Annotated in this window: 53 protein-coding genes (1 of these 53 running past the window's edge); 47 read left to right on the forward strand and 6 right to left on the reverse strand. The window is 61.7% G+C overall.

Annotation, left to right across the window (positions count from 1 at the left end; translation table 11 throughout):
- Positions 1–553: 553 nt before the first annotated feature.
- Positions 554–1,423 carry a hypothetical protein gene (locus ACXR2W_RS12290; protein WP_458816012.1) on the reverse strand — a complete coding sequence of 290 codons (870 nt, stop codon included), beginning with the start codon at positions 1,421–1,423 and terminating at the stop codon, positions 554–556.
- A gap of 102 nt (positions 1,424–1,525) precedes the next feature.
- Here ACXR2W_RS12290 and ACXR2W_RS12295 point away from each other — a divergent pair, with 102 nt between their 5' ends.
- The 24 genes from ACXR2W_RS12295 (at position 1,526) to prfA (ending at position 27,810) form a co-directional block, all read left to right on the forward strand.
- The gene (locus ACXR2W_RS12295; RefSeq protein WP_489948857.1) at positions 1,526–3,436 is read left to right on the forward strand and encodes an S-layer homology domain-containing protein; all 1,911 of its coding nucleotides are present in this window, start codon (positions 1,526–1,528) and stop codon (positions 3,434–3,436) included.
- Positions 3,437–3,500: 64 nt separating this feature from the next.
- A complete protein-coding gene (locus ACXR2W_RS12300) occupies positions 3,501–4,757 on the forward strand; it encodes a hypothetical protein (RefSeq protein ID WP_489948858.1) in 1,257 nt (418 codons plus the stop codon).
- The gene (locus ACXR2W_RS12305; RefSeq protein ID WP_458816018.1) at positions 4,714–5,367 is read left to right on the forward strand and encodes a hypothetical protein; all 654 of its coding nucleotides are present in this window, start codon (positions 4,714–4,716) and stop codon (positions 5,365–5,367) included. Before ACXR2W_RS12300 ends, ACXR2W_RS12305 begins: the two co-directional genes overlap by 44 nt.
- Before the next feature lie 32 nt (positions 5,368–5,399).
- Positions 5,400–5,993, forward strand: a complete 594-nt coding sequence (locus tag ACXR2W_RS12310; protein ID WP_458816020.1) for an SHOCT domain-containing protein — start codon at positions 5,400–5,402, stop codon at positions 5,991–5,993.
- Positions 5,994–6,397: 404 nt separating this feature from the next.
- Positions 6,398–7,225: a hypothetical protein gene (locus tag ACXR2W_RS12315; RefSeq protein WP_458816022.1), complete on the forward strand. Its 828-nt coding sequence runs from the start codon at positions 6,398–6,400 to the stop codon at positions 7,223–7,225.
- 24 nt (positions 7,226–7,249) lie between these two features.
- Positions 7,250–7,423 (forward strand): hypothetical protein, encoded by a 174-nt coding sequence (locus tag ACXR2W_RS12320; protein ID WP_458816024.1) that lies wholly within the window; start codon positions 7,250–7,252, stop codon positions 7,421–7,423.
- A gap of 278 nt (positions 7,424–7,701) precedes the next feature.
- Entirely contained in the window at positions 7,702–8,103 is a 402-nt protein-coding gene (locus ACXR2W_RS12325) for a hypothetical protein (RefSeq protein ID WP_458816026.1), read from the forward strand.
- Between the two features lie 493 nt (positions 8,104–8,596).
- Complete coding sequence (locus ACXR2W_RS12330) at positions 8,597–9,223, forward strand: hypothetical protein (RefSeq protein WP_458816028.1); 627 nt, start codon at positions 8,597–8,599, stop codon at positions 9,221–9,223.
- A 63-nt stretch (positions 9,224–9,286) separates the two neighbouring features.
- Positions 9,287–9,898: a hypothetical protein gene (locus tag ACXR2W_RS12335; protein WP_458816030.1), complete on the forward strand. Its 612-nt coding sequence runs from the start codon at positions 9,287–9,289 to the stop codon at positions 9,896–9,898.
- Between the two features lie 44 nt (positions 9,899–9,942).
- Positions 9,943–10,485, forward strand: coding sequence for a hypothetical protein (locus tag ACXR2W_RS12340; protein WP_458816032.1), 543 nt, complete (start codon positions 9,943–9,945; stop codon positions 10,483–10,485).
- A complete protein-coding gene (locus ACXR2W_RS12345; RefSeq protein WP_458816034.1) occupies positions 10,482–11,063 on the forward strand; it encodes a hypothetical protein in 582 nt (193 codons plus the stop codon). Before ACXR2W_RS12340 ends, ACXR2W_RS12345 begins: the two co-directional genes overlap by 4 nt.
- Positions 11,060–12,355 (forward strand): RCC1 domain-containing protein, encoded by a 1,296-nt coding sequence (locus ACXR2W_RS12350; protein ID WP_458816036.1) that lies wholly within the window; start codon positions 11,060–11,062, stop codon positions 12,353–12,355. The genes ACXR2W_RS12345 and ACXR2W_RS12350 overlap by 4 nt, the downstream gene beginning before the upstream one ends.
- Positions 12,356–12,394: 39 nt before the next feature.
- Positions 12,395–13,033, forward strand: a complete 639-nt coding sequence (locus tag ACXR2W_RS12355; RefSeq protein ID WP_458816038.1) for a hypothetical protein — start codon at positions 12,395–12,397, stop codon at positions 13,031–13,033.
- A gap of 47 nt (positions 13,034–13,080) precedes the next feature.
- Positions 13,081–13,677 carry a signal peptidase I gene (locus tag ACXR2W_RS12360; protein ID WP_458816040.1) on the forward strand — a complete coding sequence of 199 codons (597 nt, stop codon included), beginning with the start codon at positions 13,081–13,083 and terminating at the stop codon, positions 13,675–13,677.
- Positions 13,678–13,752: 75 nt separating this feature from the next.
- Complete coding sequence (locus ACXR2W_RS12365; RefSeq protein WP_458816042.1) at positions 13,753–15,792, forward strand: FG-GAP repeat protein; 2,040 nt, start codon at positions 13,753–13,755, stop codon at positions 15,790–15,792.
- 72 nt (positions 15,793–15,864) lie between these two features.
- Positions 15,865–17,196, forward strand: coding sequence for a sensor histidine kinase (locus tag ACXR2W_RS12370; protein WP_458816044.1), 1,332 nt, complete (start codon positions 15,865–15,867; stop codon positions 17,194–17,196).
- Positions 17,197–17,209: 13 nt separating this feature from the next.
- Positions 17,210–17,932 (forward strand): response regulator, encoded by a 723-nt coding sequence (locus ACXR2W_RS12375; protein ID WP_458816046.1) that lies wholly within the window; start codon positions 17,210–17,212, stop codon positions 17,930–17,932.
- Positions 17,933–17,959: 27 nt separating this feature from the next.
- Complete coding sequence (gene argS, locus ACXR2W_RS12380) at positions 17,960–19,630, forward strand: arginine--tRNA ligase (RefSeq protein WP_458816048.1); 1,671 nt, start codon at positions 17,960–17,962, stop codon at positions 19,628–19,630.
- Between the two features lie 16 nt (positions 19,631–19,646).
- Positions 19,647–20,408 carry an LmeA family phospholipid-binding protein gene (locus ACXR2W_RS12385; RefSeq protein ID WP_458816050.1) on the forward strand — a complete coding sequence of 254 codons (762 nt, stop codon included), beginning with the start codon at positions 19,647–19,649 and terminating at the stop codon, positions 20,406–20,408.
- 209 nt (positions 20,409–20,617) lie between these two features.
- The gene (lysA, locus tag ACXR2W_RS12390; RefSeq protein ID WP_458816052.1) at positions 20,618–22,087 is read left to right on the forward strand and encodes a diaminopimelate decarboxylase; all 1,470 of its coding nucleotides are present in this window, start codon (positions 20,618–20,620) and stop codon (positions 22,085–22,087) included.
- A 100-nt stretch (positions 22,088–22,187) separates the two neighbouring features.
- On the forward strand, positions 22,188–23,498 hold the full coding sequence (locus ACXR2W_RS12395; RefSeq protein WP_489948859.1) for a homoserine dehydrogenase: 1,311 nt from the start codon (positions 22,188–22,190) through the stop codon (positions 23,496–23,498).
- A complete protein-coding gene (gene thrB, locus ACXR2W_RS12400; protein WP_458816056.1) occupies positions 23,495–24,469 on the forward strand; it encodes a homoserine kinase in 975 nt (324 codons plus the stop codon). The genes ACXR2W_RS12395 and thrB overlap by 4 nt, the downstream gene beginning before the upstream one ends.
- A 166-nt stretch (positions 24,470–24,635) precedes the next feature.
- Positions 24,636–26,687 (forward strand): hypothetical protein, encoded by a 2,052-nt coding sequence (locus tag ACXR2W_RS12405; RefSeq protein WP_458816058.1) that lies wholly within the window; start codon positions 24,636–24,638, stop codon positions 26,685–26,687.
- A gap of 49 nt (positions 26,688–26,736) precedes the next feature.
- Positions 26,737–27,810, forward strand: coding sequence for a peptide chain release factor 1 (gene prfA, locus ACXR2W_RS12410; RefSeq protein WP_458816060.1), 1,074 nt, complete (start codon positions 26,737–26,739; stop codon positions 27,808–27,810).
- A 313-nt stretch (positions 27,811–28,123) separates the two neighbouring features.
- Here prfA and ACXR2W_RS12415 read toward each other — a convergent pair whose 3' ends face one another.
- Positions 28,124–29,410: a DUF4190 domain-containing protein gene (locus tag ACXR2W_RS12415; protein WP_458816062.1), complete on the reverse strand. Its 1,287-nt coding sequence runs from the start codon at positions 29,408–29,410 to the stop codon at positions 28,124–28,126.
- Between the two features lie 103 nt (positions 29,411–29,513).
- On the opposite strand from ACXR2W_RS12415, the gene ACXR2W_RS12420 reads away from it, so the two are divergent.
- Positions 29,514–30,902 carry an MFS transporter gene (locus tag ACXR2W_RS12420; protein WP_458816064.1) on the forward strand — a complete coding sequence of 463 codons (1,389 nt, stop codon included), beginning with the start codon at positions 29,514–29,516 and terminating at the stop codon, positions 30,900–30,902.
- Positions 30,903–30,904: 2 nt separating this feature from the next.
- On the opposite strand, the gene cysE is transcribed toward ACXR2W_RS12420, so the two are convergent.
- Both cysE and cysK read right to left on the reverse strand, forming a co-directional pair.
- Entirely contained in the window at positions 30,905–31,474 is a 570-nt protein-coding gene (gene cysE / locus ACXR2W_RS12425; RefSeq protein WP_458816066.1) for a serine O-acetyltransferase, read from the reverse strand.
- A 9-nt stretch (positions 31,475–31,483) separates the two neighbouring features.
- Positions 31,484–32,419, reverse strand: coding sequence for a cysteine synthase A (gene cysK, locus ACXR2W_RS12430; protein WP_458816068.1), 936 nt, complete (start codon positions 32,417–32,419; stop codon positions 31,484–31,486).
- 126 nt (positions 32,420–32,545) lie between these two features.
- Between cysK and prmC the strand changes: the two genes are divergently transcribed.
- From prmC to ACXR2W_RS12500, 14 genes are all read left to right on the forward strand, one after another.
- On the forward strand, positions 32,546–33,472 hold the full coding sequence (gene prmC, locus ACXR2W_RS12435) for a peptide chain release factor N(5)-glutamine methyltransferase (RefSeq protein ID WP_458816070.1): 927 nt from the start codon (positions 32,546–32,548) through the stop codon (positions 33,470–33,472).
- A gap of 20 nt (positions 33,473–33,492) precedes the next feature.
- A complete protein-coding gene (locus ACXR2W_RS12440; RefSeq protein ID WP_458816072.1) occupies positions 33,493–34,158 on the forward strand; it encodes an L-threonylcarbamoyladenylate synthase in 666 nt (221 codons plus the stop codon).
- 1 nt (position 34,159) lies between these two features.
- Positions 34,160–35,284, forward strand: a complete 1,125-nt coding sequence (locus tag ACXR2W_RS12445; protein WP_458816074.1) for an MraY family glycosyltransferase — start codon at positions 34,160–34,162, stop codon at positions 35,282–35,284.
- A 32-nt stretch (positions 35,285–35,316) separates the two neighbouring features.
- The gene (locus tag ACXR2W_RS12450; protein WP_458816076.1) at positions 35,317–35,814 is read left to right on the forward strand and encodes a Cg1360 family ATP-synthase-associated protein; all 498 of its coding nucleotides are present in this window, start codon (positions 35,317–35,319) and stop codon (positions 35,812–35,814) included.
- 187 nt (positions 35,815–36,001) lie between these two features.
- Positions 36,002–36,826, forward strand: a complete 825-nt coding sequence (atpB, locus tag ACXR2W_RS12455) for a F0F1 ATP synthase subunit A (protein WP_458816078.1) — start codon at positions 36,002–36,004, stop codon at positions 36,824–36,826.
- Between the two features lie 56 nt (positions 36,827–36,882).
- A complete protein-coding gene (atpE, locus tag ACXR2W_RS12460; protein ID WP_325093250.1) occupies positions 36,883–37,107 on the forward strand; it encodes an ATP synthase F0 subunit C in 225 nt (74 codons plus the stop codon).
- Positions 37,108–37,144: 37 nt separating this feature from the next.
- Positions 37,145–37,693 carry a F0F1 ATP synthase subunit B gene (locus tag ACXR2W_RS12465; RefSeq protein WP_458816081.1) on the forward strand — a complete coding sequence of 183 codons (549 nt, stop codon included), beginning with the start codon at positions 37,145–37,147 and terminating at the stop codon, positions 37,691–37,693.
- Positions 37,693–38,469: a F0F1 ATP synthase subunit delta gene (locus ACXR2W_RS12470; protein WP_458816083.1), complete on the forward strand. Its 777-nt coding sequence runs from the start codon at positions 37,693–37,695 to the stop codon at positions 38,467–38,469. Before ACXR2W_RS12465 ends, ACXR2W_RS12470 begins: the two co-directional genes overlap by 1 nt.
- Positions 38,470–38,525: 56 nt before the next feature.
- The gene (gene atpA / locus ACXR2W_RS12475; RefSeq protein WP_458816085.1) at positions 38,526–40,151 is read left to right on the forward strand and encodes a F0F1 ATP synthase subunit alpha; all 1,626 of its coding nucleotides are present in this window, start codon (positions 38,526–38,528) and stop codon (positions 40,149–40,151) included.
- A 75-nt stretch (positions 40,152–40,226) separates the two neighbouring features.
- Positions 40,227–41,117, forward strand: a complete 891-nt coding sequence (locus tag ACXR2W_RS12480) for a F0F1 ATP synthase subunit gamma (protein WP_458816087.1) — start codon at positions 40,227–40,229, stop codon at positions 41,115–41,117.
- A 23-nt stretch (positions 41,118–41,140) separates the two neighbouring features.
- Positions 41,141–42,598, forward strand: a complete 1,458-nt coding sequence (gene atpD / locus ACXR2W_RS12485) for a F0F1 ATP synthase subunit beta (protein ID WP_458816089.1) — start codon at positions 41,141–41,143, stop codon at positions 42,596–42,598.
- A 3-nt stretch (positions 42,599–42,601) separates the two neighbouring features.
- Positions 42,602–42,862 (forward strand): F0F1 ATP synthase subunit epsilon, encoded by a 261-nt coding sequence (locus ACXR2W_RS12490; protein WP_458816091.1) that lies wholly within the window; start codon positions 42,602–42,604, stop codon positions 42,860–42,862.
- An 88-nt stretch (positions 42,863–42,950) separates the two neighbouring features.
- The gene (locus ACXR2W_RS12495; protein ID WP_458816093.1) at positions 42,951–43,715 is read left to right on the forward strand and encodes a YaaA family protein; all 765 of its coding nucleotides are present in this window, start codon (positions 42,951–42,953) and stop codon (positions 43,713–43,715) included.
- A gap of 66 nt (positions 43,716–43,781) precedes the next feature.
- Positions 43,782–44,597 (forward strand): PP2C family protein-serine/threonine phosphatase, encoded by an 816-nt coding sequence (locus ACXR2W_RS12500; RefSeq protein WP_458816095.1) that lies wholly within the window; start codon positions 43,782–43,784, stop codon positions 44,595–44,597.
- Positions 44,598–44,691: 94 nt separating this feature from the next.
- Here the strand turns inward: ACXR2W_RS12500 and ACXR2W_RS12505 are convergent, their stop codons facing one another.
- On the reverse strand, positions 44,692–46,032 hold the full coding sequence (locus ACXR2W_RS12505) for an aminotransferase class III-fold pyridoxal phosphate-dependent enzyme (protein ID WP_458816097.1): 1,341 nt from the start codon (positions 46,030–46,032) through the stop codon (positions 44,692–44,694).
- 112 nt (positions 46,033–46,144) lie between these two features.
- Here ACXR2W_RS12505 and ACXR2W_RS12510 point away from each other — a divergent pair, with 112 nt between their 5' ends.
- The 8 genes from ACXR2W_RS12510 to ACXR2W_RS12545 all read left to right on the forward strand — a co-directional run bounded on the left by ACXR2W_RS12510 (position 46,145) and on the right by ACXR2W_RS12545 (position 55,942).
- Complete coding sequence (locus ACXR2W_RS12510; RefSeq protein ID WP_458816099.1) at positions 46,145–46,621, forward strand: OsmC family protein; 477 nt, start codon at positions 46,145–46,147, stop codon at positions 46,619–46,621.
- A gap of 56 nt (positions 46,622–46,677) precedes the next feature.
- Positions 46,678–48,264, forward strand: a complete 1,587-nt coding sequence (metG, locus tag ACXR2W_RS12515) for a methionine--tRNA ligase (RefSeq protein WP_458816101.1) — start codon at positions 46,678–46,680, stop codon at positions 48,262–48,264.
- Positions 48,261–49,190 carry a TatD family hydrolase gene (locus ACXR2W_RS12520; protein ID WP_458816103.1) on the forward strand — a complete coding sequence of 310 codons (930 nt, stop codon included), beginning with the start codon at positions 48,261–48,263 and terminating at the stop codon, positions 49,188–49,190. The genes metG and ACXR2W_RS12520 overlap by 4 nt, the downstream gene beginning before the upstream one ends.
- Entirely contained in the window at positions 49,187–50,077 is an 891-nt protein-coding gene (rsmA, locus tag ACXR2W_RS12525; RefSeq protein WP_458816105.1) for a 16S rRNA (adenine(1518)-N(6)/adenine(1519)-N(6))-dimethyltransferase RsmA, read from the forward strand. Before ACXR2W_RS12520 ends, rsmA begins: the two co-directional genes overlap by 4 nt.
- Before the next feature lie 129 nt (positions 50,078–50,206).
- Positions 50,207–53,167, forward strand: a complete 2,961-nt coding sequence (locus ACXR2W_RS12530; protein ID WP_458816107.1) for an exo-alpha-sialidase — start codon at positions 50,207–50,209, stop codon at positions 53,165–53,167.
- 98 nt (positions 53,168–53,265) lie between these two features.
- Positions 53,266–54,198, forward strand: a complete 933-nt coding sequence (locus tag ACXR2W_RS12535) for a 4-(cytidine 5'-diphospho)-2-C-methyl-D-erythritol kinase (RefSeq protein WP_458816109.1) — start codon at positions 53,266–53,268, stop codon at positions 54,196–54,198.
- 55 nt (positions 54,199–54,253) lie between these two features.
- The gene (locus tag ACXR2W_RS12540; protein WP_458816111.1) at positions 54,254–55,663 is read left to right on the forward strand and encodes a DsbA family protein; all 1,410 of its coding nucleotides are present in this window, start codon (positions 54,254–54,256) and stop codon (positions 55,661–55,663) included.
- Positions 55,664–55,747: 84 nt separating this feature from the next.
- Positions 55,748–55,942 (forward strand): hypothetical protein, encoded by a 195-nt coding sequence (locus ACXR2W_RS12545; protein ID WP_458816113.1) that lies wholly within the window; start codon positions 55,748–55,750, stop codon positions 55,940–55,942.
- Here ACXR2W_RS12545 and ACXR2W_RS12550 read toward each other — a convergent pair.
- Positions 55,939–57,671 carry the 3' portion of an alkaline phosphatase family protein gene (locus ACXR2W_RS12550; RefSeq protein ID WP_458816115.1) on the reverse strand. The gene runs 25 nt beyond the window's last position, so 1,733 of the gene's 1,758 nt are visible here — the last part of the coding sequence; the start codon falls outside the window, past its right edge — the gene reads right to left on this strand; the stop codon is at positions 55,939–55,941. The genes ACXR2W_RS12545 and ACXR2W_RS12550 overlap by 4 nt on opposite strands.

Genomic DNA, 57,671 nt, shown 5'->3' on the forward strand with positions numbered 1-57,671 from the left:
GATTCCGCGGCGCTCAATCGCAATATTGCTTGGTGCTCACTCGCAATATCGCCGGTGCTGAAGCCTTCGAATACTCAACATACGACGTGGTCGCTGTGACGCGTGGCCTGGGTCGTCGCCAGTAACGTAGGTCCAGATGTCGCGTCCGGCCCTGTTATGACGCCGTATCGAACCTGCTGGTTAGATAATGTCGGCATCATGAGGATTGCTACTGCTTCTCGGGGGCAGGAAAGGGAGCTACTTGGTTAATGCGCGAGCTTCGCGGAGTTCGTCCAAGTGGGTTGTCGCGCGTCGCATGTTCCAAGTCGGGGCTGACTTGAGACCACCCAAGCAGACACCGAACCGTAACTCGTATTGCCAGCGCAATGGGTTTTGACGGAGCCGCCAATGTCGAACCGATCGCTCGGCGCCTCGACTTAGCACACGTTGTGATTTCCCGCGGACGCCTAAACACCTTCCGCCACTACGCCCTTGAGAAATACCTCACCATGGATTGGCAGAACGCGTAGCGGTCTGGGCGTCTGGCCTGAACGAGCTAAACCTTTTAGCAGGGTTACCGATTGCTGCGGAGGTGTCGGCGGCCTGCGAGAAGTCCGCCCCCGCCCGCTAGCAGAAGAAGAAAGCTTGAGCAGAGCATTGAGATATGGCTTGAGCCAGTCTTGGCCAGCTCAGTCGGGATGACTGGTGCAGGTGGCGTTCCTGTGGGTGGCACGGTAACTGGAGGTGTCGTGACAGGTGGCTTAATGGCCGGTGGTTTTGGGGCATTGTCACCTAGAACTAAAAATTCTTGAGAAGCAGATCCGAACACAGCATCGCCAGACAAGCACATGAGAAAAGCGTCATACGCCCCTGAATAGGCATTCATGGGGATCTGGACTTCACCGGTCACCAGACCGTCTATATCGACGGATGTAGAGATGGGTATGTTGTACGAAGTAGCCCCATCGTCCTCGATATACATCATGCTCGAATATGCGTCTGTAGGTCGCCCGCCAAACAGGCACTTTCCAGTGACCTGGACCACGGCCCCGGGGGCGGCTTCCACCACTGAAAGCTCGAACTCAAATACGTTTCCCGAGCCTTCAGGCTCGACAGCAACCTCATCGGCCGCTGCCTCACCCTGTGTTGCAGGATCAGGGTCATTGCGGTTCGCAGGGCTATCAGTAACCTCTGGTCCTTGGCCTAGCGCCTGGTCACCCTCGCTTTGAAGGAGACCAGGATTGAAGTGTGCATCCGGTTTTGCGGCGTCTGAATCTTTGAGTTTGGGCGCCTCAATCGTGTCAGTAATTGACTCAATCTGGGACTCTTCCATCGCCCAAGAAGCCGAGGCTAGGAAGAAAAAAGGAATTCCGGATAGGAATAGCCCAGCGCAAGAAATCGCCAGTATTCGGCTGATTCTTCTTGAACATAGTCCCTTTGCCATACACCCAATCTTAGGGCTAAGAGGGGCAGCTTGATCACTTATGGAACAAGTGATTATTAGATAACTTAGGCAAATGGGGTGGACTGACTTGAAAGAGAGAACATGAAAAAACTTCATAGCCCACTGGCAATTGGTGGCAGCTTTGTGCTCGCCTTAACGCTGCTTGTTGGCCCATCAGCACACGCCGAAAACACCAACAGCTCATCTGAAACCATCAGCGAGGAGCAGGAGGCGCCCAGATCCGAGGTGCCCACACCCGAGGTGCCTGATGAGGCACCCAGCCGCGAGGTGGTGCCGACGCGCGGCACGGGTGAGGTTGAGACACAGCCAGAAGTTGAGCCTCCGGCGGAACTAGGACCAGTGCCAGAGCTGGCCGAGGGTTCAGCCGAGTCGGCATGGTTTCTGGATGACTCAGAAGAGTCAAACGATCACCAGTCTCGTTCTAAATCTTCGAACTCTCGCTTAACTGAGTTCGATGCAGATCTGGCAGTAAATTCTGTGGTAGGTCTGAACACGCTTTTGAGTGTCGAGCCGGGCCAGCGAGCATCTATTCCCACTGAGCAGATTATCCAGGTATCCACGCTGGATAGCGAAGTAGTGTCAGTTCAACTTTCCGAGATCGGAGTCAGCACAGCCGCTGATGACGATCTTCCCACAGTGGAGGCATTGGGATCTGTCCTGTCTGAGGAGGGCACCCCAGAAGGCCAAGCTTCCTTCGCTTTCGTGGTGGATGAAGATGGGCAGTATGTAGCTGGCGCAGTGCTTGAACTGACGGAGACGGCACCAATCAGCATTACTTCTGTTGGGGGAGATAGGTACATCATTGAGCCCACCAGTCCGCCCGCTGAAGGGGAGATGATCGCATTGTCAGAGTCGCCCGGTAATGACTCCCTTGTGGCTCCAGCAGAATCCTACGATCCGGTAGATGAGCGCACTGACTGCGGCGGAACTGCCTGCGCGGCTGCTTCTGAGCAGACACTTGTGACGGTGCTTGTAGGGCACACCAACGGCACGGGGGACACTACGGCGATGAAGTCTCTCATGGCCACGTACATCGGCGTGACCAACAATGCTTTTGCAACTTCAAAGATGAAGACCCGACTTTCACTGCTCGACACGATCAAGCTCGATTGGAATCACTCCACGGTGGACATGGAGATTGACTTGAGAGCTGCTACCAATGGAACCGCCAAGACGATGCGGAAGCTGTCTGACCGCCGGGATGAAATTGGAGCTGACCTGGTGGCCGTCATTACTCCGAGTGCCGCGGATAACGCTTGCGGAATTGGGTGGCTAGCCAACAAGAATTCGGGTCCGGGGTCTGGGTTCTCAGTCACCGCCCGGTCATGCCTTAGCGGTATGACTTTGCAGCACGAAATTGGTCACAACCTTGGATCGGGGCACGATTATGAAAGCTCTGACGCGGACTCGAGAGCAGCAGTTCCTAGCTATGCCTTTGGTTACCGCATCCCTGGACTGGCGCGGGACATCATGGCCTACCCGTGCAGTGGAAATGACTGCCCGCGGCAGAATCAATACGCTACCCCCAGTAAGACATTCATCAACGCACCGACCGTTCCGTCCGGAACTACGAATCGAAACGCAGCACGAGTGATTGACGAGCAGGCGGTGCGGGCCTCGAAATACCGAGCTGCGCAGGTCGCGTTCGATGTCCCGAAGTCACATAAGTTCTACAAGGAGATCACTTGGCTGGTGAATCGTGGGATCACCACAGGGTACGCAGACGGTACATTCCGGCCCGCCTCACCACTGGTACGTGAGGCTATGGCAGCGTTTCTATACCGATTTGCGGGCAAGCCGGGCTACACTCCGCCGGCCTTGTCACCTTTTGTGGATGTTCCGAAGACGCACAAGTTCTACAAGGAAATTTCGTGGATGAGAGCTAAAGGCATCACCACTGGTAATTCTTCCGGCCAATATCAACCGCTGAGCAGTGTGACTCGTGAGGCAATGGCTGCGTTTCTATTCCGCTACAACAATGTAATTGGGTAAACCCATCCCAAAACGGCACCGCTCTTCTGAGTCCAGAGGGCGGTGCCTTCTTCGAAGGGTACGGATGAGGACGGGATCGGCAGCGAATGACTCGCTCCGTGACATGATCCAGTGGCTCACGTCTGCGGTGGACGTGTACAACGATCTCCCGGCCCCGTTGCAGGATGCCGCGTTGGGGGTTGGGATACTGACGGCTGGTGTTGGGCTGCTGGGTGGCGGTATGGCTATAGCTCTGCCGAAGTTCGTGGACTTCATGGGGCACCTGAACACGTTGAACATCACGTCGAAGATCGCAGCTCAGGCACTGTCTGGGTTGACGGGGTTTCTGACGGGGCCGTGGGGAGTCGCAATCATGGGCGCTGTAGCGATCACAGCGGTACTGCTAGGCGAGAAACAGAAGATGGTCTCGAACTCGAAGGAGCTCGCACAAACCCTTGACGGGGAGACGGGCGCGGTCACAGAGAACTCGACGGCGTGGGCAGCGAACAAGCTCGAGCAGGAAGGCATCCTCGAGATGGCAAAGCGGCTCGGCATTAGCTCGAAGGACATGACTGATGCCTGGCTGGGTAACGCTGACGCTCTCGAACGCGTGAATGAGCGGCTCGACCTGTTCAAGTCCAATTCTGAGTTCCGAGTGGAGAACGCAGATTGGAAGGGCTGGTCAAAGGATCTTGCCCTGGTAGATATGGCGCTCGATGGCAGCAATGAGATGCTGACCTCCGCAAAGGAGAAGCACGACCGTCTGCGGGAAGCCACTGAGGGGAGTGGTGACGCTGCGTCTGATGCTGCCGGAAAGACTGGCACGCAGGCTGACGCACTCGTGCTGCTGGGGGATGCCGCTAGCGAAACGTCTGAGCAGGTGGCTGACTTGTCGGATCAGATCAAGAACTTCGGGTCGGCTCAGTTCGATATGGAGTCTTCTGCGGTCAGGCTGCAAGACGAGTATCGGAAGCTCGCGGGCATTCTCAACGAGGGTGGCGCTTCGCTTGAGATCACTACTGAGGCAGGCAGCAACACGGTCAAGGCGCTGCTCGATGTAGCGTCGGCGGCGAACGAGTCTGCTGGTGCGACGATGCTGATGACGGGCGATCAGGAGGCGGCGAACGCGATCCTTGACGAGGGTCGGCAACGGATCATCGATATGCGGGCCGCGTTGGGTGAGGATCCTGAGGTGGCTGCGCGGTGGGCTGATGGGCTGGTGTCGTCGTCTGCTGAGGTGGAGGCGGCGATGCAGCAGGTTCAACGCCGCGGTGGAGGGGATCGCGCCGGAGAAGATCGTGCAGGTCGACGCGGATACGGCGTCTGCGCTCGAGAACATTGACGGTGTGAACGTCGTGAAGATCGATGACAAGACTTCGTACGTGTACGGCGATAACGCTGATGCTCAAGCGAAGATCGATGCGGTGGTGGCGAAGACTATCCCAGGTAAGACTTCAACGATCGATGCGAACGACGACAACTTCTGGTCGGCATGGTTTGAGATCCAGAACGCACAGATGGCCGCAAAGGTCATCAACATCGTGCAGAACGTCACCGAGACGTTCTCGAGCCTGGGCACACCGAAGTCTGCGAACGGCAACCTGTTTGAGTTCGCGAACGGTGGTGGCCTCGATACTGGCATCTATGCGGGCGGGCCTCCGATCAAACGGTTTGCTGAGCCCGAGACCAATTGGGAAGCGTTCATTAGTGGGAAGACCGATCAGCGTGACCGTAACCGGCAGATCTGGGTCGAGACAGGCAACCGGCTGGATGCGTTCGCTGGCCTCGAGGCCCGTGTCGCTGAGATCGTGGCAAACCAGGGGATGCCGTCAACGCTGGTCGTGAGAGATGTGAACAATCATTTGATTGGAACAATGAAAGTTGTCGCTGACAGGCAAATCGATCAGCTTGTGGAAGCCCGAATGCAAGAGCGACGTAGAGCCGGCTTGTAGCAATGTCGTAAGACAGGTATACGATGCGGAGCATGGGAATCATGCAGGAGCTTACCGGCCAAGGCAAAGTCATCGCAGGACATCTATCTAACGGATCGGTCACTGCGGCACGACATGGTCTTGTTGTCCAGTCGATTGTCACGCGCCAAAAAGTGAACTCGGAAACAGTTCTGAGCTGGGAAGAAATCGTACCCGAGCCTGGAATGGTCGGTAAGTTCGGCGCCTCTGCAATAGGAAATGTCCTGCCTGGTGCATTAGGGAAATCACTTCAAGCCGCTGTTGGAGCTTCCGCCCAGACTGGGCACACTGTGCACGTGGAGTGGGCGAATGGCAAGAGCTCGGTACTTGAACTGCCGAACAAGCTGTATATGGTCCTATCGACGCTGCTCAAGGAACGCGAGCTCCGGCAAGAGCCTGTCGCTCAACCGCATTCACCTGAAGATGAGTCTCCCGCTCTGGTCGAACGTGTTCTGGACAAAGCGGCAGACCTGTTCCAGAAGGGAAGGCCAGCCGATGATCCTGACTTGGTGACCCTGCTTTCAAGGCTGGCTGAGTTGCGTGAGAGCGGGGTTCTATCGGAAAAAGAGTTCGCGGCGAAGAAAGCCGAGTTGCTTAGTAAGCTCTAAATCGACTGGTCTAAGTGTCAAGTATTGTCCCTCTCTGGTTTCGGCCAAAGAGGGGCAATAGCTGTGTCATTAGTTGAGAGAGCAAGGTGGGCAATTATGAGTAGCCCCACATCGCAGCGAGAAGCTGCGAACAGTCGCATCTGGCTACGGCTCGTTGTCCGTGAACTCGCGTAGTTTGGGCAGGTTGCTTCAGCGTCGAGGAATGCACCATTTGCCAATGGGGAGCGCTGATAGAAAATGTGATCAGGTTATAGACTTTCGAAGTCTATGTAATAGGTCAATCAAAGGGCAAAGTGGGGAACAGGAAAAAGCAAGACGAGAAATTGCAGTTCTCGTTCAAGGATGGGGACTGGAGATTCTTTCTCCCCCCGGTGTGGTGGGCTTCAATACTCAGTATTGTGGGCTTGGCTGTTATTGGTGCCCCAGATTTGCGAGCGAAGCTCAAGTCCGTCGTGCCGGCAGATATTTGGGATCTTTGCCGTGATTGGGCTTTGCTGCTTGTCGTTTTCCTTGCTATAGCATCGCTGCTTCCCACTGCAATCGCACAAGGGCGAGGGCATCTCAGGCAGAGGCAGCGGGATCTGAAAAAGAACACAGCGCTGAAAGCAGCAGCAATGAGTTTCTCGGCGCGAACCGCGAATCTGATCACAAAAGTTGATGATGTCATTAACGGGGAACTCGACAAGAGATATCTGGCCCACACGTTGTCTGAATGCGCGGGCTATTTCCGGACGCGTGCAATGCAAGTTATTGGGCTAGAAGCAGACTCGCAGATGCACGCAAAGCTGTTTCGGGTTGTCAGGAGCGGCAACGGGTCAACAAAGCTCGAACAGATTGTGGGAACGCACACAACCGCAGGAGAGTTCAATGTGTCTCTTACCTCGCACAAGAACCCTGAAGCGGCCCGAATCATTTCTCGCATCGCTGATGAGTGCAAGTATTATTTTGTGTCCAAAGTGGGAGATGTCGCTGCTTTTGAAAGGCTCCTTAAGCTCAAGGGACCTAAATACAAGGAGTACATGCTTGTCCCCATGTATCGTGACGGCAAAGCCACAGGCCCTGAAGCGGTGGTTGGAGCTCTAATGCTTATGGCGGAGCACGCAGGCTCAATCAGGGAAGCCGATGCAGAAGTGCTACAGACATACGCATGGTATTGCTCTGCAGCGCTCGCTGCGGACAAGCTGCGTAAAAAGCCAATTGTTACGCCAGCACTCGAGAATGACGTAGTGTAGTTCTTACCAACGGAAGGAGAAGCCATGGGAATTGGTTTCATACCTAATGGAGAACCGTTCGGCTCTGATGCTGTAAGAGACGAAGCAGAGATCAAAGAGATTGATTTTGCGAAGATCTGGCAACATGAGCTTGAGCGTGATTCCAACGCGTCACGTGAAGCGTCAGCCGAGTATTTTCGGTTCCTTCACTCAAAGTAACTTTCCATTTCGAAACCCTCTATTGCATTCATGTTGGAATGCAATAGAGGGTTTTTTAATGCTTCAGCTCTGACACTCAATGAATCATCACTCCGGCACAGCTAGGACACTCCCACCAGCACTTCCAGGGGATCATGCACCAGAGCCAGCAGCGTGGGCAGGTTGGTGCATTGAGTGGGATCGGGTCAGCCCACTATTGGCTTGCGGCTAGGATCATGCTCATGCCCGCAAATAGGACACGCAAGTCTGAATTCTGGTCTTGGATAGGCGCAATTTCTGTGTTTGCCATTGGCTGTGGTGTGTTCGTTCTGGGGGCCGGCTCTTCGGACTACGGAGAGAAGCCAGTGAAGCATAATCTTGTTGGATCGTTCCCGGAAGGCTTGAGTGTTTCATGGGCAGTGTTAGAAACATCCCATCACCGGAGTTGGTTTGACTGGACCACGGAAACGCATCTTGCTGTGTTGTTTGAGCGAGATCACAAGGACATCCCGGCTATACCGTCTGCGTCGGTGACTATCTCTAGTAGCGACGGTATGCAGCTAACTTGCCGTTCGCGTCCCGAGGTGTCATTTCACACGCTCGCATACAAGAAGGACTATCGCTTCCAGTGCTCTGAGGTTGGTATCGATGACCTGTCGCGATGGGTTGAAGTAACAATCACCTTAGGCGTCGATGCGTAAGAGGGGCATAAATTCCTCAAGTCTGCTAATTAGGTGGCCGAAAGGATGACCTCTGTAACGGAACGTGTGATGCCGATCTCATGGGGCAAACGATGGGGCACCGGCTAGGTGTCTTCGTGTTTCTCGGTGCAGATGTTAGAAATCTAACACCCCGGCATCGTTGATCTCATGCGGCTAGATGCGTCTTGGTGCCTAGTGATGTTTCTGCTCAGTTAGGAGTTCGAATCCCTCCGGGGGCACGGCGACAAAAGCGGGTCTGAATTGCTTAAAGCAGTTCAGGCCCGTTTTTTATTGCGTCGTGCCCGCCGTGAGCATCAATGAGCACAACTGGGCATTCCGTCTCGTCAGCGACTCAAGTTCGGCACACTCGGAGTTAGTCAGGCCCTGTCTTTCACAAGGAGACAGCGGCAGCTTGGCTAACACGCTACGTCCAGGTGTCATGTAAACGCCAGGACACCTGGCCCAGACGGCCTTGTGAAAGGAACATGCAGTCATGTCAACAATGAAGAGCGCTACTTCGGGGCGCAAGCGAATCATTCTGGCCAGCGGTGGCCTGCTCGTTGTGGCGGGCCTTGCCACCGCTGCGGCGTTTACGGACTTCGCGAACCTCAACCTTGGAAGCGGTACGGACGATTCGGGTATTGGTGGTAACAACCGCTTCAACATCCAGGTCGTTAAGACCGACCCGCTCGGTAACCCTGTTCCCGGCGCATGGCAGGAAGCAAATACCCCCGAGGGCGTATCTATCAACATTCCGGGTGCTGACACGATCACCCCAGGCGACACCATCAGCGTCGATATTCCGTTCCGCAACGAGAGCCCCGTCCTCTCTGCCGATATTGACTTCAAGCTGCAGGATCGCCCTAACCATGTGTCGAGCCCTGAGATGCGAAACGCTCTCGATTACACCGTCACACTCGACGGCACGGAGCTCGTCACGAACGTTTCGCAGGACGAGGTCAACGACCTCGACCTCGGCACATACACGTCGGCAAAGGAAAGCGTGTTGAAGCTGACCATCACGCTGCCTGACCAGGGGTCCGAAGAAGCCAACAATGCTCTGATGGAGAAGGTCTCTTACGTCCAGGCGAACTTCCACGCTTCGTCGGTCAAGCCGTAAGTTCCATTTCGAGGTGGGGTAGCCGATCGGGTTGCCCCACCTTGCTCTTGATGGGAGTGAATCATGAAACGCAGCGGTTCTGCTCGGCTTGTGTTCGCTGCAGGTCTCTTTTTGGGGGCCGGCTCGTTGCTCACTGCCGCTGTGATCCTTGACGTAGAAGATAGCTCAGTGTTTCTGGATGGAAGCAACAACCGGCTGAACATTCTCACGGCTGGCTCACCCGGACACAACTGGCAACCCGGGGCTGCGAGCTGGGTGGAAGGTAACCCCGCTCCGTTCCAAATCTCCTTGACTGCCGACGGATCAGACTTCGTAGCGATCCCCGGTGAGACGATCGAGCTCACCGTCGCGGTGAAGAACGCGAGCCCAAAACTGGCTGGCAAGGTGGACCTCAAGATCAGCGATCCGCACGATCGAAGTCACGAACTTGATCCGGAGACGGGAAATTTTGTTGACCTCTTCCCGGCTCTGTCTTTCTCGGTGAGTGAAGACGGTCGCAACCTCATCAAGGACGTGCCAGCGACTGAACTGCAGGATATTCCACTCGAGGAACCTATTGCAGCGGGGGGATACCGGGTGTTCGACGTCACGATAGACATCCCTGAATCCCTCGATAACCGGTGGCAGCTTGCCAGCACGGACGTTCGTTTTGGTTTTGAGGGGGAAAGCCTGTGAGAATCGCGCCTCGACGAATGACAGAATTGCTCGCAGCCTGCTCTGTGATTGGCCTGGTGGGTTTCACCGTAGTCGCGGGTACGAGCGCAGCGTATATCGATCACGCCAACCTGAACCTCGGCGGCGAAGCGATCGGCAACCCGAACGAGTTTGAGGTGCAGGTGGCCGACGGATCCAATTGGGCCGATGCCGACGACGAAGCTTCGGCCGTGGTCTATCCGACGACGCCTGACGCAGTGATATCGGTAAACAACCCGATCGAATACGAAGCGACCGTACGGATCGAACCGGGTGGCCCGAGCGGCGATGTGAGCCCCAAATTGGTGCTGCGTGAAGACTGCAAAAGTGCATGCGCTGCGTTATTCGAGCAAATGCGCTTCGACGTTTCGTTAGATGGCACCCTGGTGGCATCGGCGGTGTCGTCAGAGATGTTTAATCAGCTTCCCGACGCCGAGTTTCTCGGAGTAGCGCCGGGTGACACTCACTCGGTCAAGTTGTCCGTGCGACTCGATCCTTCGACGAGCTTCATGCTCTCGGGTAAAGAAACCATGATCGGCTTGAGGTTCGAAGGGGTATCAACACCGTGAAGACAATCCTTCTCGCGGTCGCAGTCGTACTGTTCGTTGCTCCGTTCGCGTCGACACCCGCTCTCGCGCAGGATTCTGACCTGATCAGTGTGTCGCCAGCGTCGAGCCACATTTCAATGCCGGCGCCCGGACACACGGAAACCTGGAGCACGGAAGTGCGGAATGTAGCGAAGCACCCGGTGGACGTGGATCTGTCGACGGTCAACGAGCTGGACGAAGTCCTGCGATCGGGGAGCACCCCCGCACGAATCACAATCGTTGATTCAGCGGGCCGCACGCTGCTCGATGATCTCAGCGTCACACAGCTACAGCCGCAGATTCCCGTACTTGGTCAGCTAGATCCCGGGGAGTCAATCTCCCTCACGGGCACGGTGTCGCTGCCCGCAGAAGCTGGCAACGAGTACCAGGGGGCATCGGGAAACCTGCAGTTCACGTTCGTTGCACAGACGAGTGACACCCACGGGGTTACAGATGCCTTGGCTGAAACAGGCGCCCCGCTCGCTGCGGCGGGTATCGCCGCAGCGCTACTTATTGGAACTGGTGCAGTAATTATGAGACGAAAGACGGTGCAGAAATGACGACGTCGGGTACGGTGCGACGGCGCGGCCGGATCTCGCGTGGTGTCGGAGGCTTTACCCTCACTGCCTTGGTCGTGGGCGCGCTGGCGGTTGCAGGTGCTACCGCTGCCGCCTATGTGGATCAGGCAAACGCGAGGTCTGAGCCGCTCACGGCCCACGTGCCGCCTCCGTTTCTGACCGGGCTCACCTCCGCACGCAGCGTCGACACCGGCGTCGGGCTGGGAACGGACAACACCGTCTACGTCTGGGGAAACACCAACGACGCCAAAGCCGGATCGACTCGCGGCGGCCTGTGGCAGAAAGCCACTCCCGTCGGAGGCCTCCCCATAGGGGAAATGTCGTCTGTCGCAGGCGGCATCTATAACTACAATGCGCTGCAATCCTCCGGTCACGTATGGGGCTGGGGCACCATCCCCGCACGCGATGGCACTGGCAACCAGCGCCCCGACAATCGGCCCGCCCAGATCCGGATCGGATCTCACTGGAACGGTGCGGGCCCCCTACTCGAGAACATTGGAATGATCTCGAGCTCTGAGCAGGCAGGAGCCGCCGTGCGCAACGATGGCACAGTGTGGGCCTGGGGTGAAGCGGGCTATGGCGGGATGAGCGGGAGAGGCGCTACCCAAGTGCCAGGTCTTCCCGATCCGAGCTCGGGTGATGCATTTCCGATGTACCTCAACGGCGCCTACAACAACTTCTGGGTGATCCTGAGTAATGGTGAAGTTTGGTATTGGGGGAGCCAAGGCTCAATGCCGCGCGCAGACCAGGCAAGTCTGAACCAGGCGCGGCAATCGAAAGCGTTGAGCCCGTGGTTCAAGAACAATGTGGGCCAGGGAGAACCGTACATCGTGCAGGTGGCGGGCGGGATCGACATGGGCCACGCTGTGCTGTCGAACGGCCGAGTGCTGACCTGGGGTGGCAATGACACCCGTATTGGCGGCAGGCCGAGCGGGGGAGGCAACCCCGCCCCGCACAACCCCGGTCTGGTGCCCGAATCTTCGCTCGCCAACATCACATCTACGGCAGCGGGGTTCACCGGGACGATCTTGCTCGACGCCAACCACAACCTGTATGGCTACGGTGCCAGCGATGACTATGGCAAGTTTCCGCAGTCCCCAGTGCTTGTGAGCTCTGACGTCGTCGATTTCAGTGCGGGGCAGGGGTTCTATATCTGGCGACTTTCGAGCGGTGAGAACTGGGGTCAGGGATACAACGCCCAAGGTGTCTTGGGTAAGCCAGTAGGCGCAAGTAAGCGGTTGATTACTGATATTGGACTCGGCGTCTTCGGTTAGAGCCGCCAATTGAAGATAAGCGAAAAGGATACGGAAGTTATGAAACGCCTACACCGCCTCACTGGCAAAAAGCGGCTGTTGCTGGCTACCGGAACGTTGTTGCTCACGGGCGCGCTCGCAACAGCGGCAGTCCTCACCGACTGGGCGAACCTGAACCTGGGGGGCACTGGCATCGGTAGCGCCAACAAGTTCGATATAGGTGTGGTCATTCCGGCAGGAACCGTCGAACAAGCCGACACCGACAAAGGTTTTGACTGGCGAATTAAGGACTCAGATGCCCTTGTGCCGGGTGGCACGATCGAAACCGAAATTCCCGTCTTTAACAACACCCCGAAGATTGATGCTGTAGTCGACTTTCGGTTGCTTCTGAAAGGCAATCAAGGTGCAGTACCGGGGAAGCCAAACATCACTGAATTTTTGCGGTTCTCAGCCAAGCTGGACGGCGTTGAACTGTTTGCAGACAAGCCCTGGGAGGAAGCGGTGGGCACCTTAGGGAAGCTGGAGCCCCGTGGGAAAGCGCCGCTTGCTCACGGCGATGTGTTCGTCGACGGAGACAGCGGAAGCCGCCAGAACCTCGTGCTCACGATTACCTACCTTGACGACCCGCAGACTGTCGATTTCAACGGTGGCCAATCGGCACTCGCGATCCGATTTGACGCGCAATCGGTCGCTCCCTAGGCGCGTTCACGCTACTTCGACCACAAAACAAGAAACCAAGGAACCCTATGATCAACACAATCTATACACACTTTCGCTCGGGCGTTCTTACGCTTGCGGCGGTGATGGGTGTACTTTCGATCGTGGTCTTCTTATCGGCGATGTTCTTCGGGGTGAAGGCACTCAATGTCATGTCCGGATCGATGGAGCCCGGGATTCCGACAGGCTCGATGATTTTCACGACGAAGATCGACGCTAAAGACATTACACCTGGCGACGTCATTACCACGGAGCGAACACAGGGAGAAGGCCTCATCACCCACCGGGTGCTCGAGATCTCACCCGTCGATGGTAGCCCCACCGCTTTTGAGATGCGCATGCGGGGTGATGCGAACGCGACCGAGGATCCTCAACCCTATGTGATCACCGAAGCAGATAAGTACTTCTTCCACGCGCCATTCGTCGGGTTAGTATCAAGCCTCCTCAAAACGAGTACGGGGCTGTACGTAGGAGTCGCCGTGGTGGCACTTTTGCTCTTCATCTTTATTGTTCCAGGCAAGCGACGCGCAGAAACGGTGGAAGACGCTACCGAGAAGTTGGAGGCGGATACTGAAGCCACAGGCCAGGTGACCGAGCGCAAAGACTCGACACCGGCGACTGTTTAGCCGATTCTCTTCGACCCACCAAAGCAATTCGATACCCCAAAGCATCGAATGCGTCATCACGAAAGGAATATGCCCGTGCCTAAACGTATTGGTGTGCTTGCCTCAGGACTCATGGCGGGAGCTATGCTGCTCCCACTCGGAACATCGCCCGCCCTAGCGGCCATTCCGGAGTACAACGAGGTTGCGAAATTTTCGCCGGCTGACGGCATCCGTGCTGGCTACAGCGTGGATTTCTCAGGAGACTTTGCGGCGTACACGCGTGTCCAAGGACAATCGGTTGACTTTGCACAGTTCGTTGGGCCAACTCCCCAAGACTGGTCGACCAGCACGGTAGCCGCTCCCGAGCCGGATACCGAATTTGGGGCTGCCGTTGTGTTTAATGATGATGCTTCAGCGGCTTATGTGTCTGCGCCGAAAGCTCAGACCGTCTACGAGTATCTCCGTGATGCAGCGGGGCAGTGGTCTCTCGCAAGATCGCTTACGCCCGACGTGAAGCCGTCGCGCGTAACGGACTATGGAGCCTCCATTGGTGAGTCCCTGTCCTACTCCGCGGGCAAACTCGTTGTTGGGGTGCCGAATGCGCGAGTTGATGATCTACGAAACGCAGGGTTCGCGTTTGCCGTAGATGTATCGGCTCCGAATGAAACCTGGACTCCACTTATTGCGGCAACACCTCTTGCGCACAGCGTGACGGGTCAATCTGTGGCAATTTCTGGGACGAAGGCTGCCGTCAGCGCAGTGCAGTTCAGGGACGGCGCGAATAAACCAGTTGGAGGGGTGTATCTCTGGGATCTCGCCACGGGCGCTGAACCACTCTTCACCAGCCAGCCAATGAATGACCCGAAGACGTGCCTGAATTCTGCTGGCGGCGGCCCGGCATTTGGAATGTCGCTCTCGTTCTTCGGCGACTACCTCGCTGTCGGCTCACCCATTGAGCTGAACTACAACGCGGATACCCCCGAAATCGGCTGCACATCAGAAGCGGTAGCCGCGGGAGACACCACGCAGGGGGCTGTGTATCTGTTCGACGCCGCCCTCACACAAACAGGAGGAAAGCTCACACCGCCGCCCTTCACCACTGGCTTCGGCTACTCGCTGGATGCTGACGGCGAGGTGCTGCTCACCAATGGTGATCATGGACCCGATTACGCGGGTGAGGTGTACGTGTACGCCATGGACACGATTGATCGAGTGGGCAGCGGCGACACGAACGGCCGCCAGTCGCCAGCACCGATACAGGTACTGACAGCCTCAGACGCCCAGCCGGGCGACTATTTCGGGCAGCAGATCTACGGTCGGGGACTCAGCATCAGCGGCGACCGCGCACTCATCGCGAGTCCTCTGGCACGTGCAAAGAGCGGTTCTGTATACGTCTTTCAGTCGGTTGGTGTCACAACTGATCCCACCACGGTTGTGAACGACGTACAAGTGACGTACGGGCAGGATGTGACGCTCACAGGAACGATCACCAAGGGGTCCTTCGACCCTGCCACTGCGACTTTCATGGTTAATGGAGTGGAAACCTCTGTGCTCGACGTAACGGGCATTGCCGACGGTGAAGTCCTCGAAGCTTTAGTTCCTGCAGCGACACAGAGCGCGGGATCTTACGAAGTGGAGCTGCAGTTGAAAGACGCTGCCGGCGGCAGTATCACTGCGGTCGGAACGCCTGGCACCCTTACGGTGGCTCCGGCGACGACCGAGCTCTCGATCCAACTGGAAACTGACGACGAGGGGACGATCCTCTCGGCTGTAGGCGAAGTGATGACGCAATTTGGCACGATGGCTACGGGCACGGTGACGCTGACCCACGGTGACAAGACGCTCGGGACTGTAGAGCTACAGGCGGGTGACAGCTCATGGCAGCTCGACGCCCTGCAAGACTCGCTTCCTTCGCCGGTAGTGGCGACATACTCGGGCGACACTAATCACCTCACTTCGAGCGCACAGGCTACCCACGACGTTTCGACAGGGGTCGATCCTGAGCCTCCTGTAGAGAAAGAAACAGATCCGCTCGCCGAAACGGGGGCGGGGAATCTTACGGCGCCGTTGACGCTGGCAGGGTTGCTCGCTCTCGTAGGCGTGGGTCTGCTCGTGCGACGACGGATCAAGGCCTGATATTTAAGCGCGAACTGGTCGTGAAAGCTCGCGGGTATGGGAGGATGAGCAAATTAGACCTGAGAGGATCGCGTGACGAACCAGGCGCAGTGGGCACCGCTCGATATTGGCAGCCGTCAACGCTGGGCCATCGTTCTTATACAGTGTGCGATCGTGTTGGTAGTGGTGATCGTTTCTGCTGGTGTCGCAGTGGCAGTGCAAGACCATTCGCTGCGAAAACTGGCTGAAGAACGAGTCTTGAACGCCGCTGAGGGACTCGCCAAGATGGATCGCGTCAGGGACGCAATGCAGTTGGACTTTGCCGGGGCTTCGGCAGACCTCCAACCTCTGGCCGACGCGATCCTTCAAGCGTCCGGGTTCACTTTTGTCGTGTTTGCGAACGATGAAGGGATTCGACTCACACATCCAATAGTGAGTGAACGAGGTAAGCCGCTCTCGACCGACCACTCTGCAGTGCTGGCTGGAGAACCGTTCGTCGGGGTCGAACAAGGCGAGCTCGTACCGACGCTGCGTGCCAAAACCCGTATCTTGGTCGCAGGGGAGGCCGCAGGCACGGTGTCGGTAGGAGTGCCGATCTCAGATATCGACGAAGACTTTCATACGGCGGTGTTTGAGACGCTGCCGTGGATCGGTCTTGCGGCGATTATGGGGACGCTTGGTGCGGCCGCGATAGCAACGCGACTCAACAGGCGACTAAGGTTGCTCGCTATTCAGGCGCACAGTGCCAGAGTACGGGCTAAATTGGTTGATGGGTTGAAAGAGCAGACGCATGAGTTCCGCACGCAACTGCACATCACCCAGGGGTATCTGTCATCGGGCAAATATGCTGAGGCGGAAGCATTTCTCACAAATCTCATTGCGAATGCGTCAGCGGATCAGGACGACAACGATAGAAAACGCCGTGACGCATCTGGATCAAAAACTACGCACACCGTTCGGCGAAGGAGCGAGCACGACGAATACTTGATTCCTGCGAGCGAACTTCAGGGACTGCTAGATAGCCTTTCGCGTGAGGCTGTTCGCAAGGGTGTGTGCCTGAGCACGGGCCAATTTCCCAACCTCATTACAGCGCCCAGAGCTTTTTCGACGACCGTCTCAAATCTGGTGTACAACGCGGTCGAAGCGGGGGCGCACAACATTGAAACGAAATGGGCGGTGGGCGCTGACGAGATCACACTGACCGTTGAAGACGATGGTCCAGGGATTCCCGCACACCTTCGGAATGTCGTGTTCGATAGTGGGATCTCAACCAAATCGACGCCCAACGGGCAGCGGCGAGGCGTTGGGCTCTCCCTCGTGCTGCAGGAGGTAGTCGACGCTGGCGGGTCGATCGAAGTGGGAGAAGCCGCACTGGGTGGCGCACGATTCGAAGTAGTTCTGCCACAAAGGAGAACGCGTGATTAGTGGCCAGATTCGAGTGCTCGTTGTCGACGATGACGCGGCGGCTCGAGCGCTGCACAAAGAGTATCTATCCCGGATTCAAGGGTTTCATGTAGTGGCCGCCGTTGGCACAGGCGAGAATGCCGTGATTGCCGCTGACCGACTTGCGATCGATCTCATCTTGCTCGATATCCATTTGCCGGGTTTTAGCGGTATCGAAGTGCTGCACCAGATCCGTGCTGCGCATGGGCTTGACGTCGACATTTTTATTGTCAGTTCATCACGCGATCGGCGAACTGTGCGTCAATCTCTATCTGCGCGGGTCTCGGGGTACCTGCTGAAACCTTTTTCTGAGGAAACGTTCCGGGCGCGAATGACCGAGTACTCCGACTGGCGTGCTACCGCACGGGTAGCGCAGGACGAGGCTGACGTGCCGCTGGGACAGGGAGAGATCGACCAGCTGTTGGCGGTGCTGTCAAAACCCAGGCGTCGCCAGACTGATGAGACCCAGCTTGAAGATGCGCCGTTACCGAAGGGGGTGTCTCCGGCAACCCTCCAGAAAGTGCGACACTCGCTGTCGTCCTGGCAAGCAATGACCGCGAGTGACGTCGGTGGGCTCACTGGTGCATCCCGTGCAACCGTGCGCCGCTACTTGGACTATCTCGTGCGAGTTGGCGAAGTTGACACGTCGCACAGGTTTGGGAGAAAGGGGCGCCCTGAAGTTCTCTATCGGCTCGCTCCTGTCAACGGAAATTCGTGACCGAGGATGCGAGTAGACTTGTTCCTTGTGACGCCACAAGAACTCTCTGCAGCAATCAACCGTATTCTGACCGACATCGTCGAAGCCCGAGGGGCTGAGATTGAGGTCACCGAGCTTGATACGCAGGTGGAGCGACCCAAAAACCGTGCACACGGCGACTGGGCCTCGAACGTCGCGATGAAGTTCGCCAAGAAGCTCGGTGTCAACCCGCGCGAGCTTGCCCAAGAGGTTGTGGCGCAGGCAGCAGTCATCGACGGTGTAGCCAAGGCAGAGATCGCTGGTCCAGGCTTCATTAACATCACGCTTGACGCAGCGAGTGCCGGCGAGACCGCCCGTCGTGTCGTCGAGCAGGGCTACGATTACGGCCGCAGCGACACGCTCAACGGTGAAAACATCAACCTTGAGTACGTCTCGGCGAACCCCACCGGGCCACTGCACATGGGGCATACCCGCTGGGCCGCGCTGGGTGATTCGACTGCACGGGTGCTGCGCGCCGCCGGTGCCACGGTGACGACCGAGTACTACATCAACGACGCTGGCGCGCAGATGGACAAGTTCGGTCGCTCTGTGCTGGCCGCCGCCCTCGGCGAAGACGCCCCAGAAGACGCGTACCCCGGTGCCTACATTCAGGCCCTTGGCGCGCAGATTATTGAGCAGCTACCAGGGCTCGCAGCACTCGCCGCTACCGATCGCGGTGCAGCACTCGAACAGGCCGAAGAGCTCGGCTATCAGCTGCAGCTTGCCGAGATCCAAGACTCGCTCGAGCGCTTTAACGTGCACTTCGACGTGTTTTTCTCGGAGCGCACGCTGCACGCCAAGGGCGAGAATGGCGAAGCGAGCGCGATCGAAGCAGCGATTGATCGTCTGCGCGAACAGGGTCATGTCTATGACGAAGATGGTGCGACCTGGGTGCGCACGACCGACTTTGGTGATGACAAGGACCGTGTCTTTACGCGCGGCAATGGCATCTACACGTATTTCGCGGCTGATGCCGCCTACTACCTGTCGAAGAAGGACCGCGGCTTCGGCGAGAAAATCTACCTTCTCGGCGCTGACCACCACGGCTACATCGGGCGTCTCACCGCTATCGCGGGCGCTGCGGGCGACAACATCGAAACCGACGTGACGGTGCTCATCGGCCAGCTCGTCAACTTGAACGGTGCGAAGCTGTCGAAGCGCGCAGGCAACATTATCGAGCTCAACGACCTGCTCGAGTGGCTCGGATCAGATGCGCTTCGCTACTGGCTCGCACGCTACCCGGCCGACTCGCCGCTCGCGCTCGATGGTGAGAAGGTACGTAGCCGTTCGAACGATAACCCCGTGTTTTATGTGCAGTACGCGCACGCGCGCACCTGCGCGGTCGATCGCAACGCCGAGGCAGCCGGAATCGACCGCAGCACGTTCGCGCCTGAACTGCTCACACACGAGACGGAGACTGAGCTGCTCGGCAAGCTGCAGCAGTACCCCGGCATTGTCGCGGGCGCGGCTGAGCTGCGCGAGCCGCACCGCATCGCGCGATTCCTCGAAGAGCTCGCCTCCGCATACCACTCCTGGTACGACGCCTGCCGTGTGCTGCCATTAGGCGAAGAAGCGATCGGTGACCTGCACCGCACGCGCCTGTGGCTCAACGACGCTGCTGGCCAGGTGCTGCGTAACGGACTCGACCTCATCGGTGTCTCGGCACCCGAGCGGCTCTAGTACGGGCTCCGCTCCCATGTCACCGCGTAAAACGAACTGGTGGCTACGGTCACTCGTGGTCGTGGTCGTGCTCGGTCTTTTGGCGGGCGCCGCAGAGGTGGCCCTCAGGCTCATTGTGCCCGGCGTGATCGCCGGTGCGATTCGCAGTGAAATGAAACTCAGCGATGACCACCCCGTCGAAGTTGAGATGGGCGGTTCTGCTCTCATCAATGCCCTGCGCGGGGGCATTGGTGACGTCACAGTATCGTCGCCGGGTGTGCCCATCATCGATGGGCTCTCCGTCGACGCGAAGGTTCACGCAGCCTTCTCACCCTTCGACCCCTCGAAGGGTGAGATTCGGGGTGGCACGGCCGCGCTTACGGTGCCGAAGGACGAGTTGGGTGCCACGATCGAGATGCTTACCCAGGGAATCGCGCAGTCGGGTGAGGTGCGCGGCGATGACCTAGTTGTAGGGCGCTCGCTCGAGATATTCGGTCAGAACGTCGGGCTCTCAGCGTCCCTGCACTTGGGTGTCAAAGACGGTGAGGTAACCGTCGAGCCCACGGGGGTGAAGGCCGCCGGGTTTGATCTCTCGGCTGAGCAGTTGGGCAAGGCTACCGGTAGTCTGCTCGACCCGATCTTGAAGCCGCAGCAGGTGTGCATCTCAGACCGCCTACCGAAGGGCGTCGAATTGACGGCAATTGATATGTCATCGACGGGATCGGTCACGATTCGTGCGGCGCTGGCGCCCACGATCCTGTCAGACCCGGCCGAGCAGCAGCCGGGCAGCTGCAAGTAATCGTGCCACGCTCGCAGCACGCGCGTCATATGACGCGTGCGTGGTGCGGCGGGCATGCGCATCACGCTAAGCTTGAGGGGTTCGTTCTGAGACCTTAAGTCTCCGTTCGCACGGCTTCAGGGACCAAGCCGGGTCCGCTCGCCACGCGCTGCCCTGGGCAGCCGCTGCGAGCGCGTTCTCGACCACGATTGACCCCTCCAGGAGCTGTGATGACCGCTGCCCCCCAGCCGGCCGACCTGAACGCCATCGACACCCGCGTGTTTCCGCCCTCGGCGCGCCGCGGTAACCAGTGCCGAGAGCTCAAAATTGGCGAGATTCGGGCCACCGATCTGACCAAACAGTTTGGTTCACCGCTCTACGTTATTGACGAGGGCGCTGCTCGCGCGAAAGCGCGTGAGGTGCGCCAAGCGCTCACGAGTGAGGCCGAGCGCATCGGCACCTCAGCCACCGTCTACTACGCCGGCAAAGCATTCTTGTGCGTCGAGGTTGCGCAGTGGATGGCCGAGGAGGGCCTCGCGGTCGACGTTGCCAGCGGTGGTGAGCTTGCGGTTGCGCTTGCCGCGGGCGTCGCACCCGAGGCCATCGGCTTCCACGGCAATAACAAGTCGATCGGCGAGATTGAGCTTGCCGTGGCTGCCGGGGTTGGCACCATTATTATCGATAGCGCTATCGAGACCGAGCGTATCGCGCGCGTGGCCGCGGCACAGGGCCGTGTGCAGCGTGTGCGCCTGCGCGTCAACAGCGGCGTACACGCCTCGACCCACGACTACCTCGCCACCTCTCACGAGGACCAAAAGTTTGGCAACCCGCTGGCAGACGCGCCCCGTCTCGTCGAACAGATCCTCGGCCACGAGTCGCTCGACTTCGTCGGTCTCCACTGCCACATCGGGTCGCAAATTTTCGCGACCGAGGGTTTTCGAGAGTCGGCACGCCGCCTGCTCGGCGTGTATCCCGAGCTCGCAAAGCTGGCGGGGCGCGAGATTCCCGAGCTCAACCTCGGCGGTGGTTTTGGTATTGCTTACACACCCGCCCAGGCAGAGCAGGCACCCGAGGTGGCGACGATTGCGCGTGAGCTCGCCGATATCGTCGCTGCAAGCTGCGAAGAAGTAGGAATCCCGGTGCCCAAGCTCGCGTTCGAGCCCGGTCGCTCTGTCATCGGTCAGGCGGGTGTCACGATCTACACAGTCGGTACGACAAAGACGGTGCAACTTGCGGGTAGCGATGCAGCGGCAGACCCGGCAGACCTCGGCTACAGCGAACGACTATACGTGAGCGTCGACGGCGGTATGAGCGACAACGCCCGCCCCGCACTCTATGACTCTGACTACCACGTGGTGCTCGCAAACCGCGAGAGCCAGGCTGCGCCTGCGCTGGCCCGCGTGGTCGGCAAGCACTGCGAATCGGGTGACATCGTCGTGCCGCGAGACCTACTGCCCAGCGACGTGCGTCCGGGGGACACACTCGCCGTCGCCGCGACTGGGGCGTACTGCTGGTCACTTGCGAGTAACTACAACTACGTGCCCAGGCCCCCTGTCGTAGCAGTGCAGGGCGGTAGCGCGCGCCTCATTGTGGCGGGCGAGACCGAAGAACAGTTGCTCGCGAAAAGCGTGACCGGCGCGCCTGCGTGGCAGCCCGCGCCCCGCGCGGCGGCCTGCGACCTGCCGCCCGCAGGGCTCTAAGCTTCGTCGCCGTCGCCCGCGTTTACGGGCGACGGCGCGCAAACCTGCCGCACCACACGGTGTGTGCGGCGCAACACACACGATGATCGGAGACAGTGAAGTGAACGGATACCGTGACCTACGCGTCGCCCTGCTGGGCTGCGGCTCGGTGGGCGCCCAGACCGCCAGGCTCATTCTCGAGCACGGCGACGAGCTCGCAGCGCGCATTGGCGCACGCCTCACCCTCGCTGGCATTGCCGTGCGCGACGTGAACGCGAAGCGCGACGTAGACCTGCCCCAGGAGCTCTTCACAAACGACGCTGAGCGTCTCGTGCAGGGCGCCGATATTGTGATCGAGCTGATGGGCGGCATTGAACCCGCGAAGACGCTCATTCTGCAGGCGCTGCAGGGTGGCGCCGACGTGGTGACCGCCAACAAGGCGCTCATCGCGGCACACGGGCCCGAGCTCGCAGAAGCCGCAGAGCAGGTGGGCGCGCAGCTGTCATACGAGGCAGCCGTTGCCGCCGCAATCCCTATCTTGCGCCCGCTGCGCGAGAGCCTCGCAGGCGATCACATCACGCGCGTGATGGGCATTGTGAACGGCTCAACAAACTACATTCTCGACCGCATGGATCGCTTTGGCGACAGCGCCGAGGATGCGATGCGTGTCGCGAGCGAGCTCGGCTATCTTGAGGCAGACCCGACGCTCGACGTCGAGGGTTACGACGCAGCGCAGAAGGCTACGATTCTCGCGTCGATCGCGTTTCACACCGAGGTGCCGGTGGAAGCCGTGTACCGCGAGGGCATCTCGAGCATCACGCTCGAGCAAATCGAGACCGCCAAGAAGGCTGGCTTCGTAATCAAGCTGCTCGCGATCGCTGAGCGGCTCACCGCCGCCGACGGCACGCAGGGTGTCTCTGCTCGCGTCTACCCGGCACTGATTCGCCGCGATCACCCACTCGCGGCGGTCTACGGTGGCAAGAACGCGGTGTTCGTCGAAGCCGAGGCCGCTGGCGAACTGATGTTCTACGGTGCGGGCGCTGGCGGCTCTGAGACCGCATCGGCGGTGCTCGGTGACCTGGTGTCAGCGGCGCGCCGCCACGTCGTGGGCGGCCCCGGCATCGCCGGATCCCTGCACGCCGAGCTGCCGATCCTGCCCGTGGGCGCGGTCAGCACCGCCTACCAGGTGATGCTCGAAGTGCGCGACCAGCCCGGTGTGCTCGCGCGCATCGCGGGCCTCCTCGCAGAGCACGGCGTTTCAGCGGCGAGTGTCGAGCAGAACATCGCCGACGGCGCGCCCGGTCGCGCACTGCTCGTGATCGGAACGCACGTCGCCCGCGAGGCAGACCTCGCCGCGATGGTCGACGCGCTGCGCGCTACCGATCTGGTGCACGAGGTCACGAGCGTGCTGCGGCTCGAGGGCAACGCGTGAGCGCCGGATCAGCGGCGGGCCTAACGGTGCACCGCGCGGTGCGGGTGCGTGTGCCCGCCACTAGCGCGAACCTGGGCCCCGGATTCGACACGCTCGGCATCGCTCTGGCGTACGGCGATGAGCTCACCGCGGTGACCCGCGACGAGCCAGGCGCGCTCGTACACGTCACGGGCGTCGGCGCGGGCGAAGTGCCCACCGACGCTACGAACCTGGTCGTGCGCTCGGCCGCTCACGTTTTCGAGCGCCTGGGCCGCAACATCCCTGGCATCGAACTTTCTGCTCACAACCGCATTCCTCACGGTCGCGGCATGGGCTCCTCCGGATCTGCCATTGTCGCCGGAGTGATGATCGCCGCGGGGCTCCTTGAGAGCGATCCGGTGTCGCCTCTTGCCCTCAGCGAGACCCAGCTGCTCGCGTTCGCAACTGAGCTTGAAGGGCACCCCGATAACGTGGCGCCGGCGCTTTTTGGCGGGCTCACGATCGCTTGGACCACCGCCGACGGGCCGAAGTTTAAGAAACTGATGGTGCACCGGGGTGTGGCGCCGCTGGTGCTCGTGCCGAGCTTTACGATGTCGACCGAGCTTGCGCGCAGCCTGCAGCCGCAGCAGGTGCCGCACGAGGACGCGGTGTTTAACGTGTCGCGCTCGGCCCTGCTCATTGCCGCGCTCACGCAGAGCCCTGAGCTGTTGTTTGAAGCGACCGAGGATCGACTGCATCAGAACTACCGCGGGGCTGCGATGCCGGGCACGCGCGACTTGATCGCCGAGCTGCGTGCCGCGGGTCATCCGGCCGTCGTATCGGGGGCGGGGCCGTCGGTGCTCGTACTGTCAAACGGGCCCCTGGAGCGCATGGCCGCCGCCGATTTGGTCGCTGAGAAGCACCCCGATTGGCGCGTGCTTACTCTCGCGGTTGACACGAAGGGTGCTACAGTGGAGCCGATCCCCGCGCATTCTGCGCGCGTTTCCCAGTAGCGTTCCCGCGCGGCCGAGTGTTTCGGTGCACGGTGTTTGTGCCGCTGTGGAGGGGTGGATCATTTCTTCGTCAGGGCGACTGCCCGTCGATCCAATCGCACACAACGTGCAATTTTGCGGTGGTGCGCTTCGCGCCAGCTACGCAACATTCCGAGAGGAACACACTGTGGAGGACAACACTGTGAACGATAACGTGACCGAAACTCAGGCCAGCGCTGTTGCGGCTGAGACCGCCCCCGAGAAGCCCGTGCGCAAGCGCGCCTCGCGCCGTGTCACGGCTCCTGCTGGCGAAGCCGCAGCAGCCGTGACGGTTTCGGCGCCCGCGGCCGAGGCGGCGCCCGCTGTGGACGCTGCGCCCGCCGCTGCACCGGCAGCAGAGCCCGCTGAAGCGCCGAAGAAGCGAGTAAGCCGCGCCCGTAAGAAGCCCGTCACCGAGGCGGCTGACAGTGCAGCCGAGGCCGCAGAGGCAGCGCCCGCAGCTACACATGCCGCAGATACTGCAGCAGCAGACCAAGCGGCTGACGCACCCGTGGCGGACGCGCCGGTTGCGGACGCACCGAAGAAGCGCGTGACGCGTGCGCGCAAGAAGGTTGCTGAAGCCCCCGCCGCAGATGCCGCTACGGCAGATGCGCCTGCAGCCGCTGAAGCTCCCACGGCCGCGGAATCTGCCTCCGGTGCAGACGATGCAACAACGGAACCTGAACCCGTGAAGAAGACGCGTCGTGCGCGCGTCACGAAGGCAGCGAAGGCAGAAGCCGATGCCGCTCAGCAGGCCGCCACTGCAGATGCGGGTGCCACGGGCGCACCCGAGTCTGTCGCAGCCGCAATCGAGGCGAAACTTGATGAAGCTGCAGCCTCGTCGACTACGCCCGAAGCGCCCCAGGGGGCAGAAGAGACTCCCGGGCAGCCGGCTGCCGAAACGGCCGATTCAGACAAACCCGCTCGCTCACGCAAGCGCCGTGGCCAGAAGCAAGATCAGGCTGACGCCAAGAACGGTGACGCCAAGAACGCTGACGCCAAGAGCGCCGACGCGAAGAACACCGAATCGAAGAACACTGACGCGAAGAACGGCGAATCGAAGAACGGCGACGCGAAGGCCAGCGACGGCGGTAACAACGGTAACGACCAGCACAAGCAGAACGATAAGAACAACGATTCTCGTTCAAGCCGAACGCGCCAGCGTGACCGCAAGCGTCGCGGCCAGGGCGACGATTTCGAACCCGAGATCACTGAAGATGATGTCTTGCTACCCATCGCCGGCATTCTCGACGTGCTCGATAACTACGCATTCGTGCGCACCACCGGCTACCTCCCCGGCACGAGTGACGTCTACGTTTCGCTCGGGCAGGTCAAGAAGTACGGCATGAAGCGCGGCGATGCTATCGTCGGCGCCATTCGCCAGCCCCGCGAGGGCGAGCAGGCGGGCCGTCAGAAGTACAACGCGATCGTCAAGGTCGACTCCATCAACGGGCGCTCACTCGAAGAGAACGAAAATCGTGAAGAGTTCTCAGAGCTCGCTGCTATCTACCCTGAGCGCCAGCTTAAGCTCGCCCAGGGGGCGGGTCTTGGGGCCGAGATCGACGCCGCCGCTCCCGTAGGCTTGGGCCAGCGAGGTCTGCTCGTAGTACCTAAGCCCGCACGCGGTGTAGAGGTGCTGAGCCAGATTGCCGCCGGTGTCAGCGCGAATGCGCCCGACGCGCACCTGATGCTGCTGCTCACAAACGCGCAGCCCGAGGACATTACGCACCTCACGCGCACGGTAAACGGCGAGGTCGTCGCGGCGTCGTTCGAACGCCCGGCAGAAGATCAGGCCACCGTCGCCGAACTGGGTATCGACCGCGCACGCCGCTTGGCCGAGCTGGGGCATGACGTCGTTGTGCTGGTGGACTCGGTGGGTGACCTGGCACGGGCCTACGCTCAGGCACAGCCCGTTTCGGCACGCCCCGCTCACGGCGCGATCGACGATTTTGCGATCACCCAGGTGCGACGCGTTCTTGGTGCGGCACGCAACGCCGAGAACGCCGGATCGCTGACCGTGCTCGTCACGGCCGCTACGAAGACCGGTGTCGCAGCAGATAAGCAGCTGCTGCGCGAGCTACGCACGGTCGCAAACTGCGAGATTCGTTTCGCGCAGGCGACCGGCGCGCAGCTCGTCGTTGACGCGGAGCGTTCACGCACCCGCGGCGCCGCAGCCCTTCAGCCCACCTCCGCGGCCTAGCGCGTAAGCGCCCACGGTCACGCATACGCAACACACTCTCGGAGGAAACATGTTCGAACAGGTTGAGACGCTGCTCAAGGAGCACGAATCCCTGCAGGAGGCCCTGGCCGATCCGGCGTTGCACGCCGATGCGACACGCGCCAAGAAGGTTAACCGGCGATACGCCGAACTCAACAAGATCAAGGTCGCATACGAGCACTGGCAGCACCTGGGGGAGGACCTTCAGGCCGCGCGCGAGCTCGCGAAAGAGGACGACGCATTCGCTGAAGAGATCCCCGAGCTCGAGGCGGGGCTCGCTGAAGCGCAAGAAAAGGTGCGCAGGCTCTTGATTCCGCGTGACCCAGACGATGCGCGTGACGTGATTCTTGAGATCAAGGGTGGCGAGGGCGGCGCTGAATCTGCGCTGTTCGGCGCTGACCTGCTGCGCATGTACATGCACTATGCAGAGTCAAAGGGGTGGAAGACCGAGATCCTCGAGAAAGACGAGAGCGATCTTGGCGGCTACAAGAACGTGCAGGTTGCGATCAAGGCCAACCCGTCTGACCCTTCGCAGGGCGCATGGGCGCACCTGAAGTACGAGGGTGGTGTGCACCGCGTGCAGCGTGTGCCCGTTACCGAGTCGCAGGGCCGCATCCACACGTCAACCACTGGGGTGCTGGTGTACCCGGAGGTTGACGAGCCAGAAGAGGTCGAGATCGCACAGAACGACCTCAAGATTGACGTCTACCGCTCGAGCGGTCCGGGCGGCCAGTCGGTGAACACGACGGACTCCGCCGTGCGCATCACGCACATTCCCACCGGTATTGTCGTTGCGATGCAGAACGAGAAGAGCCAGCTGCAGAACCGCGATGCGGGCATGCGAGTGCTTCGCGCCAGGCTGCTCGCGCGTAAGCAGGAGGAAGCCGCGGCCGAGGCCAGCGCACACCGTTCGAGCCAGATTCGCACCATGGATCGCTCGGAGCGTATTCGCACGTACAACTTCCCCGAGAACCGCATTGCCGATCACCGCACCGGGTACAAGGCCTACAACCTTGACCACGTCATGAACGGCGCGCTCGACGCGGTCATCGAGTCGTGCATTCGCATGGACGAAGAAGACCGCCTGGCGAGCCTCGGCGAGTAACGCCAGACGCCCAAGGTCACAGAGAGGCGCCAAGACATCGTGTGGCCAAAAGTGGGTGTTATCAGGACCGATAACACCCACTTTTGGCCGCACGCCCTCTTTGCCGGGCTGCAACACACCTATTCCCCATAGGAATCGATCTTTGGTGCATTGGATGCGGGGTAAAACCGCATTCGCCTGGGCTGTTGCCACAAAAGCCTCGACATGTGCACTGCGCGCCAGCAGTACAGTGGCACGAGTCAGGTAACGTCAGACGCCCAAGGTATACAAACGGCCCCGCTCACACGAGCGGGGCCGTTTGCGTGAGCGGGCCCTAGACCATGAGCGCCCAGAGCGGGTAGAAGACCAAGCTGTAGAGGATCGCGCTTGCAACGCCCACAACGAGCATGAAGTAACCGATGATGAGCCCGGCGATCGCGAGACCCCGGCCGCTCTCACCCGTGCGGGCAATCTGTGCCAGCGCTACGTGACCCATCACGATGGCGGGTAGCGCCATGAGCACCGAGAACACGAGCGAAAGCACCGCGAGTGTGTTGTTGCGTGGCGGACGCTGGAGCTCGGCCAATGCCCACATGCTCGTTTGCGCGTCTCCTGCGCCAGCAACAGTCTGCGCGAGTAGTGCTTCTCGCTCAGCTCTCTGCTGTGCCCATGCAGCATCGCGCGCGGCGATGCGCCGTACAGCGCCCCTGCTCAAAGCTTCCGCCATAAATACCCCGAGCGCAGTCACCGCCATCAGGATCCCCCAGTGCATTAAGACTGCCAGTACAGGGCTGGGGCTGTTATAGAGCCACCCGAAGTCCATTAGCAGTACGGGGAGGACTCCCGCCCCGATAAATACGGGTAGCGCAGCCCAGCCTGCACCACGTATCGGTCGCGCGACGAAGTAAGCAAGGGCGAGGAAGAATGTCATGCCGGTGAACATGCCTACGAAGGGCAACCAGACCTGGAGCAGAGACAAGACTACAAAGATAGGCGATATGGCCTTGCGCCAGCCGCGCGGTGCGGCGATCATGCAGTGTGCCGCAAACAGCACGGCGAACACGAGAGAGAGGCCGCGGTATTCAAGAAACGCGAAGATCGGGTAGGGCAGCGTCCCGTCCGTCAGAAAACTCTCGAACCTATACCGAGCCTCAAAGAGCGCACTGGCTAGGACTCCCACGGCGTAGATCCCCGCGAGGGTCCACCAGAGCACCCGCTTGCGCCGCGCGGCGTGATCCGGAGCTTGAGACGGGGCGACGGGCGGGGGAGCCCCAAAACCCGTACCGGCCATGGGCGGCGCGAACATGGGCCCGCTGGCGCCGCCGCCGGGGGCCAGCGTGAATCTCGTGCCCGCGGGCGTGGGGGCGATGAGCAGCGCTTGCGGGGTTGTCGCCGCGAGCACAGCCGCGCCCGCAGGCGCAAGGCGGCGCGAGGCCGTGGCATCTGGATCTTGAGACATTGAGCGAGCCCAGTCACGCAGCTCAGGGTAGGCGCTCGGGTGCGTGGCGATGGTCGACGCAAACTCGGGGTAGCGGCCCGCGATATCGGCGAGATCTTGCGCGGTGGTGCGCGTGTGATGCAGGGCCGCCCACGCGAGCTCCCTCGTATCGAACGCGCTCACAAGTGCTCCTCACTGTAATGCATATGTGCCACCTGTAGCCAGGCAATGAAACTTATCTCTGTGGGTGAATTCTAAGCCCGAATGCGGCGATAGGCTGTAAGGCATGCGCACTGCCCGCCACCCAATGCTCCCGTGGATCGTTTGGGGTGTCGCGGCCATAGCGTACGCGGTGGCCGTGATCAACCGATCGTCGCTCGCGGCGCTCGGCCCAGCAACACAAGAACACTTCGGCATTGACGCGACCACGCTCGCAGCGTTTCCGGTGATTCAGCTGGTCGTGTATGCGGGATTGCAGATTCCCGTTGGCCTGCTGCTTGACCGCGTCGGCACCACAGCGATGGTGCTGGGCGGTGGGGTTCTCATGATCATTGGGCAGGTCGCCATGGCGACCGTGCCCGAGGTGTCGCTCGCGATTCTTGCGCGCGTGCTCGTGGGGGCGGGCGATGCCTGCACCTTCATCAGCGTAATGCGACTCTTGCCCGAGTGGTTCGCGGTGCGCCAGCTGCCCACCGTGAGCCAGCTCACGGGGCTCATAGGTCAAGCCGGTCAGCTCGTATCGGTCACCCCGCTCGCGCTGCTCGTGGGTGCCGCGGGCTGGACGAACGGGTTTTTGGGGCTCGCCGCGGCCGGGCTGGTGGTCACTATCGTCGGCGCCGCTGTGCTGCGCGACAAGCCCGGCGCGCCTACACTGTTCGAGCGCATCACCGGTCGGCCGGGGCAGCTCACGCGCAATGCGCGGTCGCTCGCGGGCGAACCGGAGGTGATCACCACCTCCATCGCTCCGCCCGCTACTTCGTCGATTCCCGTCGTTGGCGCTGGGCGTGGCCCCGCATTTTTCGCGCAGGCCAGGCGCATGCTGCAGATCCCCGGTGTGCGGCTTGCATTCTGGGTTCATTTCACCTCGCCCTTCGCGCTCAACACCTTTTTGCTCCTGTGGGGTACGCCGTTTCTCACCGGCGGGGTGGGCCTCAATACCACCGAGTCGGCGGGGCTTTTGAGCCTCACCGTGCTCTCCTCGATGTTCGCGGGGCTCATGCTGGGCCCGATTAGCTCACGCTTCGTCGAGCGACGCGTCTGGATCAACTTTGGCATCACTGTCGCAATCGCCTGTACGTGGAGCTTGGTGCTGCTGTGGCCCGGCGCACCGCCGATGTGGCTGCTCATTGCCCTGATCCTCGTGATGCCGCTGGGTGGGCCGGCGTCGATGATCGCGTTCGAAGTGCTGAGATCGCACGCGCCGCGCAGCTTCGCTGGCTTTGCGACCGGGTTCGTCAACACCGGCGGGTTCATTGCGACCCTGGTGGTCATGCTGCTCTTGGGGCTCTCGCTCGACGCTCAGGGCGCCGGATCCCCCGAAGACTATTCCCTCGAAGCCTTTAAATGGGCGTTCGCGGTGCAGGCACCGCTGTGGCTGCTGGGGCTCACGATGATCATTGTGGAGAGTCGCCGGACGAAGCGTTGGATGGCGGAGCACGGCCGCCGCTTGCGGTGAGACTAGATCACGTAGAAGTCCGCCATGTCGGGCTGTTCTGCGTGCGGCGCCCCGCGGCGTGGCCGCGCCGCTGCCGGAATGCCAGTGAGCGTGGTCCAGGGTGGGGCAGAGCGCACCACGACGGCGTTTGAGCCCACCGCACTGTCGTGGCCCAGGTCGATTGCGCCAAGCAGCTTTGCGCCGGCCCCAACGACGACGCGGTCGCCCAGTGTGGGGTGACGCTTGCCCCGCCCGTGGCCCGTGCCGCCAAGTGTCACCCCGTGATAGATGAGCACGTCGTCACCTACGACAGCGGTTTCACCGATCACGACACCCATGCCGTGATCGATGAAGAGTCGCCTACCGATGGTGGCACCGGGATGAATCTCGATGCCGGTGAAAAACCGGGCACCCTGCGAGATAGCGCGCGGCAGAAACCGTGCGCCTCGGCGCCACAGCGAGTGTGACACCCTGTGCCACCACACCGCGTGTAGCCCCGAATACACGAAAAAGACCTCGACGGCGCCGCGGGCGGCGGGGTCGTGGGCGCGCGCCGAACGCACATCTTCGCGAATTCTCGACAGGATGCTCATGGGTCTTAGTTATACCTCGAGGTCTGCGAACAGGAGTGTTGAGAAGTAGCGCTCGCCCGAATCGGGAATGATCGCCACAATCTTCTTGCCTGCGCTCTCTGGGCGACGCGCCACCTCGACGGCTGCGGCGATGGCCGCGCCGCCCGAGATTCCCACAAGGATTCCCTCTTTGGTGGCGAGGTCGCGTGCAAAGCGCAACGAGTCGTCCAGCTCAACATCGACGACCTCATCATAGAGGTCTGTGTCGAGCACATCTGGCACGAAGTTTGCGCCGAGTCCCTGAATCTTATGGGGGCCTGCCTGACCGCCCGTGAGAATGGGGGAGTCCTTCGGTTCGACCGCTACGACGCGCACGCCAGGGTTCTGCTCCTTCAGGTAGCGACCTGCGCCGGTGATGGTGCCGCCTGTGCCGATACCAGCGACAAAAACGTCGACCGAACCGTCAGTGTCGGCCCAGATCTCGGGGCCGGTCGTCTTGTAGTGCACCTGCGGGTTCGCGTCGTTGCCGAACTGGTTGGCGAGAATCGAGCCGGGTGTGTCCGAAACGATCTCTCTCGCTTTCTCGACCGCACCGCTCATGCCTGCCGCACCGGGTGTGAGCACAATGTCGGCGCCAAAGGCTTTGAGGAACTTGCGGCGTTCAATGCTCATCGTCTCGGGCATTACGAGAATAACGCGGTAGCCTCGGGCAGCGCCGACGAACGCGAGCGCAATACCTGTGTTACCGCTCGTGCCCTCGACGATCGTGCCGCCGGGCTTCAGCGCCCCCGACTTCTCTGCCGCATCGATGATCGCGATGCCGATGCGGTCCTTCACCGAACCTGCCGGGTTGTAGAACTCGAGCTTCGCGTAAACTTCTGCGCCAGCGCCCTCGGTGACGCGCCCCAGCCGCACGAGCGGCGTGTTACCAAATGCCTGGGTGATGTTGTCGTAGATCCGTGCCATGGGTGCTTCCTCCTGCGTGTGTTGAACGTCGCTTACTATAGTCCCACCTTATTGGAGGGGTAGTCATAAGTTATGAAAGGTGTCGCTCTGTTACGCGCGTTACCTGCGGTGTGGGAAGGTTGACGCATGGCATCAGATCCACGCTCGCTGCAGTATATGCTCGCCGCACTGTGCGACCAGTTCTCCCAGGCAGGCATCGACACGCCCGAGGCCGACGCCGAACTGCTTGCGGGGCACGTGCTGGGGGTTTCGCGTGGGCGCGTGCAGGCCCTTGCCATCATGGGCAGCACACTGGAAGGCGACGACGCTGCACGACTCGAAGCGCTCGCAGCGCAGCGCGCCGACCGTGTGCCGCTGCAGCACCTGACCGGCCGGGCCGCGTTTCGCACGCTCGAGCTCCAAGTCGGCCCGGGAGTCTTCGTGCCGCGGCCCGAGACCGAGCTGCTCGCGCAGCTCGCCATCGATGAGCTCCGTGGTGCGAACGATGCGGTCGCACTTGACCTGTGCACGGGTAGTGGAGCCGTTGCCCTGGCGCTTGCACAAGAGGTGCCCGGCGCCCGCGTGTGGGCTGTCGAGAAGAGCGTCGAAGCGCACGCCTGGGCGACGCGTAACGTGGCCGAGTGGGGCGACGGCCGGGTGACGCTGCTGCTCGGGGACGTGGCAGAGCTCGACCCCAAGCAACCCGCCGGGCCCGTCGTTGCGCCCGCCAGTGTGGTTGCGCGGGCCATATTGCCGTTGGCGGGGCGCGTCACCGTGCTGGCCTCGAATCCACCCTATGTGCCGGCGGCCGCCATTCCCCGCGACCCCGAAGTGCGCGAGCACGATCCGGATCTCGCGCTGTACGGGGGCGAGGACGGCCTCGACGTCATTCGAGTTCTGAGCAGGGTGGGGCGTCACCTGGTGGCCCCCGGGGGGCTCATTGCGCTCGAGCACGCGGAGGAGCAGGGGGCGGCGATCCGGCGCTTGCTTGAGCGAGATGGCTGGACCCTGGCGCAGACCCACCTCGATCTGACGGGCCGAGACCGGGTGACGACGGCGCGGGCCGTGAGCTAACCGGAGTAAGCTGGGGGGCTATGGCAGAGGTCTTTGATTGCAGCGACACCACACAGCTTCTATCGGCGATGCGCGCGGCGCGCAGGTCGCTCGGCAGCGGGCAGCTCGCGGTGCTGCCGACCGACACCGTCTACGGAGTCGCGGCCGATGCGTTTACGCCCGAAGCGGTGCAGCGGCTGCTCGACGCCAAGGGCCGCACACGGCAGTCGCCGCCGCCCGTGTTGATTCCCAACGTCGCCACGCTCGGAGCGCTCGCGGCTGAGGTGCCGAGCACGCTGCGCACGCTCGCCGAGACGTTTTGGCCGGGCGCGCTGACCATTGTTACGAACGCTAACTCCGCCCTCAGCTGGGACCTGGGAGAGACAGGCGGCACCGTCGCACTGCGCATTCCCAACCACCCGCTCACGCTGGAGCTACTGCAAGAAACCGGCCCGCTCGCTGTGTCGTCGGCGAACAAGACCGGTGAGCCCGCGGCGCGTACCGCTGCCGAGGCGCAGGTCATGCTTGCCGACTCGGTCGAGGTGTACCTGGAGTATGGCGAGGTTCCGGATCAGCCCCCGGCGTCGACCATCATTGACGCGACGGGGCTCACAGAAGACGGGGGCACCCTGCGTATTCTGCGGCAGGGTGGCGTGACACGTGAAGCCCTCGCCGAGGCGCTGCCTCGGGTAACGTTCGAGGACTGAGATGCTCCCGTACCTGATCGTGGCAGGGGTGGCCGTCGTGGTCACCGCGATCGCGTCGTACGTCGTGTTGCTGCTGAGTCGCAGGTTTAACCTCGCGCCCGCAGTGCGCGCGCGCGATGTGCACAAGACGCCAACGCCACGCCTGGGCGGTGTAGCAATGTTTGTCGGGCTGCTCTCGGCCTTCGGCGTTGGTGCGATGGTGCCTGAGTTTCAGTCGATCTATACCGAAAGCACCGAAATGTGGGCGTTGGCGGGCGCCTGTATCATCATCGCCGCCGTGGGGATCCTCGACGATCTCCTCGACCTCGACTGGATGATCAAGCTGGGGGCACAGTTCGCCGCGACAGGTCTGCTTGCGTGGAACGGGCTACAGATTGTGTCATTGCCGGTGGGCAACACGCTATTTGTGGGCTCGTCGGTGCTCAACTTTGGGATTACCGTGTTCTTCATGACCCTGGTGATGAACGCGGTCAACTTTGTCGACGGGCTCGACGGCTTGGTTGCAGGGGTAGCGATCATCTCGAACTCGGTCTTCTTTGTGTACACGCTGCTGCTGCACGAGCGCATAGGCAGGGTTGACGCGGTCACGCTCGCGAGCTTCATCGCGTGCATAGTGGTGGCGGTGTGCGTGGGGTTCATTCCTTATAACTGGAACCCCGCGAAAATGTTTATGGGTGACACCGGCGCACTGCTCGTCGGGCTGCTGATGGCGGCGAGCACCATGAGCGTGACGGGTAAACTGAACCCCGCTGCGCTCGACCAGAAGCTCGTGATCGCAAGCTACATTCCGATTCTGTTGCCCGTGGCCGTGTTCGCGCTGCCGCTCGCAGATTTTGCACTCGCCGTGTTCCGGCGCCTCAAGGCCGGTCAAAGCCCGTTTACCGCCGATAGGCTTCACCTGCACCACCGCCTGCTCAACATGGGCCATTCACCCGTGCAGGCCGTCATTATCTTCTACCTGGGTTCGGCTGTGCTCTCGACCGCGGCGCTGCTCGTGTTTACGCTGCAGAGCTACACGGTGCCACTCACGGTACTGATCATCGGTGGCACCGTGTGTGTGCTGGTGCTCCTGTTCCCGGTTAATCGAGTGCGCTCAGCGATCGCACGACGGAGCTTGCTACCTTAGGTCGAACGTGTGCCTACTGACAGGAGAACCGAGTGACAGAACACGAACCAACGCCGGGTGCAGACCGGGCCGACACCGCCAACTACGACGACGAGGCCATTGATCTGATGCCCACCTCGCAGCCGGTGCTGCTGCGTGCGGTGCGCTGGGGGATAGTCGTATCGCTGCTGCTCGTGGTGGTGTTCGCCGGAATTGGGTGGCTCGTCTCAGGGCTCACAGGGGTAGCAGGCGGTGCGATTGGCGCAGGCATTGCCGGCCTCTTCATTACGCTCACTGCTGGGAGTATTGCGTTTGCGAACAGGTTCTCTTCGAGCCCGATCTTTATTCAGATCTTTTTCAGCATTGTGATGGGCGCCTGGCTACTCAAGATCGTTGTCTTCCTTGTCGCAGCTCTCCTGCTACGGGAGCAGCCATGGCTCAATCCGACCATGATGTTTATTGGAATCATTGTCGGTGTGGTGGTTTCACTCACCGTAAACGCGGTGGTCTTTGCGCGCGGGCGCATACCGATCGCTAATCTGCCAGGCTAGCGAACGGGCACCAGACGCTGCGCCCATCGCAACTGTTTTTTTGGCCGTTCAGTTTCACTGAGCGCGAAAATATTGTTACACTGGTCGAGTCCCTGCCGGGCGCCACTTGTCGTGCGCGCAATAAGTGCTGGGGGCTCGTCCATCGTTCGAAGCCGTGCGGCTTCTTCCGCACCCCGAATACAGGAGAATGGCGCTGTTCCCAAACGCTATGCACCTCGTTGCCCCCGGACTTTTTGGTTCTGAATCGGGTGGCTTTCACGGCCCTACCCTTGACGACTTCTTCCCGGCGGCGGTGCTCTTTGAAGGTACGCCGTTCGAGATGAACCGCATCATGATCCTTCGTGTGGTCATGCTCGTGGTACTGCTGATTCTGTTCTGGGCAGGTACGCGCAACCTCAGGGTTGTTCCGAACCGCGCTCAGGGCGTTCTTGAGTTTGCGCTCGACTTCGTGCGCAAGAACATCATTGAAGAGCAGCTCGGCGCAAAGGAGGGGCGTCGTTTCGCGCCCCTGCTCATGTCGATGTTCTTCTTGATCTTCGCGTTTAACGCTACGGCGGTGATTCCGGGTGTCAACATCTCGGCGTCGTCGGTTGTGGGCTTCCCGCTCGTTATGGCGGTCGTTGCTTACATCGCGTTCATTTACGCTGGCCTGCGCAAGCACCCGGGTCGCTTCCTCAAGAACTCACTGTTCCCCGCAGGCGTTCCCAAGATCATGTACCTGCTCGTGACTCCCGTTGAGTTCCTCTCGACGTTCATCATGCGCCCTGTGACCTTGGCACTGCGACTGCTGATGAACATGCTCGTGGGCCACATGATCATGGTGCTGCTGTTCTCGGCCACCAACTTCTTCATCCTGTCTGCCGGGGGCTTCTTCCCCGCCGTCGGCGCTGTCACCTTCGGGTTCAGCATCGCGTTCACGCTCTTCGAGCTGTTCGTTGCCGGCCTGCAGGCTTACGTCTTCACTTTGCTCACCGCGCTTTACATCCAGCTCGCGCTGGCTGAAGAGCACTAAAACCCCCACCGGGTGCCGGCGACCGCCGCACTCACATACGGAAGGAAACACATACTGTGTCTGTTCTCGCTGCAATCTCGGGTAACATCGCGACCGTAGGCTACGGCCTCGCAGCCATCGGCCCCGCAATTGGCGTGGCAATCGTCGTTGGCAAGACCATTGAGAGCACCGCTCGTCAGCCCGAGCTCGCAGGTAAGCTCCAGGGCATGATGTGGATCGGTATCGCGTTCACCGAGATGCTCGCGCTCATCGGTGTTGCTACCTACTTCATCTTCGTTTAATAGACCACTCTTTCCCTAGTCTCGAAAGGGAGGCACGATGAACCCCGCATCGCTGTTCGTCGCCGCAGAAGCACCCCGTAACCCGCTGCTTCCGGCTACGTACGACATGGTCTGGTCAGCGATTGTATTCCTCATCCTCTTCGTGGCCTTCTGGAAGGTTTTCCTTCCGAAGGTCCAGGTGATGCTGGACGCTCGCGCCGAGGCAATCGAAGGCAACATCGCGAAGGCTGATGAAGCTCAGGCTAAGGCGGAGGCCGCGCTGCAGGAGTACACCGCGCAGCTCGCAAGCGCCCGCCAGGAAGCTGGCGAGATCCGCGACGCTGCACGTGCAGACGGCGCGAAGATTGTCTCAAAGGCCAAGGAAGACGCCGTCACCGAGCAGGCACGCATCACGCAGGCCGCTCAGGCTCAGATCGAGGCAGAGCGTCAGAGCGCCGTTGTCTCGCTGCGCAAGGACGTTGGTTCGCTCGCGATCGATCTCGCCTCGAGCGTGGTCGGCGAGAGCCTGACCGATGACCAGAAGGCATCGGCTCTGGTCGATCGCTTCCTCGCTGACCTTGAGGCGTCAGAGAAGGCGGCCAAGTAATGGGCAGCGCGTCACGCGAAGCACTTGCGCAGGCACGTACCGCACTCCGGGACGGCCTGGCCACAAGCGTTGGCACCGAGTTGCTTGAGGTCTCGGGCACTATCGCCTCGAACCTCGCACTCGCATCCGCGCTCGGAGACCATTCCGCAGCGGCCGAGGCGAAGAGCGCTGTGATCTCACAGCTCTTCGGCGCGCTCTCCGCTGACGCGCTCGCGGTCCTTGGCGCCGCGGTCTCCGGCCGCTGGTCGAGCCCAGACGAGTTCGCTGCAGGCATCGAGGAGCTCGGCATTCGTGCTACGGGCGTCTCGCAGCCCGCGCTCTCAGACGAGCTGCTGTCGGTTGCCGATCTGGTCGCACGTAACCACGAGCTGCAGCTCACGCTTGGCAGCAAGCTCGTGGCCGCGGCCGGTAAGGTGTCGCTCCTTGAGCGCCTCCTGACCGGCAAGGTCTCGGCTGCTGCGATTACGGTCGCAAACCAGCTGGTGTCGTACCCTCGCGGTCGTCGTTTCGAATCTGCGCTGCGCGAAGCAGCTCGGATCAGCGCTGACCAGATTGGCTGCGATCTCGCCACCGTCACCGTCGCTGCGCCGCTTTCGGCGCAGCAGCAGGCCCGACTCGCGAGCGCTCTCGAGCGCACAGCGGGTCGCACCGTGAAGATCACCACCGTCATTGATCCTTCGGTCATTGGCGGGATCCGCGTGCAGATCGCGGACGATGTGATCGACGGCAGCATCCGTTCCCGACTGGACGACCTGCGCACGCAGCTCGCAGCTTAGGGCACCACTTTTTATCCCGGGGGCCTAGGCTTTCCGGAACAGACAGAGGAATCGAAATGGCAGAACTCTCCATCAGCCCTGATGAGGTTCGTAACGCGCTGAAGGATTTCGCAGCGTCGTACGAGCCGTCGCAGGCAGAGAAGACCGAGGTCGGCACCGTCGTAGACGCAGCCGATGGCATTGCACACGTCGCGGGTCTCCCCGGCGTTATGGCTAACGAGCTCGTTCGCTTCGCGGACGGCACTCTGGGCCTTGCTCAGAACCTTGAAGAAGACGAGATCGGCGTTGTCGTTCTCGGCGAATTCACCGACATTGCAGAGGGTCAGCCCGTTACCCGCACGGGCGAGGTGCTCTCGGTACCCGTGGGCGAGGGCTACCTCGGCCGCGTTGTCGACCCGCTCGGCGCACCGATTGATGGTCTCGGCGAGATCACTGGCATCGAGGGCCGGCGCGCACTTGAGCTCCAGGCTCCCGGTGTGATGCAGCGTAAGTCGGTTCACGAGCCGCTGCAGACCGGCATCAAGGCGATTGACGCGATGATCCCTGTTGGCCGTGGCCAGCGTCAGCTCATCATTGGCGATCGCCAGACCGGCAAGACCGCTCTCGCGATCGACACGATCATCAACCAGAAGGCTAACTGGGAGTCGGGCGACAAGTCGAAGCAGGTTCGCTGCATCTACGTCGCTATCGGCCAGAAGGGCTCGACCATCGCTTCGGTGAAGGGCGCGCTCGAGGACGCCGGTGCCATGGAGTACACGACCATCGTGGCTTCGCCGGCATCGGACCCCGCGGGCTTCAAGTACCTGGCACCCTACACCGGCTCGGCCATTGGTCAGCACTGGATGTACGACGGCCGCCACGTGCTCATCATTTTTGATGACCTGTCGAAGCAGGCCGAGGCCTACCGTGCCGTATCGCTGCTGCTGCGCCGCCCGCCGGGCCGCGAGGCATACCCCGGTGACGTCTTCTACCTGCACTCGCGCCTGCTGGAGCGTTGTGCGAAGCTGTCGGACGAGCTCGGCGCAGGCTCGATGACGGGCCTCCCCATCATCGAGACCAAGGCCAACGATGTGTCGGCGTACATTCCGACCAACGTGATCTCGATCACCGACGGCCAGATCTTCCTGCAGTCAGACCTGTTCAACGCTAACCAGCGCCCCGCAGTTGACGTGGGTATCTCGGTTTCGCGTGTGGGTGGCGACGCTCAGGTGAAGTCGATCAAGAAGGTGTCGGGCACGCTCAAGCTTGAGCTCGCTCAGTACCGCGCACTCGAGGCATTCGCGATGTTCGCATCGGATCTTGACGCGGCAAGCCGCAAGCAGCTCGAGCGTGGCGCACGCCTCACCGAGCTCCTGAAGCAGGGTCAGTACTCGCCCTACCCCGTTGAGGACCAGACCGTTTCGATCTGGGCTGGCACCAACGGCTTCATGGACGAGGTTCCCGTCGCGGATATCCTTCGCTTCGAGCGCGAGTTCCTTGACTACCTCGGCCGCAACTCCGAGGCTCTCAAGACTCTTCGCGAGACCAACGTGCTCGATGACTCACTCGTGGCCGAGATCACCTCGCACATCGAGAAGTTCAAGAGCGAGTTCCGCACCAGCGAGGGCAAGAGCCTGAACGAGCAGTTCGAAACGCTCGATGAGGCAAACATCAAGCAGGAGCAGCTGGTCGTCAAGAAGTAGTGACGAGTGACGGCGGGGGCTTAGGCCCCCGCCTCACCGCCACCACCAGCCAGCACCGACGAACACAGGAGAGACATGGGAGCGCAACTTCGGGTCTACCGGCAGAAGATTAAGTCTGCCCAGACGACCAAGAAGATCACCCGTGCGATGGAGCTGATCGCAGCCTCTCGCATTCAGAAGGCGAAGGCACGGGTCGAAGCATCCACGCCGTACGCCACCGCGATCACCCGCGCCGTTTCAGCCGTCGCCACGCACTCAAAGACTGACCACCCGCTGCTCATGGAGGCCGATCAGGTCGTCCGCGCAGCGGTGGTGATCTTCACCTCTGACCGCGGTCTCGCGGGCGCCTTCAACTCGCAGGTGCTTCGTGAAGCTGAGGAGCTCTCAGAGCTTCTGCGCGCCGAGGGTAAGGAAGTTGTGTACTACCTGGTCGGCCGTAAGGCGCAGGGCTACTTTTCCTTCCGCCAGCGTGCCGCCGAGCGTGTATGGACCGGCGACACCGAGAACCCCGGGTTCGATACGGCGAAGGAAATCGCCGATTCGGTACTCGAGGTCTTCGCACGCCCCGCAGAGGACGGCGGAGCACAGGAGATCCACCTCGTATACAACCGCCTCATCACCATGGTGAGCCAGGTTCCCGAGGTGCACCGCCTGCTGCCGCTTGAGGTTGTCGAAGGCGTTGCTGAGCCTACCGAGGCGCCGGAGCCGCTGTACGAATTCGAGCCCGAGGCAGATGCCGTGCTCGAACAGCTGCTGCCTGCCTACATCGAATCGCGCATCTTCAACGCAATGCTCGAGTCGGCTGCTGCGAAGCACGCCGCCACTCAGAAGGCGATGAAGTCGGCGAGCGATAACGCTGACACGCTGATCCGCGACTACACCCGCCTCGCGAACAACGCTCGCCAGGCCGAAATCACCCAGCAGATTTCCGAGATTGTGGGCGGCGCGGACGCGCTGTCCAACTAGTCGAAGTACGAAGAGAGAGAATCATGACCGAAACCGCCGCATCGGCGACAGAGGCCAAGGTGGTCGGGCGGATCGCTCGAGTAACCGGCCCCGTTGTCGACATCGAGTTCCCGCACGACGCGATCCCCGCCGTGTACAACGCGCTTGAGACGAAGGTTGACTTTGGCGAGGGCTCAGAAGCCTTCACCCTGGTGCTCGAGGTTGCTCAGCACCTCGGCGACAACCTCGTGCGCGCAATCGCTCTGAAGCCCACCGACGGTCTCGTCCGTGGCCAGGAGGTTGTCGACACCGGTAGCTCGATCACGGTTCCCGTGGGCGACATCACCAAGGGTAAGGTTTTCGACGTTGCTGGCAACGTTCTGAACCTCCCCGAGGGCGAGAAGCTTGAGGTTTCAGAGCGCTGGAGCATCCACCGCACGCCCCCCGCTTTCGACCAGCTTGAGTCGAAGACCGAGCTCTTCGAAACCGGCATCAAGGTCATCGACCTCCTGACACCCTACGTTCAGGGTGGCAAGATTGGTCTCTTCGGTGGTGCAGGCGTCGGTAAGACCGTCCTCATCCAGGAGATGATCCAGCGTGTGGCTCAGGATCACGGCGGCGTTTCGGTGTTCGCCGGTGTTGGTGAGCGTACCCGTGAGGGTAACGACCTGATCCACGAGATGGACGAGGCCGGTGTCTTCGACAAGACCGCCCTCGTGTTCGGCCAGATGGATGAGCCGCCCGGGACCCGTCTGCGCGTTGCGCTGTCGGCCCTGACGATGGCTGAGTACTTCCGTGATGTTCAGAAGCAGGACGTGCTCCTCTTTATTGACAACATCTTCCGCTTTACTCAGGCTGGCTCTGAGGTTTCGACGCTGCTCGGCCGTATGCCCTCTGCTGTGGGCTACCAGCCGAACCTCGCCGATGAGATGGGTATCCTGCAGGAGCGCATCACCTCGACCCGCGGTCACTCGATTACGTCGCTGCAGGCCATTTACGTGCCCGCAGATGACTACACCGACCCGGCGCCGGCAACCACGTTCGCGCACCTCGACGCAACCACCGAGCTGTCGCGTGAGATCGCATCGCAGGGTCTGTACCCCGCGGTCGACCCGTTGACCTCGACCTCGCGTATTCTTGACCCCCGCTACTTGGGCGAGGATCACTACCGCGTGGCAACCACGGTCAAGCAGATCCTCCAGAAGAACAAGGAGCTGCAGGAGATCATCGCGATCCTCGGCGTCGACGAGCTCTCTGAGGACGACAAGATCACGGTGTCGCGCGCGCGCCGTATCCAGCAGTTCCTCTCGCAGAACACCTACATGGCGAAGAAGTTCACCGGTGTCGAGGGTTCGACGGTTCCGCTCAAGGAGACCATCGAGTCGTTCGACGCGATCGCCAAGGGCGAGTTCGACCACGTCGCCGAGCAGGCGTTCTTCAACGTCGGTGGTATCTCCGACGTCGAAGAAAAGTGGGCGAAGATGCAGAAGGACATGGCGTAAGTCATGGCACTCAACGTGAATGTCGTCTCGGCTGATCGCCAGGTCTGGAGTGGCTCTGCCTCACAGGTCGTCGCGCGTACTGTCGAGGGCGAGATCGGCGTGCTCACCGGTCACCAGCCGATGCTTGCCCTGCTCGCGCAGGGCGAGGTTCGCGTGACCCAAGACAACGGCAGCAAGATCGTCGTCGACGCCGAGGGCGGTTTCCTCTCGGTTGATCACGACACGGTTACCATTGTCGCGAGCAAGGCCGCGCTGGTAGCGTAACTTTCTCTCTCTTGAAGGCCGATCGCACACCTTACGTGTGCGGTCGGCCTTCTGCCGTCTCTCCCGAAAGGCCGTCATGCTGATCCTGTTGCCCCCTTCTGAAACGAAGCGCGAGGGCGGGTCCCATCGTTTCGATCAATCGAACCTGTTTGCTCACGACGCGCTCTCAGAAGCTCGGGCGCAGGTGCGGGCCGCACTCGAAGCCCTGTGCGCGCCAGACGCCGATCAAGAGGCGGCCGCGAAAGCACTCAAGCTCGGGGTGAAGAACCGCGGTGAGCTCGGCCACAATCTCGTGCTCACTACGAGCGGAGCGATGCCCGTTCTTGATCGCTACACGGGAGTCTTGTTCGACGCGCTAGATGCCTCGTCGCTCGACGCGGCGGCAAGATCCTGGGCGGCGGGGCACGTGCGGGTTCAGTCTGCGCTCTTTGGACAGGTGCGGGCCCTCGACCTTATTCCTGCGTATCGCGTATCCGCGTCATCGCGGCTCCCCGCACTGGGCGGCCCGCTGAAGCGCGTGTGGTCGGCGGCGCACGCGGCCGTTCCATCGAGCGCGTTTACGCTCGACCTGCGCTCGAAAGACTATGCCGCCCTCGCACCGCTACGCGCGGGGGAGGGGTTTTCGCTGCACGTCGTGCAACGAGGCGCAGACGGACAGGTGCGTGCGCTCAATCACTTCAATAAGGCTGCAAAGGGTGACCTAGTGCGCAGGCTTGCCACGACCGGGCGGCATATCGACAGCCTCAACTCGCTGCTCGATTGGGCCGCTGAACAGTCGCTTGAACTCACTCTCGTAGATGACGCGCTCACACTCGTAACAACGCTGGGCGCTCCGGCGCACGCGGGCGCATGAACCGATCGGTAGCCGCCGCTCGGTCAGGGCAGGATAGGATGAACTGATGTCTAACAGGTGCAAGCAATGACGGCCCGCGGAGAGAACGCCGCGCGGCGACGGCTGCGCTATCGCAGCGACGGCGAGCTCGAGTTAGACCTTTCATGGTTTGGGCTCACTGATGTCGGTCACAGGCGCGAGACGAACCAAGACAGCTACATCACGATGCCACCCATTTTCGCGGTGGCCGACGGTATGGGTGGCCACTCTGCAGGTGAGGTGGCCTCTGCGGCTGTCGTTCGCAGGCTCGCAGAACTGGGTGGTGCCGAGCTCGTCACTGAGTCCGACATCGACGCGGTGCTCGCCGATGCGGTGGAGGACATTGAGCTTGATGCGGGCGAGACGGACCTGGGCGCGGGCACAACGGTGACGGGCGTGAGTCTCGGCACCGAGGATGAACCTACGTGGCGCGTGTTCAACATTGGCGATTCGCGGGTGTACCAGTACTTCAAGGGTGCGCTCAGCCAGATCACTGTCGACCACTCGGTGGTGCAGCACCTGATCGACACGGGCGCGATCACGCCAGAAGAAGCAGAAAGCCACCCGCACGCCAACGTCATCACTCGCGCGGTTGGGTTCGGTGAGGCGCCGATCCCCGATTACACGTCACTCGCATTGATCGCGGGCCAGCGGCTTCTCATCTGCTCAGACGGGCTCACCAAGGAACTTACCGAGGTGGGCATTCAGCACTTTCTGGCGACGTGTGAGACCGCCGAAGAAGCGGCACGCACACTCGTCGAACAGGCGCTCAACAACTCGGGGCGCGATAATGTGACGGTTATTGTCATCGACGTCCACGCCGTGGGCGATGTCGTCGACACGGGGCTTGTTCAAGCGCCGTAGCGCACGATGGGCACGCTCTGCGTGCCACGCCCGGCATTTACGCGTAAGGGCCGCGCTACCGGTGAGGTAGCGCGGCCCTTACGCGATCCGGAGCTTACGCGGCAGTAAATGCCTCGTCGAGCACGCTGAGCACATCGGTGATGAGCTCATCAGTCATCTTGACCGAGGGCAAGAAGCGAATCGCCTGGTTGTAGACACCGGCCGAGAGCAGCAGCACGCCGTGCTGTGCGCCGTAGTCGATGACGCGCTGCACGAGCTCGGCGTCGGGCTCGAGCGTGCCGGGCTTGGTCACTTCGATGGCGAGCATTGCGCCGTGACCGCGCACCTCGGCGATCGCGGGATGCTTAGCCTGCAGCGCGCGCAGCCCCTCGCCGAACGTTGACTCGACACGCTTCGCCTCGAGCAGCAGCGCGTCGCGCTCGATGCTCTCGAAGACAGCGACGGCCGCGGCGCACGCGACGGGGTTGCCACCAAAGGTGCCACCCAGGCCGCCAGGCTGCGACTTGTCCATGATCTCGGCGCGGCCCGTGATGCCCGCCAGCGGTAGGCCACCGGCGATGCCCTTGGCGGTCAGTACGATGTCGGGCTGAATGCCGAACTGCTGGTACGAGAACATCGTGCCGGTGCGGGCCATGCCTGCCTGGACCTCGTCGGCGATGAAGACGACGCCATTGGCGCGGCACCACTCGACGAGCGCGGGCAGGTAGCCGTCGGCGGGCACAATGAAGCCGCCCTCGCCCTGAATGGGCTCAACGACGAGGCAGGCGAGATCTTCGGCGCCAGCGACCTTCTCGAGGTACGCGATGGTGCGCTTGGCAGCCTCAGCGCCTGAGAGACCGTCGTGCAGCGGGTAGGAACCGGGAGCCTTGTAGATGTTGCCGGCGCGGGGGCCGTAACCGGCCGCATAGGGCGCCGCCTTGTGGTTCATTGACGAGGTGAGCATCGTGCGACCGTGGTACGCGTTCTCGAGCACGGCGACGCCGGGGCGGCCCGTGTGCTTGCGTGCGATCTTGACACCGTTCTCGACGGCCTCGGCGCCCGAGTTCATGAGCAGGGTCTTGTACTGCTCATCGCTCGAGATGGCCTTTGCGAGGTGCTCTGCCACCTCGACGTAGGGGGCGTAGGGAGTCATCGTGAACAGCGTGTGCGTGACCTTGCTGAGCTGCTCGGTGGCCGCCGCGACAACCGACTCATCGGTGTGACCGACCGTCATGACGCCAATGCCGCCGCACACATCAATGATCTGGTTACCGTCGACGTCAACGAGGATCGACTCGTGAGCACGGTCGATGTAGACGGGCAGCACGCTGTGCACCCCGGGCGGCACGACGGCCTGCCGGCGAGCGTGCAGCTCCTTCGATCGTGGGCCGGGGATCTCGGTGACGAGTCGGCGCTCTTGGGGAATACTGGTCTGCGTAACGATGGCTTCGCTCATACGCGCTAGCTTACTCCCGTCTCTTGGATGTTCGTGCCGGATCGTGCCGGGCGTGCGGGGGCCCGGGCGCCTCCTCGCGCCCGGCGCAAAACCAGGGCGGTAGAGTGACCGCATGAAAGAGCGTCACGAATACACGGTCACCGTCGAGTGGGTGGGTAACCGCGGCACAGGCACGAGCGGATACCGCGCCTACGGGCGAGAGCAACTGATCCATGCGCCGCACAAGGCCCCACTTGAAGGGTCAGCAGACGCGACCTTTCACGGTAACAAGGAGCGCTGGAACCCCGAGGAGCTGCTGCTTTCGGCTCTTGCCCAGTGCCACATGCTGTCGTACCTGCACGTGGCGGTGCGTGACGGGGTCATTGTGACCGCGTACACCGACGCCGCGAGCGGCGTGCTGAAGCAGTCTGGTCTGGGGGGCGCGTTTGAATCGGCCACGCTGCGGCCACGCGTGACGGTCGCCCACGCATCGATGGTGGCGGCCGCGCGGGCCGCCCACACCGACGCGCGGGCGTACTGCTTCATCGCGAACTCCGTGAACTTTGCGGTGCACCACGAGCCCGAGATCGTGGTCGAAGGCGAGAGTTAGTGAACCTGGCGTAACACGGGCGGGATCGGTCCTTACCACCAGATAGAATGGTCCCCATGCCCAATCCCTCCTCGTTTTTTCTCACGACGCCCATCTTCTATGTGAACGACGCACCCCATATTGGGCACGCTTACACCGAGGTGGCGGCAGACGTGCTCGCGCGGTGGCATCGGCAGGCGGGTGACGACACCTGGTTTCTCACCGGCACCGATGAGCACGGCCAGAAGATTCTGCGCACTGCCACCGCAAACGGCGTGGCACCCAAGGAGTGGGCTGATCGACTCGTCGAGTCGGCGTGGAAGCCGCTGCTCGATACGATCAACATCTCAAACGACGACTTCATTCGTACGACTGAGAAGCGTCACGAAGATGGCGTAGCCAAGTTTCTGCAAAAGCTGCACGATGACGGGCACGTGTACGCCGGCGAGTTTGAGGCCCTCTACTGTGTTGGGTGTGAAGAGTTCAAGCCCAAGAGCGAGATCGTCGATGGCGAGGGTGCCTTCGAGGGCGAAAAGGTGTGCTCGATCCACTCGAAGCCGCTCGAGCTGCTGCAAGAGAAGAACTACTTCTTTAAGATGAGCGCGTTTCAAGAGCGCCTGCTCGCACTCTACGAGGAGCGCCCCGACTTCGTGCAGCCGGCGAGTGCCCGCAACGAGGTCGTCGCGTTTGTGCAGCAGGGCCTCGAGGATCTGTCGATCTCGCGCACGTCGTTCGACTGGGGCATTCCGATTCCCTGGGACTCGGCGCACGTCACCTACGTGTGGTTCGATGCGCTGCTCAACTACGTCACCGCGATCGGTTACGGCCAGGATGACGAGAAGTTCGCGCAGCACTGGCCTGGCAGTCACCTCGTCGGCAAAGACATTCTGCGTTTTCACGCCGTGATCTGGCCAGCGATGCTGATGGCCGCGGGTCTTGAGGTGCCCAAGCACGTGTTCGCACACGGCTGGCTGCTCGTGGGTGGCGAGAAGATGTCGAAGTCGAAGCTCACGGGCATTGCACCGAACGAGATCACCGACACATTTGGCGCAGACGCGTTTCGGTACTACTTCATGCGTGCCATTTCGTTTGGCCACGACGGTTCGTTCAGCTGGGAAGACCTTTCGGCCAGGTACCAGGCTGAGCTCGCGAACGGATTTGGTAACCTCGCAAGCCGTGTGCTCGCGATGAACGCGAAGTACTTTGAGGGTCGCGTGCCCGCCGCTTGCACCGAGACCGCCGCCGACGCCGCGATTCGCGAACTCGCAGCGAGTGCCGCGCAGCGCGCCGACGAGAAGATCGAGACCTTCGCGATTCACGAGGCAATCGCAGCAGTCTGGGAACTCGTTGACGCGCTCAACGGGTACATCACCGAGCAGGCGCCGTGGGCGCTCGCGAAAGACCCTGCGAACACCGAGCGTCTGCAGACCGTGCTGAACACTGCAACCGAGGGGCTGCGTGCGCTCGCCGAGCTGCTCTCGCCGGTATTGCCCGAAGCAACGGTGAAGCTGTGGGCTGCACTGGGCGCTGAAGAAACGCTCGGCGCGCTTGACGCACAGCCGATCCGGAACGCGGGACGCTGGGGTCGCCTGCCCGCAGGTACCCAACAGCATCCGCTCGCGGTGCTGTTTCCGCGCATTGAGACGGAGGAGACGGGCAAGTGAGCGAAGCTTCGCGGCCCGACGCGCCCGCGGGCGGGCTGCGCAAGCGGTCTACCGGCGCGCGTGACCCGCGCGACCTCGAGCGTCCAGGGCTCCCCGAGCCGCTTCCCATCGCGGTCTACGACAACCACACGCACCTTGAGATCGAGGACGGCATCGACACCCTCGAGCCGCTCGAGTCTCTCGACCTTGCTGAGCGTTCGGGCGTGCGCGGTGTCGTGCAGGTGGGCACCGACCTCGACACGAGCCGGTGGAGCGCGCAGCTTGCCGCGAGTGACCCGCGGGTACTCGCGGCCGTCGCGCTGCACCCCAACGAAGCGCCCAAATTGTTTGCGCAGGGTAAGCTGAGCGCCCACCTGTCAGAGATCTCGCGTCTCGCGGCCGAACCGCGTGTGCGCGCCGTTGGTGAGACCGGCCTCGACTTTTTTCGCACGGGCGAAGACGGGCGTGAGGCGCAGATCGAAGCGTTTGAGACCCACATCGAGATTGCGCAAGCCAACGGCATCGCGCTGCAGATTCACGACCGCGACGCGCACGATGAGGTCGTCGCGACCCTGCTGCGCGTAGGCGCACCCGCGCGCACTGTGTTTCACTGCTTCTCGGGTGACGCGAAGCTTGCTCGCATCTGCAACGAGCACGGCTGGTACATGTCGTTCTCGGGGACCTCGACGTTTAAGAACGCCCCGGCGCTGCGCGAAGCACTGCAGGTGGCGCGGCCAGAGCTCGTACTCGTTGAAACCGATGCTCCCTTCTTGACACCGGAGCCGCTGCGAGGCCGCCCCAACGCGCCCTACCTCATGCCACACACGGTGCGGCGCATGGCCGACACGCTCGAAGAATCGCTGGAAGAGCTGTGTGCCCGGCTCGTGGCCAACACCGAACGCGTCTACGGATCGTGGAACGACACCCCTGAAGAAGGTGCAGTATGAGTGCAGATAGGCCCGCCCTGCTCGGCCCCGTCGAGGTGCGCGAGCTTGCCGAACGACTCGACGTGTCGCCCACGAAGAAGCTCGGTCAGAACTTTGTGATCGACCCCAACACCGTGCGCAAAATCGTGCGGCTCGCGGGAGTGCAGGCTGGCGACCGCGTCATTGAGGTGGGCCCGGGCCTCGGCTCTCTCACTCTCGGCATCACCGAGGTGGGGGCCGATGTGACGGCCGTCGAGATTGATCACCGGCTCGCTGCTGAGCTGCCGGCGACCGCGCGCACCATGCAGCCCGCAATCTTCGCCGATGAAGCGGCACCGCGGCTGCGGGTGCTGCGCAGCGACGCGCTCGATATCACTCCGGATCAGCTCGCGGCCCTGCCAGCGCCGCCCGAGGTACTCGTGGCGAACCTGCCGTACAACGTGTCCGTGCCCATTCTGATGCACTTTCTCGAGCTTATGCCCCAGCTGCGGGCTGGGCTCGTTATGGTGCAGGCCGAGGTGGGGTACCGGATCGCGGCGGCGCCGGGCTCTAAGGAGTATGGCGCACCCAGCGCGAAGGCCGCGTGGTACGGCCCGTGGCGCATCGCAGGCACGGTAAGCCGGCGTATCTTCTGGCCCGTGCCGGGGGTCGACTCGGTGCTAGTGGGATACGAACGCCGAGCCGAGCCGCGTGGCAGCGAAGCAGAGCGCGAGGCGACTTTCGCGCTCGTGAATGCAGCCTTTGCGCAGCGCCGCAAGATGCTGCGCCAGGCGCTGCAGCCCGTGTTGGGCACGCTCGAGCAGGCCGTGTCAGTGATGAGCGTGGCGGGCATCGATCCGACCCTGCGTGCCGAGCAGCTGAGCATCGACGACTACCTGGCGATCGCCCGGGCGGCTGCACGCGTGTAACTTCCGTGCAGCGCTTCGAAGCGCTGGCTCGACGGCCGAAAGGCACGCCGGGCTAGCGCTTCTCTTGTGCGAACTTCAGATGTCTGACATCCTACGTCAGACACAGTTGTCTATTGAAAGGTTGCACCGTTGCCCTATCGTTCACATCTGCGCGTGCCCGTGAAGCGCTCGTTCAAACGCATCTGGGCGGGCGCCGCCACTGCAGCACTCGCGTGCGGCCTGGTCGCGACACCGCTCGGTGCGCCCGCCCCCGCGCAGGCCGAGAGCCTGCCCGCCTACCTCACCGACCCGACCGCTAGCCCCGGCACATTCACCTCTGAAAACATCGCGGGCGACCGCACGAGCGAGCAGTTCTTCTACCGTATTCCGGCGCTCGCATACCTGGGCGAGGGTGTGGTCGTCGCGGCTTGGGACGCGCGGCCGGGGAGCGCTGCCGACGCGCCAAACCCCAACTCGATCATGGTGCGTCGCTCCACCGATAACGGTAAGACCTGGGGCGAGTACCAGCTCGCGGCCGAGGGTCACGTGGGTGACGCATCGCAAAAGAAGTACGGCTACTCAGATCCGAGTTTTATCTACGACGCCGAAGCGGGCAAACTCTTCGCTTCGTTTGTGTACTCGCTTGACCAGGGATTCCACGGCAGTGGGTACGGGAATGACCCCGAGGATCGAAGTGTCATCGGCTCAGCGGTCATCGAGTCCGCCGACGGCGGTGAGACCTGGAGCGAGCCGAAGATCATCACCGAAGACATCAAGACGTCAAACGGCACGGTCGTGGATGGCAAGTACCAACCCGCAGAAGGCGATGTGAAGAGCCACTTCGCGACTTCGGGCGAGGGGATCCAGCTGAAGTACGGCGAGCACAAGGGCCGTCTCGTGCAGCAGCATGCCGGCCGCATTCGCCAGGCTGACGGTTCCGAGCCGATTCAGGCCTGGTCGGTGTACTCCGATGACCACGGTGAAACCTGGCAGCGAGGTGCCGCTACCGGCACGACGATGGACGAAAACAAGGTCGTCGAACTGTCTGACGGCACGCTCATGATGAACTCGCGTGACAGTAGCGGTGGTGGCCGCAGGCTCGTCGCTTACTCGAACGATGGCGGGGCAACGTGGGGCCCCGTGCAGCGTGAAGAACAGCTGCCAGACCCGACGAACAACGGCGCCATTACACGAGTGAACCCCGACGCTGCGGAGGGATCTGCTGACGCGCAGAAGCTCCTGTTCACGAATTCGAATTCGACGACCGCACGCGCGAACGGCGCCGCACGCGTGTCGTGCGATGACGGTAAGACGTGGCCGGGGCTGCGACAGCTCACCAACGGCAGTTCCTTTCACTACTCCACCGTCACTCGCATCGACGAGGGCAAGTTTGGAGTGCTCTGGGAGCGTAACTACACGAGTGACCTGCCCTTCAGCACCTTCGACGACGAGTGGTTGAACTACGTCTGTGCCCCGCTCGCCGTGGGCAGCGCGAACCTCGAACCGGGCGTCGAAACCCAGGTGCTGGTGACCGTGACGAACCAGGAACAAGAACCCCTTACAGGCATCGTCAGCTTCGCCGATCAGGCGGGCTGGACCTTTGCGAGCGATGGCACTGTGACAGCCCTCGCCCCCGGTGAATCGGTGGAGGTGCCGGTCTCCGTGACCGCACCCGCAGAAGCGCGTAATACCCAGCACCTCACGGCCATGTTTACCGCGGCAGACGGTCGCCTGAGCCAGGCTGCAGTGAAGGCTGAACTGCCGCGCCAGTCGACTCTCGGCCTGAAGTACGAACTCACCAATACCTCGCCCGCCCGCAATCTCGCCGAGAACCCGTATGCTGCGGGCGACACGCTGAGCTTCACGGTGCGAGTGACGAGCACGTCAAACGTTCAGACGACGGCGACGCCCGGCGAAGCGAACTTTACGACAGGTTTTGCGCCGACCGCATGCCGCTTCCAGCGGCTTGGAGCGGGGGCGGCGTATAACTGCGGCACGCCGAAGGTGACGCTCACCGAAGCAGACATTGAGCGCGGTAGCTTCACGCCAAACTTCGCCTTCACCCTGGCAGATCTCGAGGGCGACGCGGCCGACATCTCGGTGCCCTTCACCGGCGCTACTGTGCCGCTCGCCGACGGTGCTCTCAGCCTTGAGGTGTCAGGCGAGCGTAACGACGCAGGCCGAGACCTCGCCGCGAACCCGTATGTGGCAGGCGACCAAGTGCCTTACCAATTTACGGTCACCAACACCTCATCGGTGACCGCAGCGGTCGTGCCTACCGCCGGCAACTTTAAACCGTTTGTGCCCGCAGACGGGGCTGGCAACTGTCGATACAGCGTGCTGAACGCGGGCCAGTCGTACCCCTGCGCAACGCCGCTCCACGAAGTGACAAGCGAAGAGGCGGAGCGTGGATTCTTCTTGCCGCTCACCACGTGGGAGATGAGCGCAGGCGGGCAGACGACGCTGCAGCTCGATGTGACGGGCGACGAGGTTGACCTGGTCAAGCGTGCACCGGCGCTAAGCCTCGTGACCACGGGCAAGCTGGTTGATAATGACGGTGACGGCTACGCGTCGGTGGGCGACGAGCTGCGGTTCGCGACAGCGATCACGAACGCCGGGAACGTGCGCGTCGACGACGTGCAGCTCATCGCTACACAGGCGGCACGATCGGGCGGTGCTTCCCTCGCTCCCGGCGAATCGTTGACCGCTGAGCACGACGCCGTTGTGCTTGACGACACGCTTCTCGTCGAAGACAGCTTCACGTATCCTGCCGTGCAGGCGCTCGCCACTAACGGTCTTATCGAGGTAGCGTCCGAGGCCGACGCATCGACACTGGAACTCGTGCGCGCACCAGTGATAGAGAAGCCGGGCACGGGGAACCCGGATCCCGAGAAGCCGGGCAAGCCAGGCACCGGTAACTCTGACACGGACGCGCCTAACGGCGACCAGCAGGGGGCTGCCGACAAGCCAGCGATGGGCGACGATCAGCTCGTCGCTACGGGAGCAACGAGCAACTTTATGCTGCTGGCGGCGGGACTTGTAGCTGCCGTCGCAGGAGCAGTGCTGCTCGTGGCACACCGCATGCGTAAAACTCGCGCGTCGCGTTTGTAACCGGGCATAGGCCATACACGGCCGCCTGCGGGGCGCAGTACTGCACACCGCAGGCGGCCGTGTCATTTGTGGCCTCCAGAGTGCGCTAGCGTGTAGCTATGGGAGAGGTTCGAAAGCGATCAGTCACGGTAAAGGCGCCTGGCAAGATCAACGTGTTCTTTCGCGTAGGGGCGCTGCAGGCCGACGGGTATCACGACGTTGCCTCGCTGTACCAAGCGGTGTCGCTGTGCGAAGAAGTGACGGCAGAACACAGCGACGAATTCACGGTGCGCTTCTCGGGTCCGATCGATACGGCCGGGCTGCCGACCGATGACTCGAACCTTGCGGTGCGTGCCGCGCGCATGCTCGCTGCCTACACGCAGTACGAGGGCGGGGTATCGCTCACCATTTTGAAGCGGGTGCCCATCGCGGGCGGCATGGGAGGCGGCTCTGCTGACGCTGCTGCCACTCTGCTTGCCTGCGACGAGCTCTGGGGTACCGGGCTTGGTCGATCGGGCCTGTTACCACTCGCGGCCGAGATCGGGGCCGACGTGCCCTTTGCGCTCGAGGGCGGCACCGCCGTCGGTACGGGGCGCGGGGATGAGCTGAGCCCAGCACTCGCCAAGGGCACGTTTCACTGGGTGCTCGCGCTGTCTGACGCGGGCCTCAGCACACCCGTCGTCTACGACATGCTCGATCAGCACCGAGACCGACACGCGGGCGACCTCGGGCCACAGCCCGACCTGGTCAAGGTTGACACGGCGGTATTACAAGCCGTGCGCATCGGCGATGCCGACTCTCTTGCAGAGTCGATGCATAACGACCTACAAACGGCGGCTCTGAAGCTCGCCCCCGATCTGATGGAACTGCTCGAGCTCGGCGAATCGCGCGGCGCGCTCGCCGGCATCGTATCCGGATCGGGACCGACAGTCGCATTCCTGGCCCAGGACGCGCAGGCTGCATCAGAGTTGCGCGGTGTGCTCACGCGTGCCGGGGTGCGCGCACTCACCGTGACGGGCCCCGTGCACGGCGCCCGCGTCATCGAGGGCTGAACGCACCCGCCGAGACCCACGGAATAGTGCAACACGCCCGGCCGTTATATCGGGTATGAGCAAAGATGCTGCGGTGCCCAGTATTTCGGTTGATGCGTGGTTCGATGTGCGTTGCCCGTGGTGTTACATCGGCAAGGTGCGTCTTGATCGCGCAGTGACCCGGTTCCAAGCCAGGTATCCGGGCGCGCAGGTATCGATCCGGCACCGCAGTTTCTATCTCGCGCCCAACATGCCAGAGCGGTATGCAGGCGGTGAAGCCGAGTACCTGCACGAATTTGAGGGCGTGCCCATTGAACAGGCGCGGCGCACGCCCGCGGTGCTTGAGAAACTGGCGTCGAACGACGGGATTGCTCTCTCGTTCGATGGGCTGCAGCTAGTGAATACTCGGCCTGCACATCGAGTGTTTCAGTATGCCTCGGCCCACGGTGCGGGCGAGGCGTTTCTTGAGAGGCTGTTTACGGCGTACTTTGCCGAGCACCGAGACCTTGCTTCGGCCGATGTGCTCGGCCAGATAGCGGCCGCAGCCGGGCTTGATCATGCCCAGGCAGTGGCCGCGGCTCGCGACGAAGCTTGGGATGCCGCGATTACGCAGCAGTGGCGTCGCGCGCAGATGCTCGGGGTGACGGGCGTGCCGTACTTTCTGTTCAACGCGACGTACGAGATTCGCGGTGCGATTGACGAGGGGGGGGGTTTGAAGCCGCGCTCGAACGCATACGGGAGCTCGAAGCTGCACGGGAATAAACGCGGCCTTGGCCGCGCTGCACCCGGTGTGACGAAAACGATACGCGTAGAAATTTGGTCTGACATTGCCTGCCCGTGGTGCTACATCGGTAAACACCGGTTTGAGGCGGGGGCTGCCGCCTTTCAGCTCCGTCACCCCGAGGTGAACTTCGACGTGACGAGCCACAGCTTCGAGCTGGCTCCCGACACTCCCGTCGACTACGCGGGCAGTGAAGTGGACTTTCTCGTCAAGCACAAGGGAATGCCCGCCGAGCAGGTGAAGCAGATGCTCGCACAGATGACTGAGCTCGCGGCTGGTGAAGGCTTAACGTTCAAATTTGACGACGTGAAACACGCGAACACACGCAGGGCACACCGCATGCTGCATCTTGCGCTCGAACGGGGCGTTCAGCCAGCAGCGCAGGAGCGCTTGTTCGAGGCATACTTCGCGCAGAGCGCTGACCTGTCAGACATTGACACGCTGGTGCGACTGGGCAGCGAAGCCGGGCTCGACGCCGATGAGGTGCGCGCGGCACTCGCAGACGAGGCCTACGGTGAGAAGGTAGACGCCGACATTACGCGTGCTCGTATGCTCGGGGTGCAGGGGGTGCCGTTTTTCTTGCTGCAGGGCAAGTACGGTATTTCAGGTGCGCAGCAGGCTGACGCCTTCGAAGGGGCGTTCGCGCAGGTACTCGAGCTTGAGGCTAAGAACGAGCAAACCCCACAAACGGCGCCAGCCGAATAGACCGCGCTGCCCGAGTAGCCCGAGTAGCCCGAGTAGCCCGCGCAGACCGAGCAACAATTGATCTTTCTGAAAGAGGAACACCCGATGACACAGAACACCCCCGGCGCTGCGGCAGACCAGAACACCGAGCAGGCCGCCCCCAACCTCAACTCGGCCGCCAGCATTGCGGGCGCCGCCGCGTTCGCCGACGCAGAGGCCCGCGAGATTCTCAACCTGTTGGGGGAGGAGAGTGGCGAAGCCGCTGGCGGCTGCTGCGGTGGGGGCTGCTGCAGCGTTTAACCCCCACTCACGCCGAAAAGCCCCGTACCGTATTTGGTGAGCATTGCGTAGGCCGCACCAAACGTTTCGGGCGGGTTCGCCTTCTCCTCAGCCGTGCCGTATTTTTCGACGACGAGGCCGATAAGTCCTTTCGCCGGAGGGCTGAGGGGCCGTTCTGGGTGGGCTCGTGCGGGGTGCTCGGCTGCCTCGGGGTTCGGCGGCACGTATGCGGGGAGGGTCTGTGGCCAGTCGGCCACATGTCGGGCCGTCTTACGCGACAAAGCATGGGCTATGCTCGGCGCAGTGGCGTCTCGCCTGGTGAGTGGTTTGAACTGAAAACGCTCGGCCAGTGTCGCCGCGAGAGATCCGTGATGCATTTCCTTGCGAAACACGCTCCCGCGCTCGACGTGCGCCGACACGAGGATTGTGGGTACTCGACAACCCAGCCGGTCAAAAGCGAATGACATCTCACCGGGGCCGTCGTTGTTCGGCGGAGTGGCCTCGGGCGGTGCAACATGGTCGTACGTACCGCCGTGCTCATCAAACGTTATGAGCATGGCGGTGTTGAGATAGTTGGATCCCGTGCGAGACATGCTGCCTCGTACCGCCGTGTAGATCTCGTGGATGAGTGCCTCGCCGGCGCGCACGTCAGACACAGCGCCGTTCCAAATGTCTTCTGAGCCGAGGTCACTCTCGTGTGGTCGCCCGACGGGGGGATGAAAGTCGTTGTGGTTGTAGATCATTCGGGGCTCGATGAAGGCGTAGTCGGGGAGGGTGCCGTTTGTGACGTCTTCGTGAAACTGCTCCATGGTCGCAAAGTGTTCGGTGTTCCAATATTGTTCGAGCACTGAAGCATGCAGCACGCCGGTAAACGAGATGAGCTGCAGTTTGTCGAAGTAGATGCGCCATGAGCGCCCCGCCTCTTCAAGCCTGTTGAATACCGTAGGCGTGGGGGCTGCGTCGAGCCATTTTTTGTAACCGCCGTTGTGCTGATTAGTAACGAAACCGTGCGATGTGCTCGCGTGAAAGAAGCTGCGGTTGCAAAATGTCTGGCTGGGTACCGCGCAGAACCAGCGGTCAAACACGCCGAACTCACGAGCGAGCGTTGAGAGCACGGGCAGCATCCCTGGAGTGAATGCACCCATGATCTGGTCACGCTCTGCAGTCGTGGGTTTGCGGCCCTCCTGCTGCTCGAAATCGGTTTCGTAATCGAGCACGAAGCCGTCCATGGTGGGTGCTGCGCCCCGGCTGGGAGCGTTATAGGGCGGTGCCATCGCAGCGACCGCTTTGCCACGATTGTGGTCGTCAAGCCGGCCGAAGAGCTGCGTATTGACGTGCGGGTATTCCTCGCCGGGATCGGGGTTGGGCTGCCCCATAATGTGGTCAGTGGCACCGCGATATGCATGGGCCGCGACGAGGGTTCCATCGGCGGCCGGATTCTCATGCTTTCCGTATGCGAGCCCCGCGAACTTGCGGTCGCGCGGCGGATTCGCGGGCGTATAGAGATAACCGAGCAGGTTGTCGAACGAGCGATTCTCTCCCATCACGACGACGAGGTGGTCGAATCCCGGGTCCCTGCGCGGTTTTGGGACGGCGAACTCTTCAGGAATGTAAGGGTTGCCCGCATCACTCGCTTGGCGAGCCAGGCCGATGCCCACTGCTGTGCCGGCGCCGCCCACCGCCAACCCGGCAGCGAGCGCGCCACCGGTCTTTAAAAAGCCGCGCCGGCTGGGCCCTTGCCCGGGAGCGG

Source organism: Leucobacter faecis, from assembly GCF_054456695.2.

Excerpts from the sequence above, each read along its gene's own strand:
- ACXR2W_RS12295 (WP_489948857.1), top strand. The coding sequence starts at position 1,526 with ATGAAAAAACTTCATAGCCCACTGGCAATTGGTGGCAGCTTTGTGCTC.
- ACXR2W_RS12360 (WP_458816040.1), top strand. The coding sequence starts at position 13,081 with ATGATCAACACAATCTATACACACTTTCGCTCGGGCGTTCTTACGCTT.
- ACXR2W_RS12335 (WP_458816030.1), top strand. The coding sequence starts at position 9,287 with ATGAAACGCAGCGGTTCTGCTCGGCTTGTGTTCGCTGCAGGTCTCTTT.
- ACXR2W_RS12385 (WP_458816050.1), top strand. The coding sequence starts at position 19,647 with ATGTCACCGCGTAAAACGAACTGGTGGCTACGGTCACTCGTGGTCGTG.
- ACXR2W_RS12500 (WP_458816095.1), top strand. The coding sequence starts at position 43,782 with ATGACGGCCCGCGGAGAGAACGCCGCGCGGCGACGGCTGCGCTATCGC.
- ACXR2W_RS12480 (WP_458816087.1), top strand. The coding sequence starts at position 40,227 with ATGGGAGCGCAACTTCGGGTCTACCGGCAGAAGATTAAGTCTGCCCAG.
- ACXR2W_RS12545 (WP_458816113.1), top strand. The coding sequence starts at position 55,748 with ATGACACAGAACACCCCCGGCGCTGCGGCAGACCAGAACACCGAGCAG.
- ACXR2W_RS12440 (WP_458816072.1), top strand. The coding sequence starts at position 33,493 with ATGGCAGAGGTCTTTGATTGCAGCGACACCACACAGCTTCTATCGGCG.
- ACXR2W_RS12445 (WP_458816074.1), top strand. The coding sequence starts at position 34,160 with ATGCTCCCGTACCTGATCGTGGCAGGGGTGGCCGTCGTGGTCACCGCG.
- ACXR2W_RS12420 (WP_458816064.1), top strand. The coding sequence starts at position 29,514 with ATGCGCACTGCCCGCCACCCAATGCTCCCGTGGATCGTTTGGGGTGTC.
- ACXR2W_RS12490 (WP_458816091.1), top strand. The coding sequence starts at position 42,602 with ATGGCACTCAACGTGAATGTCGTCTCGGCTGATCGCCAGGTCTGGAGT.
- ACXR2W_RS12290 (WP_458816012.1), bottom strand. The coding sequence starts at position 1,423 with ATGGCAAAGGGACTATGTTCAAGAAGAATCAGCCGAATACTGGCGATT.
- ACXR2W_RS12505 (WP_458816097.1), bottom strand. The coding sequence starts at position 46,032 with ATGAGCGAAGCCATCGTTACGCAGACCAGTATTCCCCAAGAGCGCCGA.
- atpA (WP_458816085.1), top strand. The coding sequence starts at position 38,526 with ATGGCAGAACTCTCCATCAGCCCTGATGAGGTTCGTAACGCGCTGAAG.
- cysK (WP_458816068.1), bottom strand. The coding sequence starts at position 32,419 with ATGGCACGGATCTACGACAACATCACCCAGGCATTTGGTAACACGCCG.
- atpB (WP_458816078.1), top strand. The coding sequence starts at position 36,002 with ATGGCGCTGTTCCCAAACGCTATGCACCTCGTTGCCCCCGGACTTTTT.
- cysE (WP_458816066.1), bottom strand. The coding sequence starts at position 31,474 with ATGAGCATCCTGTCGAGAATTCGCGAAGATGTGCGTTCGGCGCGCGCC.
- ACXR2W_RS12320 (WP_458816024.1), top strand. The coding sequence starts at position 7,250 with ATGGGAATTGGTTTCATACCTAATGGAGAACCGTTCGGCTCTGATGCT.
- ACXR2W_RS12540 (WP_458816111.1), top strand. The coding sequence starts at position 54,254 with ATGAGCAAAGATGCTGCGGTGCCCAGTATTTCGGTTGATGCGTGGTTC.
- rsmA (WP_458816105.1), top strand. The coding sequence starts at position 49,187 with ATGAGTGCAGATAGGCCCGCCCTGCTCGGCCCCGTCGAGGTGCGCGAG.
- lysA (WP_458816052.1), top strand. The coding sequence starts at position 20,618 with ATGACCGCTGCCCCCCAGCCGGCCGACCTGAACGCCATCGACACCCGC.
- ACXR2W_RS12300 (WP_489948858.1), top strand. The coding sequence starts at position 3,501 with ATGAGGACGGGATCGGCAGCGAATGACTCGCTCCGTGACATGATCCAG.
- ACXR2W_RS12310 (WP_458816020.1), top strand. The coding sequence starts at position 5,400 with ATGGGAATCATGCAGGAGCTTACCGGCCAAGGCAAAGTCATCGCAGGA.
- ACXR2W_RS12510 (WP_458816099.1), top strand. The coding sequence starts at position 46,145 with ATGAAAGAGCGTCACGAATACACGGTCACCGTCGAGTGGGTGGGTAAC.
- ACXR2W_RS12330 (WP_458816028.1), top strand. The coding sequence starts at position 8,597 with ATGTCAACAATGAAGAGCGCTACTTCGGGGCGCAAGCGAATCATTCTG.
- metG (WP_458816101.1), top strand. The coding sequence starts at position 46,678 with ATGCCCAATCCCTCCTCGTTTTTTCTCACGACGCCCATCTTCTATGTG.
- atpD (WP_458816089.1), top strand. The coding sequence starts at position 41,141 with ATGACCGAAACCGCCGCATCGGCGACAGAGGCCAAGGTGGTCGGGCGG.
- ACXR2W_RS12350 (WP_458816036.1), top strand. The coding sequence starts at position 11,060 with ATGACGACGTCGGGTACGGTGCGACGGCGCGGCCGGATCTCGCGTGGT.
- ACXR2W_RS12355 (WP_458816038.1), top strand. The coding sequence starts at position 12,395 with ATGAAACGCCTACACCGCCTCACTGGCAAAAAGCGGCTGTTGCTGGCT.
- ACXR2W_RS12535 (WP_458816109.1), top strand. The coding sequence starts at position 53,266 with ATGGGAGAGGTTCGAAAGCGATCAGTCACGGTAAAGGCGCCTGGCAAG.
- prmC (WP_458816070.1), top strand. The coding sequence starts at position 32,546 with ATGGCATCAGATCCACGCTCGCTGCAGTATATGCTCGCCGCACTGTGC.
- ACXR2W_RS12470 (WP_458816083.1), top strand. The coding sequence starts at position 37,693 with ATGGGCAGCGCGTCACGCGAAGCACTTGCGCAGGCACGTACCGCACTC.
- ACXR2W_RS12465 (WP_458816081.1), top strand. The coding sequence starts at position 37,145 with ATGAACCCCGCATCGCTGTTCGTCGCCGCAGAAGCACCCCGTAACCCG.
- prfA (WP_458816060.1), top strand. The coding sequence starts at position 26,737 with ATGTTCGAACAGGTTGAGACGCTGCTCAAGGAGCACGAATCCCTGCAG.